Annotated in this window: 60 protein-coding genes (2 of these 60 running past the window's edge); 24 read left to right on the top strand and 36 right to left on the bottom strand. The window is 42.8% G+C overall.

Annotated elements, in window-relative coordinates; translation table 11 throughout:
• A protein-coding gene (locus N482_RS06220; protein WP_063376230.1) for an SIS domain-containing protein crosses the window boundary here: on the top strand, positions 1 to 482 show its 3' portion. Its footprint begins 103 nt before the window's first position; only the last 482 of its 585 coding nucleotides appear in the window; its start codon lies off the left edge, out of view; its stop codon occupies positions 480 to 482.
• A gap of 1 nt (position 483) precedes the next feature.
• Positions 484 to 1,050, top strand: a complete 567-nt coding sequence (gene dolP, locus N482_RS06215) for a division/outer membrane stress-associated lipid-binding lipoprotein (protein WP_063376229.1) — start codon at positions 484 to 486, stop codon at positions 1,048 to 1,050.
• Between the two features lie 51 nt (positions 1,051 to 1,101).
• Here the strand turns inward: dolP and N482_RS06210 are convergent, their stop codons facing one another.
• The 8 genes from N482_RS06210 to zapE form a co-directional block, all read right to left on the bottom strand.
• Entirely contained in the window at positions 1,102 to 1,551 is a 450-nt protein-coding gene (locus tag N482_RS06210) for a ClpXP protease specificity-enhancing factor (RefSeq protein WP_063376228.1), read from the bottom strand.
• Positions 1,551 to 2,174 carry a stringent starvation protein SspA gene (gene sspA, locus N482_RS06205; RefSeq protein ID WP_063376227.1) on the bottom strand — a complete coding sequence of 208 codons (624 nt, stop codon included), beginning with the start codon at positions 2,172 to 2,174 and terminating at the stop codon, positions 1,551 to 1,553. The genes N482_RS06210 and sspA overlap by 1 nt, the downstream gene beginning before the upstream one ends.
• Before the next feature lie 98 nt (positions 2,175 to 2,272).
• Complete coding sequence (locus N482_RS06200; RefSeq protein ID WP_063376226.1) at positions 2,273 to 3,010, bottom strand: cytochrome c1; 738 nt, start codon at positions 3,008 to 3,010, stop codon at positions 2,273 to 2,275.
• Positions 3,007 to 4,230, bottom strand: coding sequence for a cytochrome b (locus N482_RS06195; protein WP_063376256.1), 1,224 nt, complete (start codon positions 4,228 to 4,230; stop codon positions 3,007 to 3,009). The genes N482_RS06200 and N482_RS06195 overlap by 4 nt, the downstream gene beginning before the upstream one ends.
• A gap of 104 nt (positions 4,231 to 4,334) precedes the next feature.
• Positions 4,335 to 4,925, bottom strand: coding sequence for a ubiquinol-cytochrome c reductase iron-sulfur subunit (petA, locus tag N482_RS06190; protein WP_063376225.1), 591 nt, complete (start codon positions 4,923 to 4,925; stop codon positions 4,335 to 4,337).
• Between the two features lie 486 nt (positions 4,926 to 5,411).
• The gene (gene rpsI, locus N482_RS06185; RefSeq protein ID WP_155730519.1) at positions 5,412 to 5,804 is read right to left on the bottom strand and encodes a 30S ribosomal protein S9; all 393 of its coding nucleotides are present in this window, start codon (positions 5,802 to 5,804) and stop codon (positions 5,412 to 5,414) included.
• A gap of 8 nt (positions 5,805 to 5,812) precedes the next feature.
• Positions 5,813 to 6,241, bottom strand: a complete 429-nt coding sequence (rplM, locus tag N482_RS06180; RefSeq protein ID WP_023397225.1) for a 50S ribosomal protein L13 — start codon at positions 6,239 to 6,241, stop codon at positions 5,813 to 5,815.
• Between the two features lie 222 nt (positions 6,242 to 6,463).
• A complete protein-coding gene (gene zapE, locus N482_RS06175; RefSeq protein WP_063376255.1) occupies positions 6,464 to 7,552 on the bottom strand; it encodes a cell division protein ZapE in 1,089 nt (362 codons plus the stop codon).
• Between the two features lie 138 nt (positions 7,553 to 7,690).
• On the opposite strand from zapE, the gene N482_RS06170 reads away from it, so the two are divergent.
• The 3 genes from N482_RS06170 (at position 7,691) to N482_RS06160 (ending at position 10,857) form a co-directional block, all read left to right on the top strand.
• Positions 7,691 to 8,146 carry a YhcB family protein gene (locus N482_RS06170; protein WP_063376224.1) on the top strand — a complete coding sequence of 152 codons (456 nt, stop codon included), beginning with the start codon at positions 7,691 to 7,693 and terminating at the stop codon, positions 8,144 to 8,146.
• Positions 8,147 to 8,327: 181 nt separating this feature from the next.
• Positions 8,328 to 9,680 (top strand): DegQ family serine endoprotease, encoded by a 1,353-nt coding sequence (locus N482_RS06165; RefSeq protein ID WP_063376223.1) that lies wholly within the window; start codon positions 8,328 to 8,330, stop codon positions 9,678 to 9,680.
• Between the two features lie 103 nt (positions 9,681 to 9,783).
• Positions 9,784 to 10,857 (top strand): trypsin-like peptidase domain-containing protein, encoded by a 1,074-nt coding sequence (locus N482_RS06160; RefSeq protein WP_063376222.1) that lies wholly within the window; start codon positions 9,784 to 9,786, stop codon positions 10,855 to 10,857.
• Between the two features lie 25 nt (positions 10,858 to 10,882).
• On the opposite strand, the gene murA is transcribed toward N482_RS06160, so the two are convergent.
• From murA to N482_RS06125, 7 genes are read right to left on the bottom strand one after another with little or no spacing between them, the layout of a single operon-like run.
• On the bottom strand, positions 10,883 to 12,148 hold the full coding sequence (gene murA, locus N482_RS06155; RefSeq protein WP_063376221.1) for a UDP-N-acetylglucosamine 1-carboxyvinyltransferase: 1,266 nt from the start codon (positions 12,146 to 12,148) through the stop codon (positions 10,883 to 10,885).
• Between the two features lie 12 nt (positions 12,149 to 12,160).
• Positions 12,161 to 12,418: a BolA family protein gene (locus tag N482_RS06150; RefSeq protein WP_063376220.1), complete on the bottom strand. Its 258-nt coding sequence runs from the start codon at positions 12,416 to 12,418 to the stop codon at positions 12,161 to 12,163.
• A gap of 5 nt (positions 12,419 to 12,423) precedes the next feature.
• Positions 12,424 to 12,717, bottom strand: a complete 294-nt coding sequence (locus N482_RS06145) for an STAS domain-containing protein (protein ID WP_063376254.1) — start codon at positions 12,715 to 12,717, stop codon at positions 12,424 to 12,426.
• A complete protein-coding gene (locus N482_RS06140; RefSeq protein WP_063376219.1) occupies positions 12,710 to 13,396 on the bottom strand; it encodes an MlaC/ttg2D family ABC transporter substrate-binding protein in 687 nt (228 codons plus the stop codon). Before N482_RS06140 ends, N482_RS06145 begins: the two co-directional genes overlap by 8 nt.
• A 6-nt stretch (positions 13,397 to 13,402) precedes the next feature.
• Complete coding sequence (gene mlaD / locus N482_RS06135; RefSeq protein WP_063376218.1) at positions 13,403 to 13,948, bottom strand: outer membrane lipid asymmetry maintenance protein MlaD; 546 nt, start codon at positions 13,946 to 13,948, stop codon at positions 13,403 to 13,405.
• Positions 13,949 to 13,959: 11 nt separating this feature from the next.
• The gene (gene mlaE, locus N482_RS06130; RefSeq protein ID WP_063376217.1) at positions 13,960 to 14,739 is read right to left on the bottom strand and encodes a lipid asymmetry maintenance ABC transporter permease subunit MlaE; all 780 of its coding nucleotides are present in this window, start codon (positions 14,737 to 14,739) and stop codon (positions 13,960 to 13,962) included.
• Positions 14,736 to 15,554 (bottom strand): ATP-binding cassette domain-containing protein, encoded by an 819-nt coding sequence (locus tag N482_RS06125; RefSeq protein ID WP_063376216.1) that lies wholly within the window; start codon positions 15,552 to 15,554, stop codon positions 14,736 to 14,738. The genes mlaE and N482_RS06125 overlap by 4 nt, the downstream gene beginning before the upstream one ends.
• A 223-nt stretch (positions 15,555 to 15,777) precedes the next feature.
• Between N482_RS06125 and N482_RS06120 the strand changes: the two genes are divergently transcribed.
• The 12 genes from N482_RS06120 to mgtE all read left to right on the top strand — a co-directional run bounded on the left by N482_RS06120 (position 15,778) and on the right by mgtE (position 25,223).
• Complete coding sequence (locus tag N482_RS06120; RefSeq protein ID WP_063376215.1) at positions 15,778 to 16,740, top strand: calcium/sodium antiporter; 963 nt, start codon at positions 15,778 to 15,780, stop codon at positions 16,738 to 16,740.
• A 9-nt stretch (positions 16,741 to 16,749) separates the two neighbouring features.
• Entirely contained in the window at positions 16,750 to 17,721 is a 972-nt protein-coding gene (locus N482_RS06115) for a KpsF/GutQ family sugar-phosphate isomerase (protein WP_063376214.1), read from the top strand.
• A 1-nt stretch (position 17,722) separates the two neighbouring features.
• Positions 17,723 to 18,274, top strand: coding sequence for a 3-deoxy-manno-octulosonate-8-phosphatase KdsC (gene kdsC / locus N482_RS06110; protein WP_063376213.1), 552 nt, complete (start codon positions 17,723 to 17,725; stop codon positions 18,272 to 18,274).
• Entirely contained in the window at positions 18,271 to 18,825 is a 555-nt protein-coding gene (gene lptC, locus N482_RS06105; RefSeq protein WP_063376212.1) for an LPS export ABC transporter periplasmic protein LptC, read from the top strand. The genes kdsC and lptC overlap by 4 nt, the downstream gene beginning before the upstream one ends.
• The gene (gene lptA / locus N482_RS06100) at positions 18,812 to 19,345 is read left to right on the top strand and encodes a lipopolysaccharide transport periplasmic protein LptA (protein ID WP_196761531.1); all 534 of its coding nucleotides are present in this window, start codon (positions 18,812 to 18,814) and stop codon (positions 19,343 to 19,345) included. Before lptC ends, lptA begins: the two co-directional genes overlap by 14 nt.
• A complete protein-coding gene (gene lptB / locus N482_RS06095; protein ID WP_063376211.1) occupies positions 19,342 to 20,067 on the top strand; it encodes an LPS export ABC transporter ATP-binding protein in 726 nt (241 codons plus the stop codon). Before lptA ends, lptB begins: the two co-directional genes overlap by 4 nt.
• A gap of 41 nt (positions 20,068 to 20,108) precedes the next feature.
• A complete protein-coding gene (locus N482_RS06090; protein ID WP_063376210.1) occupies positions 20,109 to 21,617 on the top strand; it encodes an RNA polymerase factor sigma-54 in 1,509 nt (502 codons plus the stop codon).
• Between the two features lie 26 nt (positions 21,618 to 21,643).
• Positions 21,644 to 21,931: a ribosome hibernation promoting factor gene (gene hpf / locus N482_RS06085; RefSeq protein ID WP_023397244.1), complete on the top strand. Its 288-nt coding sequence runs from the start codon at positions 21,644 to 21,646 to the stop codon at positions 21,929 to 21,931.
• 2 nt (positions 21,932 to 21,933) lie between these two features.
• Positions 21,934 to 22,389 (top strand): PTS IIA-like nitrogen regulatory protein PtsN, encoded by a 456-nt coding sequence (gene ptsN / locus N482_RS06080; RefSeq protein WP_063376209.1) that lies wholly within the window; start codon positions 21,934 to 21,936, stop codon positions 22,387 to 22,389.
• Positions 22,390 to 22,401: 12 nt separating this feature from the next.
• Positions 22,402 to 23,244, top strand: coding sequence for an RNase adapter RapZ (rapZ, locus tag N482_RS06075; RefSeq protein ID WP_063376208.1), 843 nt, complete (start codon positions 22,402 to 22,404; stop codon positions 23,242 to 23,244).
• On the top strand, positions 23,244 to 23,522 hold the full coding sequence (locus N482_RS06070; protein ID WP_063376207.1) for an HPr family phosphocarrier protein: 279 nt from the start codon (positions 23,244 to 23,246) through the stop codon (positions 23,520 to 23,522). Before rapZ ends, N482_RS06070 begins: the two co-directional genes overlap by 1 nt.
• A gap of 342 nt (positions 23,523 to 23,864) precedes the next feature.
• The gene (gene mgtE, locus N482_RS06065; RefSeq protein WP_063376206.1) at positions 23,865 to 25,223 is read left to right on the top strand and encodes a magnesium transporter; all 1,359 of its coding nucleotides are present in this window, start codon (positions 23,865 to 23,867) and stop codon (positions 25,221 to 25,223) included.
• 31 nt (positions 25,224 to 25,254) lie between these two features.
• Here mgtE and pmbA read toward each other — a convergent pair whose 3' ends face one another.
• A complete protein-coding gene (gene pmbA / locus N482_RS06060; RefSeq protein ID WP_063376205.1) occupies positions 25,255 to 26,604 on the bottom strand; it encodes a metalloprotease PmbA in 1,350 nt (449 codons plus the stop codon).
• 152 nt (positions 26,605 to 26,756) lie between these two features.
• On the opposite strand from pmbA, the gene yjgA reads away from it, so the two are divergent.
• Positions 26,757 to 27,281: a ribosome biogenesis factor YjgA gene (yjgA, locus tag N482_RS06055; protein ID WP_063376204.1), complete on the top strand. Its 525-nt coding sequence runs from the start codon at positions 26,757 to 26,759 to the stop codon at positions 27,279 to 27,281.
• Positions 27,282 to 27,313: 32 nt separating this feature from the next.
• Here the strand turns inward: yjgA and tldD are convergent, their stop codons facing one another.
• The 9 genes from tldD to N482_RS06010 all read right to left on the bottom strand — a co-directional run bounded on the left by tldD (position 27,314) and on the right by N482_RS06010 (position 40,182).
• Positions 27,314 to 28,753: a metalloprotease TldD gene (tldD, locus tag N482_RS06050; RefSeq protein WP_063376203.1), complete on the bottom strand. Its 1,440-nt coding sequence runs from the start codon at positions 28,751 to 28,753 to the stop codon at positions 27,314 to 27,316.
• Complete coding sequence (locus N482_RS06045; RefSeq protein ID WP_063376202.1) at positions 28,750 to 29,577, bottom strand: carbon-nitrogen hydrolase family protein; 828 nt, start codon at positions 29,575 to 29,577, stop codon at positions 28,750 to 28,752. The genes tldD and N482_RS06045 overlap by 4 nt, the downstream gene beginning before the upstream one ends.
• Positions 29,578 to 29,645: 68 nt before the next feature.
• Positions 29,646 to 33,644: a YhdP family protein gene (locus N482_RS06040; RefSeq protein WP_063376201.1), complete on the bottom strand. Its 3,999-nt coding sequence runs from the start codon at positions 33,642 to 33,644 to the stop codon at positions 29,646 to 29,648.
• Positions 33,645 to 33,650: 6 nt separating this feature from the next.
• Positions 33,651 to 35,123, bottom strand: a complete 1,473-nt coding sequence (rng, locus tag N482_RS06035) for a ribonuclease G (protein ID WP_063376200.1) — start codon at positions 35,121 to 35,123, stop codon at positions 33,651 to 33,653.
• A gap of 1 nt (position 35,124) precedes the next feature.
• Entirely contained in the window at positions 35,125 to 35,694 is a 570-nt protein-coding gene (locus N482_RS06030; protein ID WP_063376199.1) for a Maf family protein, read from the bottom strand.
• Positions 35,694 to 36,170, bottom strand: a complete 477-nt coding sequence (mreD, locus tag N482_RS06025; protein WP_063376198.1) for a rod shape-determining protein MreD — start codon at positions 36,168 to 36,170, stop codon at positions 35,694 to 35,696. The genes N482_RS06030 and mreD overlap by 1 nt, the downstream gene beginning before the upstream one ends.
• Positions 36,160 to 37,002 (bottom strand): rod shape-determining protein MreC, encoded by an 843-nt coding sequence (gene mreC / locus N482_RS06020; RefSeq protein ID WP_063376197.1) that lies wholly within the window; start codon positions 37,000 to 37,002, stop codon positions 36,160 to 36,162. Before mreC ends, mreD begins: the two co-directional genes overlap by 11 nt.
• A complete protein-coding gene (locus N482_RS06015; protein ID WP_010376642.1) occupies positions 37,002 to 38,045 on the bottom strand; it encodes a rod shape-determining protein in 1,044 nt (347 codons plus the stop codon). Before N482_RS06015 ends, mreC begins: the two co-directional genes overlap by 1 nt.
• Positions 38,046 to 38,169: 124 nt before the next feature.
• Complete coding sequence (locus N482_RS06010) at positions 38,170 to 40,182, bottom strand: SUMF1/EgtB/PvdO family nonheme iron enzyme (RefSeq protein WP_063376196.1); 2,013 nt, start codon at positions 40,180 to 40,182, stop codon at positions 38,170 to 38,172.
• Positions 40,183 to 40,393: 211 nt separating this feature from the next.
• Here N482_RS06010 and N482_RS06005 point away from each other — a divergent pair, with 211 nt between their 5' ends.
• A complete protein-coding gene (locus tag N482_RS06005) occupies positions 40,394 to 41,296 on the top strand; it encodes a 1-aminocyclopropane-1-carboxylate deaminase/D-cysteine desulfhydrase (protein WP_063376195.1) in 903 nt (300 codons plus the stop codon).
• Here the strand turns inward: N482_RS06005 and N482_RS06000 are convergent.
• The 4 genes from N482_RS06000 to N482_RS05985 all read right to left on the bottom strand — a co-directional run bounded on the left by N482_RS06000 (position 41,288) and on the right by N482_RS05985 (position 46,089).
• Positions 41,288 to 42,934, bottom strand: coding sequence for an EAL domain-containing protein (locus N482_RS06000; protein ID WP_063376194.1), 1,647 nt, complete (start codon positions 42,932 to 42,934; stop codon positions 41,288 to 41,290). The two genes, N482_RS06005 and N482_RS06000, sit on opposite strands and share 9 nt — an antisense overlap.
• A 266-nt stretch (positions 42,935 to 43,200) precedes the next feature.
• Entirely contained in the window at positions 43,201 to 43,884 is a 684-nt protein-coding gene (ssb, locus tag N482_RS05995) for a single-stranded DNA-binding protein (RefSeq protein WP_063376193.1), read from the bottom strand.
• Positions 43,885 to 43,986: 102 nt separating this feature from the next.
• Positions 43,987 to 45,351 carry an MFS transporter gene (locus tag N482_RS05990; RefSeq protein ID WP_063376192.1) on the bottom strand — a complete coding sequence of 455 codons (1,365 nt, stop codon included), beginning with the start codon at positions 45,349 to 45,351 and terminating at the stop codon, positions 43,987 to 43,989.
• A gap of 48 nt (positions 45,352 to 45,399) precedes the next feature.
• Positions 45,400 to 46,089: a substrate-binding periplasmic protein gene (locus N482_RS05985; RefSeq protein WP_063376191.1), complete on the bottom strand. Its 690-nt coding sequence runs from the start codon at positions 46,087 to 46,089 to the stop codon at positions 45,400 to 45,402.
• Positions 46,090 to 46,482: 393 nt separating this feature from the next.
• Here N482_RS05985 and uvrA point away from each other — a divergent pair, with 393 nt between their 5' ends.
• Positions 46,483 to 49,302: an excinuclease ABC subunit UvrA gene (gene uvrA, locus N482_RS05980; RefSeq protein WP_063376190.1), complete on the top strand. Its 2,820-nt coding sequence runs from the start codon at positions 46,483 to 46,485 to the stop codon at positions 49,300 to 49,302.
• A 73-nt stretch (positions 49,303 to 49,375) separates the two neighbouring features.
• The gene (locus tag N482_RS05975; protein WP_063376189.1) at positions 49,376 to 50,428 is read left to right on the top strand and encodes a hypothetical protein; all 1,053 of its coding nucleotides are present in this window, start codon (positions 49,376 to 49,378) and stop codon (positions 50,426 to 50,428) included.
• A 50-nt stretch (positions 50,429 to 50,478) separates the two neighbouring features.
• Here the strand turns inward: N482_RS05975 and N482_RS05970 are convergent, their stop codons facing one another.
• Positions 50,479 to 50,868: an acyl-CoA thioesterase gene (locus tag N482_RS05970; RefSeq protein WP_063376188.1), complete on the bottom strand. Its 390-nt coding sequence runs from the start codon at positions 50,866 to 50,868 to the stop codon at positions 50,479 to 50,481.
• Positions 50,869 to 50,897: 29 nt separating this feature from the next.
• On the opposite strand from N482_RS05970, the gene N482_RS05965 reads away from it, so the two are divergent.
• A complete protein-coding gene (locus tag N482_RS05965; RefSeq protein WP_063376187.1) occupies positions 50,898 to 51,614 on the top strand; it encodes a 2OG-Fe(II) oxygenase in 717 nt (238 codons plus the stop codon).
• Between the two features lie 16 nt (positions 51,615 to 51,630).
• On the opposite strand, the gene N482_RS05960 is transcribed toward N482_RS05965, so the two are convergent.
• On the bottom strand, positions 51,631 to 52,002 hold the full coding sequence (locus N482_RS05960; RefSeq protein ID WP_063376186.1) for a YacL family protein: 372 nt from the start codon (positions 52,000 to 52,002) through the stop codon (positions 51,631 to 51,633).
• 143 nt (positions 52,003 to 52,145) lie between these two features.
• On the opposite strand from N482_RS05960, the gene N482_RS05955 reads away from it, so the two are divergent.
• The gene (locus tag N482_RS05955) at positions 52,146 to 53,051 is read left to right on the top strand and encodes an AEC family transporter (RefSeq protein ID WP_063376185.1); all 906 of its coding nucleotides are present in this window, start codon (positions 52,146 to 52,148) and stop codon (positions 53,049 to 53,051) included.
• A 93-nt stretch (positions 53,052 to 53,144) separates the two neighbouring features.
• On the opposite strand, the gene N482_RS05950 is transcribed toward N482_RS05955, so the two are convergent.
• The 4 genes from N482_RS05950 to N482_RS05935 form a co-directional block, all read right to left on the bottom strand.
• The gene (locus tag N482_RS05950; RefSeq protein WP_063376184.1) at positions 53,145 to 53,507 is read right to left on the bottom strand and encodes a hypothetical protein; all 363 of its coding nucleotides are present in this window, start codon (positions 53,505 to 53,507) and stop codon (positions 53,145 to 53,147) included.
• 134 nt (positions 53,508 to 53,641) lie between these two features.
• Positions 53,642 to 54,097, bottom strand: coding sequence for a hypothetical protein (locus N482_RS05945; RefSeq protein WP_063376183.1), 456 nt, complete (start codon positions 54,095 to 54,097; stop codon positions 53,642 to 53,644).
• 6 nt (positions 54,098 to 54,103) lie between these two features.
• Complete coding sequence (locus N482_RS05940; protein ID WP_063376182.1) at positions 54,104 to 54,385, bottom strand: hypothetical protein; 282 nt, start codon at positions 54,383 to 54,385, stop codon at positions 54,104 to 54,106.
• A 229-nt stretch (positions 54,386 to 54,614) separates the two neighbouring features.
• Positions 54,615 to 54,839 carry a hypothetical protein gene (locus N482_RS05935; protein WP_063376181.1) on the bottom strand — a complete coding sequence of 75 codons (225 nt, stop codon included), beginning with the start codon at positions 54,837 to 54,839 and terminating at the stop codon, positions 54,615 to 54,617.
• 328 nt (positions 54,840 to 55,167) lie between these two features.
• Here N482_RS05935 and N482_RS05930 point away from each other — a divergent pair, with 328 nt between their 5' ends.
• Positions 55,168 to 56,481, top strand: a complete 1,314-nt coding sequence (locus N482_RS05930) for a short-chain fatty acid transporter (protein ID WP_063376180.1) — start codon at positions 55,168 to 55,170, stop codon at positions 56,479 to 56,481.
• Here N482_RS05930 and N482_RS05925 read toward each other — a convergent pair.
• Positions 56,478 to 57,399 carry the 3' portion of a site-2 protease family protein gene (locus N482_RS05925; RefSeq protein ID WP_063376179.1) on the bottom strand. The gene runs 92 nt beyond the window's last position, so only the last 922 of its 1,014 coding nucleotides appear in the window; the start codon falls outside the window, past its right edge; its stop codon occupies positions 56,478 to 56,480. The genes N482_RS05930 and N482_RS05925 overlap by 4 nt on opposite strands.

Here is a 57,399-nt window from a genome sequence, read left to right as displayed (position 1 = left end):
CGCAAACATTAATTAATGGTAATAAGTTAATATGTTGCGGGGTGCCAAGTAGCCATATGCTTGCTGAACATTTTGCCAGTTTACTTATCAATTTCTATGAAACTGAACGTCCATGCTTACCCGCACTGACGCTTAGCCAGTCGAATATTAACTTGAGTGGTCAAGCACCTACCGCACACCATGAACTCTTCGCAAGACAAATTAGGGCCATTGCGCAAGAAGGAGATCTCCTATTTGCAATTGCTGTTAACGGGAATGAAAAAGAAGTCATCAGCGCGGTGGAATCAGCACTGACTAAAGACTTAAAGGTCATCGCTTTAACTGGTAATGATGGGGGGGAGTTAACCGGTTTGTTAGGGCCCAATGATGTTGAAATTCGCATGCCAAGTAAACGAGCGAGTCGTATTCTTGAGTCTCATTTATTTACCGTGCATTGTCTCAGCCAACTTATTGATAATATTCTTTTCCCTCAGGATGATTAGTATGTATTTAAGATCCATCTTGTTGCTTTGTGCTATTTTATTTATCCAAGGCTGCGCCGTTGCTGTCGTCGCAGGCACTGCTAGTGCGGTATCCGCTGCAAACGATAGACGCACAATCGGCTCGCAAATCGATGACAACAGCATTGAAATAAAGGCCACATTGGCGCTAAAGCAGATCCCACGCTTAGCTAAACATGCCAACATTAATGTCGTCAGTGTCAATGGCACCGTATTATTGACAGGACAGGTCGCCAATGAGGAAATGCGCACCGAGGCAAACAGCGCTGTTACCAATTTAATGGGTGTAAAGCGCTTGCTCAATCAAGTCAGAATTGGCAGCAATATTGGCCTATCAACGCAAACTCACGATACTTGGCTGACCTCTAAAGTGAAAACACAATTACTCGCTAATGACAATGTGAATGGCAGCAATATAAAAGTTATTACCGAAAATGCTGAGGTTTTTTTAATGGGGATGGTTGATAAAAATGAAGCTGATAAAGCCGTCGATATTGCTCGCAATATTCATGGCGTTGAAAGGGTTATCAAGGCCTTCGAATATCTTTAATACCACTTTAAAAAGCTTAAAAGAAAAAACCTGCATTAGCAGGTTTTTTTATCATTTTATTACGCGCAAGTGAGCGCCCTTTTTGGGCTTCTCTTCGCCAGAGCTTGACTCTTTTGACTGAGAAGAGTCTGGTTCTTCAACGGTTGGCTCATGCTCAACTTCATCAACGTCTTGCGAATACTCTTCTTCCAAATTTGACTCAGAGAAGATAGTACCTTCGCCATTTTCTCTTGCATAGATTGCCAGCACTGCACCAACAGGAACATATACCTGCATGGGCTGCCCTGAGAACCGTGCACTAAAACTCAGCGCTTCTTTGTCCATCATAAAGTTATTGGCGGCACTTGGACTCACATTCAGTACAATTTGTCCATCTTGGACAAATTGTACTGGGACTTGAGCCTGTGGATAATGTGCGTTGACTACAATGTGTGGCGTACATTGATTATCCACAATCCAATCGTAAAACGCCCTAAGCAAATAAGGTCGATTAGACGTCATTAGCTGCGGATCTCGCGCTCGATATCAGTTAACGATGCTTGGAAAGACTCACGTTCAAATAGACGTAACATATAATCTTTCAATTCGCTTGCACCACTGCCAGTTAGCTCAATACCTAGCTGAGGCAGACGCCATAATAGTGGCGCCATAAAACAATCAACTAAGCTAAACTCTTCACTCATAAAGTAAGGTGCTTCACCGAAGATAGGTGCTACAGCAAGTAATGCTTCTGTTAACTCTTTACGAGCGCCTTCAGCATCATTTCCAGTCGTAATTCTCTCAGCAAGGCTATACCAATCGCTTTCAATGCGGTGCATCATCAAACGACTGCGGCCACGCATTACTGGGTATACTGGCATTAACGGTGGATGTGGGAAACGCTCATCCAAATATTCCATAATGATATTTGCTTGGTACAAACCTAGTTCACGGTCGATCAAGGTTGGTACAGTACCATATGGGTTAATTTCGTGTAGCGCTTCTGGCAAGTTATCCTTTTCAGCCAGATGAATATCAACACTTACACCTTTTTCTGCTAAAACAATACGAACCTGATGGCTATACATACAGTTTGCACCAGAAAAAAGAGTCATAACTGGGCGCTTGTTGGCAGCTACGGCCATGCCTACCTCCATAAAATAATCACAAAGTAATCAAATCACTTTAAACAGCAATAGGGGCAAAAGCCCCTATTACCTAAAATCACCATTGAGTGTTCAAATTAATGAACGTCTCTCCAGTACTCTTTCTTCAAGAAGAAAGCTAAGATGAAGAAGATTACCAAGAATCCGAGCACTTTGATACCTATTGCCTCAGATTCTAGTCGCGAAGGTTCCCCCACATACGCTAAAAAGTTTGTAAGGTCTCTTGCGGCTTGGTCGTATTCATCGTCACTCATCTCACCGGAGCCGTCAGTTTCAACACCCACAACTTTGGTTACAGTTTCATCACCTTCAACCACTTCTTCAGTGATTGGCATCGGTAAACCTTGCAGTTCTTGCAGAACGTGAGGCATCCCCACCAGTGGGAACACAACATTATTCACACCAAAAGGACGAGACTCATCTCTGTAAAATGACTTTAAGTAGGTGTAGATATAATCTGGCGATTTAACACGAGATATCAACGTTAAGTCTGGCGGCGCAGCACCAAACCATTTCGCAGCATCCTCTTTAGACATAGCATTGAGAATATGCGAACCCACTTTAGAGTCATCAAAAATTAATGTCTCTTTACCTATTTCTACTGGAATACCAATATCACGAAACGTACGCTCGTAACGCTGGTACTGCATCTGGTGACAACCCAAACAGTAGTTCATAAACAATTTGGCGCCACGCTGTAATGAAGCTTTATCCCTTAGGTCAATGTTAGCGTCCATCAATGGCATTGTTGGACCTGCTGCCATTGTAAAGGTTGGCAATAATGCGAATAAACCGATCAATAGCTTTTTCATCATTTCGTCAACCTCGTTGGTAGTGGCTTTGTTACTTCGTTCTTGGAGTATACATAAAGTAATACAAAGAACATGAAATACGTCACAGTACAAATCTGAGACAAAATGGTTGATTGCACAGTTTGAGGCGTCGCACCTGCCCAGCCTAAGATAAGGAAGGTCACAACAAACTGGGCAATATTCAACTTGTGCCAAACACTACGATAACGAATAGAGCGAACTTTTCCTCTATCCAGCCATGGTAACAGTGCCAGCATCACAATTGAGGCCCCCATAGCCACTACCCCAAATAGTTTATCAGGAATAGCACGTAAAATCGCATAGAAAGGCGTAAAATACCAAACAGGGAAGATATGTTCTGGTGTTTTAAGTGGGTTTGCTGCCTCAAAGTTAGGGGCTTCGAGGAAGAAACCATTCATTTCAGGCATAAAGAATACTACCCAACAGAACAAAATTAAGAACCCAGCGACTCCCAAAATGTCCTTAACTGTGTAATATGGGTGGAATGGGATAGCATCAACCACATCTTTTTTGCTGGTATAATATTCATGGAACTTAAATTTAGGTTTGTCCTCTTCTGCAACAGAGCCTTTTTTGCGCTTAACCTCAATACCATCAGGGTTGTTCGAGCCAACTTCATGCAACGCCACAATATGTAGGAAAACAAGAATCACCAACACCAGTGGCAATGCAATGACATGCAAAGCAAAGAAGCGGTTCAGTGTGGCTCCTGAGATAACATAATCCCCACGGATCCATAGAGTTAAGTCTTCACCAATTACTGGAATAGCACCAAACAATGAAATGATTACCTGCGCACCCCAGAACGACATCTGCCCCCAAGGTAATAAGTAACCCATAAATGCTTCAGCCATCAGCGCAAGGAAGATCAACATACCAAATAACCACAACAGCTCTCTGGGCTTTTGATAAGAGCCGTAGATCATACCTCGGAACATATGTAGGTAAACAACAACGAAAAATGCTGAAGCACCTGTAGAGTGAAGATAACGTAATAGCCAGCCGTATTCAACATCACGCATGATGTACTCAACTGACGCAAACGCCCCTTCAGCAGAAGGCACAAAGTTCATCGTCAACCAAATACCCGTCACAATTTGATTGACCAATACTAAGATAGCTAATGAACCGAAAAGGTACCAGAAGTTAAAGTTTTTAGGTGCTGGATACTGCGCGATATGCATGTTCCAGACCCGAGTCATCGGAATTCTGTCATCAATCCAATTGACCACTGAACTCACAACACCACCTGATTTGGTTGTGGTGTTATCACCCGTAGCGGTTTGTTCTTCGTATTTACTAGTCATTACGCCACCTCTTGTTCTTCACCCACTAAGATAGTGGTGTCATCTAGAAAGGTGTATGGCGGGATCTCCAGATTTAACGGTGCTGGGACGTTTTGAAAAACTCGCCCAGCCATATCAAATTTGGAGCCGTGACACGGGCAGAAGAAGCCATCCGCTGTGCCCTCAACTTTTTCACCAAACCCACCATTCATAAACGTTGGAGAGCAACCCAAGTGGGTACAAATCCCAACTGCGACAAAAATCTCTTCACGCTTAGAGCGGTAGTTATTCTTTGCCGATTCAAGTTGTTGCGCTTCATCGGAATTAGGGTCACGAAGTTGGTCTTCGTGTTGTTTCATTTGTTCTAGCATTTTTGGGGTGCGATAAATAACCCATACAGGCTTACCTCGCCACTCAACACGAATTAATTGTCCAGGCTCAAGTTTGCTAATGTCCACTTCTACAGGAGCCCCTGCAGATTTAGCACGCTCACTTGGATTCCAAGACGCAATAAAAGGAACAGCAGCTCCAGCCGCACCAACGCCACCTACAACAGAGGTAGCGATAGTTAAAAAGCGACGTCGGCTGTTGTCTACAGGCGCATTGCTCATCCACTTATCTCCACTATGATCCTCAACACTTGCTATATTGAGAACATCAGTTACAGCAGGTTAATTTTAAGATATTTCAAAATAGACGCGATCATAAGTAAAACCCTATATATTACAGGGTTATTACTATTCCACTTTAGATGCTATCAAAGCGATAATTACTTCAAATAACAGCCAAAATTAGAAACGACAGGTTATGATATGACGTCTTATGCAACGATTCTCTGACCAAGATCAACCTCTGCCTAAATCAACAGAAAATTAATCAGTTCAAATCGCGAATAATTTACTTGCCATGCAAGTGTAGCAAATAATTTGATGGTTAAACGTTCAACAATGCTAATTTTTAGAGTTTTTTGAAAGTTTATTAAATTCAGCGAAGAAAGATGGGAATAACAAAAGCCAAGGCACAGAACAAAGCACAATGTTACAAAACAAAAAACCCAGCACAAGGCTGGGTTTTTGCAAATTCTGAAACGTAATAAATTAACGTTTTGAGAACTGTGTCTTCTTACGTGCTTTCTTAAGACCAACTTTCTTACGTTCAACGCGACGAGCGTCACGAGTAACGAAGCCAGCTTTACGTAGAGCTGGACGTAGTGACTCGTCAAACTCCATTAGTGCACGAGTGATACCGTGGCGGATTGCGCCAGCTTGACCAGTCATACCACCACCTTCAACAGTGATGTATAGGTCAAACTTCTCAGTTAGTTCAACTAGCTCTAATGGCTGACGAACAACCATACGAGAAGTTTCACGACCGAAGTATTCTTCGATAGAACGTTGATTAATTACGATGTTGCCAGTGCCTGGGCGTAAGAATACGCGAGCACTTGAACTTTTACGACGACCTGTACCGTAGTATTGATTTGCCATGATAGTGCTCCTTAAATGTCTAGAACCTGAGGCTGTTGTGCCGCATGGTTGTGCTCGTTACCAGCGTAAACTTTAAGCTTACGGAACATTTCACGACCTAGAGGACCGCGAGGTAACATGCCTTTAACTGCTTTTTCGATGATCATTTCAGGCTTTTTAGCTTGAAGTTTTTCGAAGTTAACAGACTTAAGACCACCTGGATAACCAGAGTGAGCGTAGTACATTTTTTGCTGAGCTTTGTTACCAGTTACAGTAACTTTCTCAGCGTTGATAACGATGATGTAATCACCAGTGTCAACATGTGGAGTGTACTCAGCCTTGTGCTTACCGCGAAGGCGAGCAGCGATTTCAGTAGCAATACGACCTAAAGTTTTACCTTCAGCGTCAACTACGTACCAGTCACGTTTTACAGTTTCTGGTTTAGCAACAAACGTTTTCATTTATAAAATCCAAAGTTTTCAGTTAAAACCACTGGTAGTCAGAGGACTACCGCTCTACTAATGGTGCTTCAACCCCTTCGAGTTTAAGACTTTTTTGCCGCTCAAGCCGGTGGCTAAGCCGACGAGGGCTATAGAACGCAACGTGGCAGGCCGCGGATTATAGCAAGGGTAGTTCGGAAAAACCAGCACAAGGCTGACTTTTCCGCCAGAAATCTTGTTTTATCAAGCTAGGTGTTCTCGGGATAGATATTCGAGTGACTGCATTTCTTGTAAGCGGCTGATACAACGCTTGAATTCAAAGTTTAATGTGCCTTGCGTATAAATGTCATTGATTGATGCTTCTGAAGAAATGATCAAAGTTACGTTGCGCTCATAAAACTCATCTACCAAGGCAATAAATCGACGCGCCGCGTCATCATTTGATTGCCCCATTCGCTTTACGTTTGATAAAATAACCGTGTTATATAGGCGACTTATTTCCATGTAATCGACTTGCGAACGTGCTGTTTCACATAACTGTGTAAAGTCAAACATGGCGATGCAATCTGACACTTTACGTGTTTTGATCATTCGTCCTTCGATTTCTATTTCCGCGTCCAAGACACCTGGCTCTGGTGATAATTTATCAAAGTACTCAAATAAGTTGTGATCTGCTTGTTCATCTAGCGGACTATGAAATATTTCGGCAGATTCTAAAGTGCGTAACCGGTAATCAATTCCAGAGTCTACATTTACCACCTCAGTATTAGCTTTTACCAAAGCTATCGCAGGAAGGAATCGAGCTCTTTGTAAGCCATTGCGATAGAGTTCATCAGGAATAATATTTGAAGTCGCAACTAATACAATGCCGCGTTCAAACAGGGCTTCCATCAGTCCGCCCAATAGCATTGCATCAGTAATATCTTGAACAAAAAACTCGTCAAAGCAAATGATATCCGTTTCGGCTTTAAAAATGTCTGCAACCACATTGAGTGGGTTTTTTACTTCATTGAGTTTTTTTAGCTCGTCATGCACGCGATGCATAAAACGGTGGAAGTGCACACGCATTTTTCTTTCACTTGGAAGCGCTTCATAAAAAGTATCAACTAAATATGTTTTACCCCTGCCAACGCCACCCCAAAAATATAGACCTTTCACCGGCTCCACTTGCTTATTACCAAACAACTTTGAAAAAAAGCCCTTTGACTCAGCAGGTTGAGCTATTAAATCGTCATATAAGCGCTGTAAATGCTTTACTGCATTTTCTTGCGCACTGTCGTACTGAAAGTCATCTCTTTTAAGATCTTGTTGATACTTTTCCCAAGGCGTCATCATATTTTTTATTGAACTGAGCAGTTTTCTTTGCCGAGTATATTAACACGCATCCAAACTCAGCGTATATTTAAGCTATCGATAGATGGTATTTTTAGCATATTAAAATAGGTGGCTTCACCTTATACAGGAGTAAGTATGACAACAATCGCATGGTTGGGCTTATTGATCATCGTGGCAATCAGTGCATTTTTCTTAGGTTCACTATTCACTAAAAAACAATTTAAGCACGAAGAAATCGAGCAACAAGCGAAGCAAGCTGAGCAAAACTTAGAGCAATATCGTCAAGATGTTGCGGATCATTTAGCAAGCACCAAAAAGCTAGTTGGTAAGATGCAAGACAACTACAGTCAGTTGCTGCAACACGTTGAAGACACTAACCAACTATTGTTTGAAGAAAAGAGTAAAAAGCCAAGCGAGCCATTTTTCTCTAAGGAAACAACAGAGCAATTACAAGCTTCTTTGCGGGCACGCCCTGAAAAGCGCCGTAGTGATGAATCCACTTACACGAATCCACCCGTGGATTACGCTGAAGGTGAAAGTGGTTTATTTACCGACGACCGTTCAAAAAGCGAGCAATTAAAAACCCCTTAGTGAACTTTTTTTTGACCTCATAGTCTGTAGAAATAATTACTGAATCATTGAGCAAAGATTTTCTCTGCTCAGGGACTAAATCACCTTAGTGCATAGCATGAATAAATAGTAACTATTTATTTTTTATATACTTTATCGCTAAGGATGAATCAACGCTGTAATTTAGGAGAATTTCCAGACTATGAGATTAAAATTAACTTTATTATCCGCAGCGCTTTTATCTTCCAGTATGCTTTTGCTACCAAACACTTCTGAGGCAAAGCTACCTGTTGCGGTTGACGGACAGCAACTTCCGACCTTAGCACCAATGTTAGAGCGCGTAACACCCGGTGTCGTGAGCATCCAAGTTTCTGGCGCAAAAGAAGTACGCCGCCGTGTAGATCCTTTTGACTTTTTCTTTGGCAATCCAGCACCAAGAACACAGAAAAGACCATTCAGCGGCCTAGGCTCAGGGGTCATCATTGATGCTGATGAAGGGTACGTCGTTACAAACAACCATGTTATCGATGAAGCAGATAACATTATTGTGACACTTAAAGACGGTAGAGAGTTTAAAGCAAAACTGATTGGTGCAGATAAAGAATCAGATGTCGCATTATTACAAATTGATAATGATGACCTAACGGAAGTAAAGCTGGCTGATTCTGACAAATTACGTGTGGGTGATTTTTCAGTTGCTATTGGTAACCCATTTGGTTTAAGTCACACGGTAACCTCAGGTATTGTCAGTGCGTTAGGACGCAGTGGCTTGAACATCGAAGGCTACGAAGACTTCATCCAAACTGATGCCGCGATTAACCAGGGCAACTCTGGCGGCGCATTAGTTAATTTAAATGGTGAATTAATTGGCATTAATACCGCGATATTAGGTGCTTCGGGTGGCAATGTAGGTATTGGCTTTGCCATTCCATCAAACATGATGAAAAACCTAGTCGACCAAATTATTGAATACGGACAAGTTCGTCGAGGCTCTTTAGGCATTGTGGGGCGCACGCTCAATGCAGGTCTTGCTGAAGCCCAAGGGTTTGATGTGAAACAGGGCGTATTCGTTCAAGAAGTGACGCCTGACTCAGCCGCGGCAGAAGCTGGCATAAAGGCAAATGACGTAATCACCCGTATTGATGGTGACAAAATCGAAAGCTTTGAAGAGTTGCGCGGCAAGATTGCTACGTTAGGTGAAGGCCGAGAGATTCAAGTGAGTATTCACCGTGATGGCAGAAACCGTAATCTAGACGTTAAACTCCAAGGTCAGAACGAACGTCAAGCACAGGCCGATCGTATACATCCAAGTCTGCGTGGCGCTGTGTTAGAAAGCAGCGAGCGCAATGGCAACCAAGGCATCGTTGTGGTCAATGTTGAAGAGCGTTCACCAGCGGCACGCGTTGGCCTGCAAGAGGGCGATGTCATCATGCAGGTTAATCGACAAAGAGTGACAACTGTTAGGGAGATGAAACGCCTAGTTGACGATATTCAAGGTAATATTGTTTTGGGTATTAAGCGCGGTAGAGACTCGGTGTTCTATCTGATCCAGTAGTCATTTCAAAAAAATTATCAAGATCTGCGCAGCGACACTTGTCGCTGCGTTGTTTTGTGTCATCATGTCTTTCATAGCAAATAAACGTGAATAACAACAACCTGTGCTTCAAATTATTAGAACTGTGTTGCCCCCCGTTGCCATTGGGTTTGTAATTGCCCTTTTGATTCTATGGCTAACACCTGAATTTAGGACCAAGGCAGGCAACCTCAATGTCCCATACACCGTGCAACAAATGAGCTTTGCCAATGGTGTAAACAAAGCCGCACCAGCTGTGGTCACGATTTTCTCAGAAAGCTTTAGTCAAGTACCTCGATTTAAGCGTCAAAACCGCATTCAAGAGCTTGGTTCGGGCGTCATAATGACTTCTGATGGCTATATACTCACCAATTACCATGTCATTAATAACGCTGATCAAATTATGGTTTTACTTCCTGATGGCAGGCAATACTATGGTGTACTCATTGGCTTTGATACCATCACCGACTTAGCTGTTTTAAAAGTTAACGAAGAGCATCTTCCTGTTATTCCAGTCAATGACAATATTTCGCCCAGAGTGGGTGATGTGGTGCTGGCTATAGGTAACCCCCTTAATTTAGGGCAAACGATTACTCAGGGCATCATCAGTGCGACAGGCAAACAGTCTCTCACTGACAGCCAGTACAATAGCCTGCTACAGACTGATGCCGCAGTAAATGTCGGTAACTCAGGGGGGGCACTGGTTAATTCAAATGGTGTATTAGTAGGCATTACTTCAGCGCAATTTACTACTCGGTATAACATCGATATTGAAGGTATCTCGTTTGCTGTGCCCTACAGCTTAGCCAAAGATGTCATGACAAAGATAATTGAGGATGGGCGAGTTATTCGAGGGTATTTAGGCTTTGTTGGTTCAGCAGTCGATAACGAAGGTCAGCTGATAACCAATGTATACACTCCTATTATGGGACTCAGGATAAGCGAGCTTGACCCTTTAGGTCCTGCTTGGCAAGCTGGTATGAAAGACGGTGACATAGTGACCAAGGTTGCGGGAAAAAGCATCACCAACCCCCAACAAACACTGCGTATTATAGGAAATACCGAGCCGGGCACATCGCTAGAATTTGAGGTATACCGCAATGGTGAAATATTAATTTTTATGGTGGAAGTCGCCGAGTTGGAAACTCCCCTCTATTAAAAAAAGCGAGCTTAGCTCGCTTTTTTTAATTGTGTTTACGTTTGATATTGGCACCTAAACGACTGAGCTTATCCTCAATCTTCTGATAGCCCCTATCTACGTGATAAATGCGGTCTACCACGGTCTCTCCTTCCGCCACAATTCCTGTCAGAATCAGACTTGCCGAAGCACGTAAATCAGTTGCCATAACCTGTGCACCAGACAGGTGCTTGGTTTCATCACAAATCGCCATGTTCCCTTCCAAGCGAATATTCGCGCCCATACGTTGTAACTCTGGCACATGCATAAAGCGGTTCTCAAATATCGTTTCAGTGATAGTTGCACTGCCATTGGCAACAACATTAAGCGCGGTAAATTGCGCCTGCATATCTGTTGGAAACCCTGGGTGTGGCATAGTTTTTATATTCACAGCTTTAAGCTCTCTGTCTTTCATACTGACAAAGATACTATCATCGTTCACTTCAACGAGAGCATTAGTCTGGCGTAGCTTTTCTAACACAGGTTCCAAACTTGAATGATCCGTGTTACGGCACAACACCTCACCTTTACTCATGGCAGCGGCTACTAAAAATGTACCTGTTTCAATACGATCAGGTAAGATTTTGTGCTCACACCCACTTAGAGATTCAACCCCTTGAATTTCAATGCGGCTAGAGCCTGCGCCAGAGATCTTCGCGCCCATTGCGATTAAACACTGCGCCAGATTAATTATTTCTGGTTCACGAGCAGCATTCTCTAACACGGTAGTGCCATCCGCCAAAGTTGCTGCCATTAACAGATTTTCGGTTGCGCCTACAGAGACTGTTTCCATCAGAATTTCAGCCCCTTGTAAGCGTGTACCAGCTGGTGTTTGCGCGTTTATATAGCCGTTTTCTACACTAATTTGCGCACCCATTTTTTCCAGCCCAGATATGTGTAAATCAACAGGTCTGGCACCAATCGCGCACCCTCCGGGTAATGACACTTGAGCTTTACCAAAACGCGCAAGAAGCGGACCAAGAGCAAGTACTGATGCTCGCATTTGCTTGACTAACTCATAAGGCGCTAAAATCTTATCTACTGTTGCACCATTGACTTCTAATAAGTCACCACGCCAAGTAACATCAGCACCAAGCGTTCTCAACAAAGCTTCGGTTGTAACAATATCTCGAAGTTGTGGCACATTACTAAAGGTGCTTTTACCATCAGCAAGCAATGCAGCAAATAGGATAGGGAGAGCCGCGTTTTTGGCTCCCGAAATAGTGACTTCACCGTTTAAAGTGGTGCCACCTTGGATAACAAACTGATCCATTGTGGCTCCTACTTATTGTGGCAAGATGAATTTTTGTTCGCGTTGCCACTCGCTTGGAGTAAATGCCTTGATACTAACAGCATGAATAGTGCCATCTTTGATAACTTCCATCAAAGGCGCATATACCATTTGTTCCCTTTTAACACGTCTTAATCCATCAAAACATTCCCCAACTGCAATCACTTCATAATGACTACCATTGGCTTTCACTTTTACCTCTTCTAAGGTCAAAGATTCTTGTAACACAGTTTCGACTTGATTAGTTTCCATTGGACTCACTCAAATAAGTTTGTGACCTGCCCCAATTCCATTAAATTTTGCAATTGTTCAGGTCTATTCTTCAACTCAAGGCGTACACCTTGTCGTTTTAATTTGCCTAAAGAGTGAATTAACCAAGCTAAACCCGCGGTGTCAACCCTTGAGACCTCACAAAGGTCAAAATAGAGCACTGACTGCGCATTTTCTAACAATTGATTAAGAAATGATTCATTTACCAAGGTGTCACGGGTCAATTCTCCCGTAACCGAAATGGAGTCTTCACCGACCTTGTTAAATTGCAGATTAGGCATTGCCATCATCCCCTCTAAACTGCACAGGTAACTTACTTTTCTTATCCAGTAGAGTGATTACATGCTCGATACCTTGCTGACGTAAAATACCGTGAAGCTCACTTTGTTTTGCGTCTAACAAACTGATCCCCTCAGCCATCATATCAAACGCACGCCATTCACCATTTTTGTTTTTACGGACTTTAAAGTCAATTTTGATATCCGGCTTACCGTCCTCAACAATCTTCGTTTTCACTGTCGCAACAGATTCCGCTCCGATGGCACGAGGCACTTCAAATTCAACTTTTTGGTCCGTATATTGTGTAAACACACCGGCGTAAGTGGCTACAAGGTATGATCTAAATACTATGATAAACTCCTTGATGTGCTGTACAGCTTGCTGTTTTTCCTTTTTATCTTTAATGGTGCGTACTTTTTGAATATAACTTCCTAATACACGGTAAGCTGCGTATTTGTAGTCAATATAAGGTAACAATTCCTGCTCAACGATGAGTCTTAGATGTTCTTTGTCTTTGGTTATAATCGCCTGTTCCCTTGCTACGCGCTTAAAGGTATTGTCAGCGACTTGTTGTACCATCTTGTATGGATCACTTAGATCAACTTGCTCAGCTTTTACGGCTTGAGACCAAAGTAACATCGCGAAAAGCGACACAAATATCTGGGTATAATTCTTAGTCATGATGTATTACTCACTTCCCTGATTAAATAAAAATTGACCAATTAGCTCTTCAAGTACCAGTGCCGACTTTGTATCAGTGATCATGTCGCCATTTTTCAGCGCTTTGCTTTCAACACCGAATAGGTCGTCTAAGTCCATTTCATCCTGATTAACAACTTCATTTCCTAAACATGACTGTTTGGCGGACTCAGCAGCAATTACAGGAGAAATACCTAAGTACTGCTCACCCAAAATACCCGACGTCAATATCGAAACAGAGGTTGTATCCGAAAACTGGCATTCATAAGTTTGATCTATGCTCATACTTACAACTGGCACAAATTCTTCTGGATGAATTTGAATGCCATCGACTCTACCAATAACAACGCCACCCACTTTAATTGGAGCGCGCGTTTTCAATGAGCCGATATTGTCAAACTTCGCCTGTAACGTGTATATTTCACCGTTGCCACTGATACCAGCATTAGCAACTTTCATTGCAAGCACAACGAATGCTGCAACACCTAGAGCCACAAATAAGCCCACTAAAATTTCTATTTTCCGTGTATTCATTACCCAAACCCTTAACTAGAAAACATCACTGCTGTTAATACAAAGTCAAACCCTAAAACAGCAAGCGAAGAGTGCACAACGGTCTCCGTTGTTGCTTTACTGATCCCCTCTGACGTTGGGATACAGTCATACCCTTTATACAACGCAATCCACGTTACGATTAACGCAAATACAAAACTCTTTATCAGACCATTCATTATATCTTGCTGTAAAGAAACCTGAGACTGCATAATCGACCAAAAACTACCCGAGTCGACACCCAACCAATCTACGCCAACCAGATGCGCACCTAAAATAGCAACAGCTGAGAAAATAAGCGCCAATAAAGGCATGCTTATAAAACCAGCCCAAAACCTCGGTGCCACAACTCTCTTAAGCGGGTCAACCGCCATCATCTCTAAACTCGAAAGTTGCTCTGTTGCTTTCATTAAGCCGATTTCCGCAGTTAGCGCACTACCTGCACGTCCTGCAAAAAGCAAAGCAGTCACCACAGGGCCAAGCTCACGTAATAAACTCAATGCCACAAGTGGCCCCAAGCTATCTTCTGCGCCATAGCCAACCAGCACTGTGTAGCCCTGTAGCGCGAGTACCATTCCAATAAATAAGCCTGAAACCATGATTATTAATAAGGATTGGTGGCCAACCATATACAGCTGTTTTATCAACAGTGGTGTGCCCTTACGTAAATTAGGCACGTTCAACAATGCACCGAGTAGCATTTGCGTTGCTCTGCCGATTGACGCAAAGCGACTAAGCGTTTTATGGCCTATCTTTTGTAATATATCTATCACTGCGTATCTCCACTCAGTAGCTCTTCTTCGTATGGCGCAGCATTAAAATGAAATGGTACAGGGCCATCGGCAAGTCCTTGCAGAAATTGCTGAACAAGCGGGGAACTATGAGCCAACATTTCTTCTGGCGAACCACTACCAATCACTCCCTGCTCAGCAATAATAACAACATGATCTGCAATACTGAGCACTTCGGTAACGTCATGGGTTACTATCAGAGAAGATAATCCCAATACCTCATTTAATGATTTGATCATGCGCACCAGCACGCCCATCGAGATAGGGTCTTGGCCAGCAAAAGGCTCATCGTACATAATCAATTCAGGATCTAATGCTATTGAACGGGCTAATGCAGCTCTTCTAGCCATACCACCAGATAGCTCTGACGGCATGAGTTCTCGAGCTCCTCGAAGACCTACCGCCTGAAGCTTCATTAATACGATTAATGTAATTAAATCTTCACTGAGTTGAGTGTGCTCCCTTAAAGGGAATGCCACATTATCAAATACCGACATATCCGTAAAAAGCGCACCACTTTGAAACAGCATACTCATCTGTTTACGTGCCTGATAAAGTTCGGAACGAGACATCGCTGGCACACTGGTGCCTTGAAATGTGATATCACCACTATCTGGGCGAAGTTGCCCTCCTATCAGACGCAACATGGTGGTTTTACCAATACCACTTGGTCCCATGATGGCTGTAATTTTACCTTTCGGCACTGAAAAGCTCATATTGTTATATATGACTCTATCACCACGAGAAAAGGTTACATCCTTGACTTCAACGATTGACTGCGACAAGTCGCTCTCCATATATCGATTTCACCAATTGATGAATAATACTTTTTTTTACCTCAAGATGGAAAATGCAAATTGGTAAAATTTTGTAATTGAATTTGTTAAAGCACTTCACAAAATGCGCCACGCACACCGTAACAAGGCTACCAAGCGCATCTAATACGAGATTATTTATACATTTGATAATGCATTTGATAATATTTGTCGCACTTTAATTAAGTTACTCGGCATAGACTTCATGGTTTTATCTTTTGTCATTCTTATCTTAGGTTTTATAGCGCTGGTGTGGAGCGCAGACAGATTTGTTTTTGGCGCCGCTGCTTTAGCAAAAAATCTTGGTGTTCCCACCTTGATTGTTGGTCTTACGATAGTTGCAATGGGCTCGTCTGCCCCAGAGATGATGGTTGCCGCACAAGCTGCTTTATCAGATAAAACAGATACAGCCGTAGGTAATGCCGTAGGTTCGAACATTGCCAACATCTTTTTAGTGTTAGGGATCACTTCACTTCTTCGCCCCTTGGCTGTCGGTTCAGGTATCTTGAGAAGAGAGATGCCGTTGTTAGTAATCGTATCACTTGGTGCTTGGTACATAATAAGTGACAATTACTTCAGCGCTTTTGAAGGCGCAATACTATTAGCGGGATTCGCTTTATTTATATTGAGTTTGATATACATTACAAAGAAAAGCAGTCATGCTGATGAGGAAGACCCGTTGGTTTCCGAGGCATGTGACGAAGTCCCTAACAACGTACCAACAGGCAAAGCCGTTTTTTGGCTCATCGTTGGCATGATAGTACTTCCTATCAGCGCTGATTTTTTAGTTGATGCAGCTGTTGATATCGCCAAGCTCTTTGGTATGAGTGACTTACTAATTGGTTTGACTATCATCGCAATTGGTACGAGCTTACCCGAACTTGCAGCCTGTGTCGCAGGTGTACTGAAAAATGAAGATGACTTAGCACTTGGAAACATTATTGGGTCAAACATTTTTAATATTTTGGCAGTACTGTCAATCGCGGGACTTCTCAACCCAGCACAGTTAGACCTCAATATTTCAAGCAGAGATATCTTTGTGATGCTGGGCGCTACCGCAGCGCTCATCTTAATGAGCCTTAACTTCAAAGGAAAACGACAAATCAATCGCTTTGAAGGGGGCTTACTTTTAGCCGCTTTCATAGGCTATATGTACATGATCATTTAGGTGTTTGAAATGAAAAAAACGTCATTTGTCGAAACTGCTAAACGTGTTTTAAAAATAGAACAACAAGCACTACTTGAACTCGAGCGGTTTATTGATGAAAATTTTGTTTCTGCCTGTAATTTAATCCTTAATTGCAAAGGCAGAGTGATTGTGATTGGTATGGGTAAGTCAGGCCATGTGGGCAATAAAATTGCCGCTACGCTGGCCAGCACAGGCACTCCGTCATTTTTCGTGCACCCCGGCGAGGCCAGCCATGGCGACTTAGGAATGATTACCTCTGATGATGTAGCTCTGATGCTGTCAAACTCAGGGGAAACAGGGGAAGTCGTTGGGATAATACCTGTCATCAAACGAATTGGTGCACAAGTCATCAGCATGACAGGAAATGAAGAGTCCACTATGGCTCAACTTGCTGATATTCATTTGTGTATCAAAGTCTCTCAAGAGGCTTGCCCTCTTGGGTTGGCTCCAACCGCCAGTACCACAGCAACACTTGCAATGGGAGATGCTTTGGCCGTTGCGCTGCTGGAAGCAAGAGGGTTCACAGCAGATGACTTTGCACTCTCCCACCCAGGTGGCAGCTTAGGTAAAAGGCTGCTGCTAACGCTTGCAGATATTATGCATAAAGACAAAGACATACCAATTACTCCTATGGGCAGCTCTATTAAAGATGCACTTTTTGAAATGTCAGCAAAAGGCCTAGGAATGACAGCAATTGTTGATAGTCAAGGTAAACTAAGCGGTTTGTTTACAGATGGGGATTTACGCCGTGTGATAGAGCAGAAAATAGACTTACACAATGACACCATTGATTCAGTTATGACTATCTGCTGTACTACAGCAATGCCAGACATGTTAGCTGCCGAAGCACTGAACATTATGGAAAAGAAACGAATTAATGGCCTGATAGTGATAAATGAGGACAACCACCCCATCGGCGCCCTCAATACTCAAGACTTATTACGTGCAGGGGTTTTGTAGCATGCATTTTAGTGATTTATACCAACCAATTACACAGCAAACGACAGATAAATCAAAGGCGATTAAGCTTTTAATTTGTGACATAGATGGCGTTTTTTCTGATGGACGTATCTACCTTGGGAATCAAGGTGAAGAATTGAAAGCGTTCAATACAAAAGACGGGTTTGGCATTAAAGCACTTATTGAGTCAGGTGTTGAAGTCGCCGTGATCACAGGGCGTCATTCAGAAATAGTTAAGCAGCGTATGACTAGCTTAAATGTTAAGCACATATACCAAGGTCAAGAAAATAAAGTGGCGGCTTACGAAGAACTGAAGTCCACTCTAGGCTTAGAAGACGAACAAATTGCATATATTGGTGACGATGGGCCAGATATCCCTGTTATGCAACTGGTTGGTTTAGCCGTTGCTGTTGCAGATGCACACCCGTTAGTTAAACGGTTAGCTCATTACACAACAATGTTGCCAGGCGGATTTGGTGCTGTAAGAGAGCTAACCGATCTGCTTATGCTCAGCCAGAGTAATGAATTACTCTCAAAAGGTAGTAGCACATGACCAATTTGCGGGTCATATTACTTATAGTATTTAGTGTCATGATGCTATGGCTATGGTACCCATATATAACACAGCAAGATAAACTGACGATTCCTAAAGAAGAGGCTATTGCTAAGCCAGATTATGTCGCTGTTGACTTGAAACAGACGTCTTTCGCAGAAAATGGGCAGCTCAGTTACCAAATTACCGCTCAGAGAATGGAGTTGTATCAAGAGCTTGGTTTTAGTCATTTCGAAGCGCCGATTTTTATGCTCCATAATGGCGAACACAATTGGCAACTTGCAGCTAAAGAAGCCACGTTGTATGAGAACGATACATTAATTTTAGAAGGTGAAGTGACGGCAACTAATTTAATGCCAGCAGCAATGATCACACATATCAATGCTGACAACTTACGCTTAGAAATCACCAATCGAGTGATGCGCTCTGAACAACCAGTTGTCATCACCGGACCAAATGTAACTATCACGGGCAAAGGCCTGATAGCAGACCTTAATACTGAGGTCATTGAATTAATCAACCATACTGAAACGATTTATGATAAGCAATAAACTAAGTGCCACAATCTTATTTGCGTGTTCTATTGGACTTCTAGCACAAAGTGCATTTGCCAATACAGCGCCTGAACAGGTCATCATCAGTTCTGGAAAGCAGCAGGCACAACTGCAGACTAATATTGGCGTTTTTGAAGATAATGTAGAAATCATTCATGGCGCACGTAAAATCACAGCTGACAGATTGGAAGTACATCGTAGAGAAGAACTTGGGGACAACAAACAACTGTTGGTAGCGACCGGTAATCCCGCAGTCTTCCAAGAACAACAAGCCGATGGCAGTATCCTCAAAGCTAGCGCAAAAGAAGTACGCTACGATGTTGCGAATAGACTACTTACTATCAAAGGCAGTGCAGAGATCAGCCAAGCAGGTCAAAAGATATCTGCACAAGAGATACTCTATGATATGGACAAACAGCTGATCAGTGCTCAGCGCTCTGATCAAGAAGGTAAACGCGTCAGAACTGTTTTGTTGCCAGTGGATGAAAAGAAAGAAACGAAAGAGGAACAACCGTGAGCACACTCAAGGCCATTGCCTTGGCAAAAAGCTATAAAGGCAGACAAGTTGTCAAAAACGTTGAGTTAAGCGTAAAAGCTGGCAGCATCGTAGGCTTGCTAGGCCCTAATGGTGCAGGGAAAACCACGACCTTTTACATGATTGTTGGTTTAGTCCCCAGTGACAAAGGCAGTATCCAAATTGATGATCAAGACATTACTCTACTACCTATGCACAGCCGCGCGCGATTAGGCATTGGCTACCTGCCCCAAGAGTCTTCTATCTTTAGAAAACTTACGGTATATCAGAATTTAATGGCAATTTTGGAAACACGCAAAGAGCTCAACAAAGCGCAGCGTGAAGAAACATTAAACGAGCTATTGGACGAATTTAATATTCAACATATTAGAACAAGTTTGGGAATGGCTTTATCTGGTGGAGAGCGTCGCCGGGTAGAAATTGCGCGCGCATTAGCCGCTGATCCAAAATTTATTCTATTAGATGAGCCTTTTGCTGGCGTTGATCCCATTTCAGTGATAGATATAAAGAAAATAATCGAGCATTTAAAAAACCGTGGCATTGGTGTGCTGATAACTGACCACAATGTAAGAGAAACTTTAGATGTCTGCGAAAAAGCCTACATTGTTTCACACGGTGAATTAATTGCATCAGGTAGCCCTGAACACGTTTTAGCGGATCAAACTGTCCGAGATGTCTACTTAGGCGAACAATTCAGGCTATAGTTAAGAACAAGCGTAACAACAAAAAGGATTGTTAGAGATACATGAGGCAATCGCTACAGCTGCGCATGGGGCAGCAATTAACAATGACACCACAACTGCAACAAGCAATACGCTTGTTACAGTTGAGTACGTTAGACCTCCAGCAAGAGATACAAGAAGCGCTGGACAGCAATCCTTTATTGGAAGTAGAAGAAAACGAAGCAGAATCCTTTGACAATGGTCTGGACAAAACAAACGAACAACAAAGCACTGAAAAAACAGACGCAAATATCGACGACAACATCGACACACCATCTAGTGAGTATGAGCAAGACACAGATACCGCGCTCAACAAAGAAACGCTAAGTGATGAAATGGCTATGGATGTCACATGGGATGAGTATATTAGCGCAGCGCCGGTGAGCTCTTCAGGACCAATGCCTGAGGACGAAAGTATTTATCAAGGTAAAACAACTGAAAGCCTACAAGAATACCTCATGTGGCAACTTGAACTTACACCATTCAGCGCAACAGATAGACTTATCGCTCTCTCCATAGTTGAAGCAGTAGATGATTCAGGCATTTTAACGGTAGCCTGTGAAGATATTGTAGAAAGCTTAAATGTCGATAACGATCAGGAACCGATTGAGTTAGATGAGGTCGAAGCTGTACTAAAGCGCATCCAATTATTTGACCCAGTAGGTATTGCTGCGCGTAGCTTGCAAGAGTGCTTGATCGTACAATTAAATCAATTTGCAACAGACACCCCCTGGTTAACTGAAACCAAACATGTCATCGAAGAGTATATCGGTCTCTTAGCAAATCGTGATTACCGTACTATCATGAAAAAAACCAAGCTTAAAGAGCCTGAGCTAAAAGAGGTTATGACGCTGATTCATAGTTTGAACCCAAAACCTGCCGCCAGTATCGTGCAGGAAGAAGCGGACTATGTGATACCAGATGTATCAGTAAAAAAAGTGAAAGGCCGTTGGGCTGTAGAGCTAAACCCAGATTCGATGCCAAAAATTAGAGTCAACGATCATTATGCAGCCATGTCTCGCTCTGTAAAATCGAGTAGTGATAGCCAGTTTATTCGCTCACATCTGCAAGAAGCTAAATGGTTCATTAAAAGCCTAGAAAGCAGAAATGAAACATTATTGAAAGTAACTAATTGCATTGTGCAGCAACAACAGGCATTCTTTGAACATGGCCCTGAGGCGATGAGGCCTATGGTCCTCAATGATGTAGCTGAAATGGTTGATATGCATGAGTCGACTATTTCTCGTGTAACGACACAAAAGTATATGCACACGCCTCGCGGCATATATGAATTGAAATACTTCTTCTCGAGCCACGTAAGTACTGAGAATGGTGGTGAGTGCTCATCTACAGCAATTCGAGCACTTATCAAAAAGCTAATCGCTGCTGAGAACTCAGCCAAACCACTGAGTGATAGCAAAATTGCAGATGTATTAGCTGATCAAGGTATTAAGGTGGCAAGACGTACTATTGCCAAATACCGAGAGTCTTTGGCTATTCCACCGTCTAATCAGCGCAAAAGCTTGATATAGACGTAACAAAAGAAGGAAAAATGCTTATGCAACTAAATTTAACTGGTCGCCATGTAGAAATTACCGACTCATTAAGAGACTACGTAACGAGTAAGTTTGCGAAGCTGGAAAGGCATTTTGATCACATAAATAATGTTCATGTCATTTTAGATGTCGAGAAACTCATACAAAAAGCAGAAGCTACACTTCACGTCAATGGTGGTGAATTATTTGCCTCTACAGAGCATAAAGACATGTATGCAGCAATAGATGGCCTAATTGATAAATTAGATCGCCAAGTTATTAAACATAAAGAGAAGCTAACTCGACACTAATCATGAAACTTAGCGCACTTATTTCCGAGGACTGTAGCAAAGCTGCAGTCCTTTTTAATAGCAAAAAAAGAATTCTCCAATATATTAGCGAATTAGCGCAACAAAAAATCCCTGATTCCAATCAACATGATATTCTCGAGGCGCTGTTGAATCGAGAGAAACTTGGTAGTACAGGTATTGGAAAAGGTATCGCTATTCCTCATGGTCGATTATCAGGACTCGATAAAGTTCTAGCAATCATACTCGTTAACCAACAAGCCATCCCTTTTGACGCTTACGATGATCGCGGTGTTGACGTTTTTATTGCACTCATCGTACCAGATGGTGAAAATAAACAACATTTAGAGACCTTAGCAAGCATCGCTGATAAACTTAATAATAAGGTGTTTTGTAAACGTATTCGACAGGCAACAAACGACAAGGAACTTTATCAAGTCCTTGTTGAATTTGACAATTAATAGGAATTAACCGTGGAACTCATAATTATCAGTGGTCGCTCTGGTTCAGGTAAATCAGTTGCATTGCGAGTCTTAGAAGATTTAGGCTATTACTGCGCTGATAATATCCCCGTTAACCTGCTTCCAGCACTAGTACGCAGTGTGTCCGATGGATACGATAAAATTGCCGTTAGTATTGATGTGCGCAACCTGCCAAAAGAACAGCAAGAGTTTCACGATATTTTGGGATATTTACCTGGATTTGCTAATCCGAGTGTCTTTTATCTTGATTGCGATGATCAAACCTTGATTAAACGGTTCTCTGAGACCAGGCGACTACACCCATTATCTCTAAATGATCTGCCACTTGATTTAGCAATTAAGAAAGAGAGAAACCTCTTGGACGTGGTGATTCGTCGTGCTGATGTGACAATTGATACCACAGAATTAAGTGTTCATCAGCTGGCAGAAAGCGTCAGAGAAAAGATCCTTGGTCAGAAAGATAAGCAACTGATTATTACTTTTGAATCATTTGGCTTTAAGCATGGAATTCCAAAAGAAGCTGACTATGTATTCGATGCGCGCTTTTTACCCAATCCTCATTGGGAGCCAGAACTCAAGCCTTTAACTGGATTAGACCAGCCCGTTAAAGACTACTTAGCTAGCCACAGTATTGTGCAAAAGTTTATTTGGCAAATTCAAACTTTTATGCAAACGTGGTTACCCCATTTAGAGCGTAATAACCGCAGTTACCTGACTATTGCCATTGGCTGCACAGGTGGACAGCATCGCTCAGTTTACTTAGCACAAACTCTGGGAGAGCGTTTCACTCGTACTCATGCCAATGTAAAAATTCGCCATAGAGAGCAAGAGTAATGGCTCCAAAGTGGGAAGATACCTTTTTGATCCGCAATAAACTGGGACTTCACGCGCGTGCAGCCACAGTTTTAGCCCAGTTGTCAGCGCAGTTTAATGCGCAGATCACACTCTACCAAGGCGATAAAAGCGCACCAGGCGATAGCGTATTAGCACTGTTGTTGTTAGAGAGTAGTCAAGGCAAAACCGTTCGTGTTGAATGTACAGGGCCAGACGCTCAAGGCGCTTTATTGGCAATCGGTAACCTCATTGAAGATAAATTTCACGAAGCAGAGTAACGCCAAAACACCACCGCATTTATCACTGTAGCTTCATTATTTAGAAAAATAATCAGGTAAGATATGGTGCAAATGTAAACTCTTATATAATAATTTTAATTTAAACAGCTATAATCACTATACAAAATTCTTTACACTATTTGAGTTTAAGTGGTTTTGATACAAACCCATATTATGTAACCTGCATACATCTCATAGCAATGGTCCTTGTAATTGCTACTGCATCCACATGCCAGCGTTGCAAAGATATAATTGTGCTACTGATTAATCTAAGCCTGGTTTAATTTTGGCACATTGTGATAAGAACATTTTGATCTATAAATAATTAATTTTAGGAAGCCTATGCCAGACGTTGTTGAACAAGACTATACACTGGAACAATTGCAGCAAGTCACCAAAGCTATTAACAGTGGACAGTTTGTTCAAGTCAGGCAAACCTTAGCAGAGATCCCACCATGCGACACCGCATTACTTCTAGAGTCTTCACCGCTTAAAATTAGAAGCACGCTTTGGAAGCTTGTCGATCCCGATATTCAAGGAGATGTACTCGAAGAGTTATCTGAAGATGTTCGTCTGAGTATCATCGCCAAGATGGAGCCTGAGCTCATTGCCGCCGCAACCGAGGACATGGACGACGATGACCTAGGTGAGGTATTAAGAAGCTTACCTGATCCTGTCTATCAAGACGTTATCAGTGCAATGGACAGTCAGGATAGAGCTCGAGCGACGCTTGCACTCTCCTACGAAGAGGACTCCGCAGGGGCTTTAATGAATGGTGATGCCATCACAATTCGGCCAGATGTATCGCTCGACGTTGTACTAAGATATCTACGGTTAAAAGAAGAGTTACCGCAAGGCACTGACGACCTATACGTAGTAGACAAAGAAAACCACTTTTTAGGTTCATTACCAATAGGGGTTTTATTAACTAACCCACCCGACAAACTTGTCGAGGAGTTAATGAATGAAGAACGAGAAACTATTCCCGTTTCGATGAAAGAAAGTGATGTAGCCCAATTGTTCGAGCGCCATAATTGGATCTCTGCGCCCGTTGTGGACGACCAAAGCCAATTACTCGGCCGAATAACAATCGACGACATCGTTGATGTAATCAGAGAAGATGCCGAGCATAGCCTACTGAGTATGGCTGGTTTAGAAGATGAGGAAGATACGTTCGCGCCCGTCATGAAAAGTAGCCAAAGACGCTCTATCTGGCTAGGTATTAATCTACTCACCGCTTTATTAGCCGCATTTGTGGCCAGCTTTTTTGAGAGCACTCTAGATATCTTGCCAATTTTAGCGGTACTTAACGGTATTGTGCCCAGTATGGGCGGTGTTGCAGGCAGTCAAACGCTGACTCTGGTGATCCGGGGTATTGCACTTGGCCATGTAAACCAAACAAACCAGCGTTTTTTACTTGGCAAAGAGCTGGCAATAGGTGCTTTGAACGGTATTTTGTGGTCGCTCCTCATTGCGGGCGTCGTGGCATTGTGGCAATGGGATTTTAAACTTGGTGCAGTCATCGCTTTTGCGATGTTTATGAATTTAGTCGCGGCAGGTATCGCGGGAGCAAGTATTCCACTGATTTTGAAGAGAATGAAGATAGATCCTGCGTTAGCTGGGAGTGTAGTGCTAACCACTGTCACCGACATTGTAGGTATTTTTGCGTTCTTAGGTACCGCAACGTGGTTTTTACTCTGAGCATAGTCCAGGGTAAAAACCACCTTTAATATTATTCACCCGCTATCTGCATGCTCTCTACAAGCACAGATCCCGTTTGCACAGCACCACGAAGCTCGACATCCGCTCCAATAGCTTGAATGCTTTGAAACATATCTTTCAAATTTCCAGCAATAGTAATTTCACTCACCGGATATTGAATTTCACCGTTTTCAACCCAAAAGCCCGCGGCGCCACGAGAGTAATCCCCAGTGACTGTGTTGACACCCTGTCCCATTAATTCAGTTACCAGTAACCCTGTGCCCATTTCATTTAAAACAGCTTTCAAATCATCATGTGTGTGCTGTACCAGCCAATTATGGATCCCGCCAGCATGCCCAGTGGACTGCATTCCTAATTTTCTCGCTGCATAGCTCGCCAATAAATAGGTTTGAAGCTCGCCGCCAACAATGATATCTCTATCCTGCGTATACACCCCTTCACCATCAAATGGGCTCGAAGCCAAGCCTTGAAACAAATGGGGCTGCTCTTGAATATTTACGCAGGAATTAAATACTTGTGTACCCAATGAATCTAGAAGGAAACTGGATTTGCGATATAAAGCCCCTCCACCGATCGCAGAAACTAGGTGAGCAAACAAACTGTTAGCAATATCTGCACGAAAGACAACAGGTACCTTCATCGTGGAAAGTTTTTGGCTGTTTAATTTTGCTAATGTCGATTCTGCAGCTTCAACGCCAATCGCTTTAGCACTTTTCAACTGAGAATGCTCACGAGTAATGCTAAATGCGGAGTCTCGTTGCATCATCTCGCCTTCTTGGCCAATTACCATGGTACTCACGGTATGTCGAGTGCGTGGATATCCGGCAATAAAGCCATGGCTATTACCATACACGCGCAAACCTTGATGTGAGGCAACACTTGCGCCATCAGAGTTTACAATTCGCGAGTCAAATTCAAGCGCTGCCTTCTCTGCTTCAACACACTGCTCAATGGCATGTTGCGGACTAAGATCCCAAGGATGGTAAAGGTCAAGATCAGGTATATCTTTGGCCATCAGCGCTTTATCAGCCAGTCCATTACAGGCATCATCTGCTGTGTACTTTGCAATTTCGATGGCTTTAGTAACAACCGAACGCAATGCTTGCTCGCTCAGATCAGCCGTCGATGCAGAACCTTTATGATTACCTACATAGACACTAATGCCTAAACTACCGTCCTGATTGAATTCTATTGTATCTACTTCGCCCATACGCGTACTAACTGACAGCCCTGAGGTGCGACTCATCGCAGCTTCAGCTGAGGTCGCGCCGAGCTGTTTTGCAAAGCTGAGTACTTCAGAGACTGCGCCCTTTACTTCGTCCATTTGCTGATAGATAGATTCAACTTGGTTGTCATTCATGCTGCTTTTCCAAATGCTTGTAAACATTACAATCCTAACACATGAGGCACAATTTCGCTGGATTAGATATCAGTTCATAGCACGCAAAAGCGATATTTTTTTCAGCTTCTTGGTATAATCAATATAATTGTAATATTCAGTGTCGAAAAGTTATGGCAAAAAAATCAGAAAATCATATTGAAGATGAAGAAATTATCTACGTCTCCAAAAGCGAATTAAAACGTGATGCTCAACAATATCAACAACTTGGTATAGACATCGCTGAGCTCGGAAAAAAGCAAAGAGAAAAATTACCACTTAGCCATGAATTGGTTGAAGCGATGGCACTGGCAGATAAAATTCGTGGTAAACACGATGCTTATCGCCGCCATATGAACTATATCGCCAAGGTACTCCGTACGACAGATAACGTTGAAGATTTGCAACGAGCACTTGATACGTTGCTTAATAAAAACAACCAAGCTGAAGTTTTACTCAACCAAATCGAACGTATTCGAGAAGAGCTGCTGTCTCAAGGTGACAGTAAAATTAATGAACTATTAGAATTGCACTCAAGCATGGAACGACAAAAGTTGCGTCAGTTGGTTCGTCAAGCGAATAAAGAAGTTAAGGCTGAGAAACCAGCCAGAGGCTATAAAGAGCTGTTTCAGTACTTAAAAGAAGCTATCTTAGACTAAATAGCAATGGAGGGGCACGCCCCTCCCATTATTTAAGCGGTACCGCCAACGGTCAGCAAATCAATTTTTAAACTTGGCTGCCCAACGCCAACCGGCACACTTTGACCCTCTTTACCACACACACCGACACCTCTATCCAACTCAAGGTCATTACCAACCATGGAGATCTGATGCATTACCTCCGGTCCATTGCCGATTAATGTCGCGCCCTTGATTGGCTTGGTCACTTTACCGTTTTCAATCAAATATGCTTCAGAAGCAGAAAAAACAAACTTGCCAGATGTAATATCAACTTGGCCACCTGCAAAGCTATTTGCAAAGATGCCATTTTTCACAGTGCTAATAATCTCTTCTTGTGTACTTTCACCAGCAAGCATATAAGTATTTGTCATTCTCGGCATTGGCAAATGTGCAAAAGACTCTCTGCGCGCATTGCCTGTCAATTGAGTACCCATTAGACGTGCATTAGTCTTATCTTGCATGTACCCTTTTAAAATGCCGTTCTCAATTAATACATTGTAACCAGCGGGTGTGCCTTCATCATCAATATTCAATGAGCCTCGACGATTTTCTAATGTCCCATCATCAACAACCGTACATAGCTCCGACGCAACTTTTTCGCCGACTCTTCCACTGAACGCAGAGGCACCTTTGCGATTAAAGTCGCCCTCTAATCCGTGGCCTACTGCTTCGTGCAGTAGCACGCCTGGCCAACCAGCACCTAATACAATCGGCATAGTGCCCGCTGGCGCATCAATAGCCCCAAGGTTCACCCTCGCTAACCTTACAGCTTCTTGAACATAAGTCATCCATCTTGGCTTTCCATCAACCAGTTCTTTAAAATAACCATAATCTAATCTAGCACCACCACCCGCACTGCCGCGCTCTCTACGCCCATTTTTCTCTAATATAACCGAGCAATTCAAACGTACTAATGGCCTTATGTCAGTTGCAAAAGTACCGTCACTGGCCGCAATCAAAACTTCTTCATATACAGCCGCAATAGAGCAAACGACTTGCTGAGCATCTGGCGCGATATCTCGAATCGCCGAATCCGCCTCTCGAAGCAAGGAGATTTTATCTTCATCACGCATGCTCAAAAGGGGTTGGACGGCTGCAAATTGCAACGGGGTTTTACGCTCGGTAAAGACTTGAACAGTTCCAGACTCACCTCCAGATGCTATTGAACGAGCAGCCTCTGCTGCTTGATTGATGGCTTCTAGATTGATGGCATCAGAGTAACTAAAACCCGTTTGTTCACCACTCACAGCTCGCACGCCAACACCACGCTCGATGTTGTAACTGCCTTCTTTAATCTGCCCATCTTCAAGCACCCACGTTTCATGATAGCTGGACTGAAAATACAGATCTGAGTAATCAACCTGATGTTGATGTATGTAGTTAAGCGTTTGCTCTAGCTGCTCTCTTGTTAATTGACTGTCAGTCAACAAGTTCTTTTCAACTTGATTCATATATAATTGCTCTTAAATCGGTTATGCATTGCGACTGGCATAGCAGCTCTAATTTTATCAATTTCACTTAAATCGATACGTCGCTGTATTGGTTGTAAAGATAGTTCACTATCTTCTAAAACTTCACCCCATGGCGAAATTATGACGCTGTGGCCATATGTTTCTCGACCATTTTCATGTTTACCTACCTGTGCCGCAGCAATGACAAAACACTGGTTCTCAATTGCTCGGGCTTGCAACAACGGTAACCAATGTGCTTCCCCAGTAACGGTTGTGAAAGCGCTTGGAACCAGCAGTATATCTGCACCTTGTTGTCTCAGCACCTGATATAAACCAGGAAATCGAACGTCATAGCATACACTTAAGCCTAGCCTACCAAACGGACTATCTACAACTTGAATATTGCCCCCAGGTTGAGTGAACTCAGATTCTCTATAGTGTTTGGCTGAATCAGCCACATCGGCGTCAAATAAGTGTATTTTGTTATATGTAGCAACGAGCGCTCCTTGAGCGTCAAACAAGCAACTTGCCGCCGAGTAACGCTCTTCTGCGGCATAAATCGGCATCGTTCCTGCCGCCATCCAAACTCGCTTGCATTTACATAAAGTTGCGAGCTTTTCCAGCCACTTATTTGATTGCTTTGAAACATCTAGAGACTCTTTTCCATCTCGACCAAAGGCCAACCATGCTTCTGGTAAACAAATAAGCGTTGGCTCATCAATTACTAGCTGCTCCAATTGCGCCAATAAATATGCAAAGTTGTCTTCAGGCAAGCGCTTAGAACACATAGGTATAACAACAATATTAATTTCGCTGCGCATCATTTTATTCCATATATCACTTACTTCATTCACATCAGACATCGCAGTTAAAAGTCATATAAATTAGTATCTTACCCGCGCCACCCATGGTTTATTTTATCTGCGTCACCTGTATGCTCACTCTTTTGGCTTCCCAAAGACTCCTTCTTCACGGGTACTTTGACATCGTTTAGACTTTCGGGCTTACGTTGGGCATTATCGCCGTCTTGTTGCTGTATTTTTCCTGTCTCATTTTGCTCTTGCGATTCAGAGTTTTCAGGCTTTTGTGGCGTGTCTACTGGCGGCTTACTTGCCCCAGGGATTGTTACTTCGCGACTCTTGCGATCTACCTCGGTAACAATCGGTTCTTTCATCGTCCCGGTGACCTTAAAGTTAATCTCTGATATGACTCGCGCTGAGTGAATAACTTTATCAATCGCTAATGCAGCTAGCCCAGTTACAGGGTTAACCATCCACCCCACTATCACAGGCAGGCTTGAAGTCACTTGAGGCGCAATCGCTAAGTCATAGTTGATTTCTTGTGTTTTTAAGTTGGCATAACCTGAAATACTCAAATCAGCCGGCACACCGTCCATTTTTGTGTCGTTGGTGTAGGCAATGCCATTCTCTAATTGTAGGCTGCCTTCCATTTGGTTATAAAAAAAGCCTTTGGCAAAAACATCTCTAAAATCTAACTTTAATTTACGAACCAGAGAGTCCAAGCTCAACAATGAGAAAACACGCGCACCTTGATCGCTGATATCTGTCAGATGTCCCTCACCAAGGCGCCATTGAATCTCGCCACCCAAACTTGGCCACTGAAAATCGTATGGCGCAGACTGCCACTGTAAGTCAAAATCTATATTCGCTTGTGAATCTTTTACAGTTGATGTGATTTCAAACTCTTCCATTAAATCACCAAAGTCAGCGCTACTTAAATTACCCATAATTTGCGACCCCCCCCCTTGCCAGCTACCTTTAGCACTTAATGTATGCGCGCCTTTATCTATGTTCAAAGCTGTAATGTTAAGACGCTCACCATCACCGAACATCGACAAGTTAACCCTATCAAGTTGATACTGGTTTAAGCGACAGTCATCACAGCCAAACTCAATCTCGGGTATATTAGCAAGCCATTGCTGCTCAGAAAGTGTAGGGCTGGCATCTTGAGCATGCTCCTTACTTTCCTTGTGTGAGTTTAATCGCAAATAATCTGCTTGAACTTGTATTGGGTCATTACGTTCTTGATTTGGTATTAGCACTTGTGCCCTGAGCTCTTTACCCGTCAAACGCATTTTCAAAGCTTGCTCTTGTGGCGTCATGCGCATTTCGAAGTCATTGAAAAGCAAACCGCCGACCTTCAATTGACCGATGTTGGCACGTATCTCATTTAGTTCAGGCAATAACTCTGGCTCATCGCTGTTAGGTTGCGAGCTTTTTTCTATAATACGGTCTATAAAATCAAACCAAGGTTCAAGCGCAAGTTCAGTGTGTTCTATCGTGACGACAAAGCCCGAATTATCCAACCCACGATTTTGTTCGCTTACGACTAAATGCGCCTTATCCAATAAACCATTTTGGTTGTTTAAGATCCCATTGAAATATAGATTATTGTCGTAATTTGCAGTGATAAGGTTCGAGATGTCGTCCCCCCTTACTTCTCCCGACAATATACGCGGTAATGTATATGCTTTCTCATAGGGGGTAGGCAAATTTATCGCGACACCATTTAAATCAGTTTGAAAACTGGCTAGGTAGTTAAACCCTGTTTCTTCAAAGTTTAATGTGACGTTTGTATCGAGTTGTGCTTGTCCGTCGATAAAGCCATCCATAATACCATTTCCATATGGCAACAATTTCTCGGAAGATATCAGCATTGAGGTGTCTACGTTGACTAAATAACCTTCTTTATCCCCCCCTCCTTTTACAGAAAACGATAAGGGCATATCGAGCCACGTTGCCTGGACACCTTCAAAAGTAATATCATCATCAATAAACAAAAGCGCTCCGAATACGCCCTTTAACGTCATTCCAGGCTGGCTTACATAAATGGTGTTATCTGCAAATTGCACACGTCCCCGGGCCTGCACATCTAAACTTTCTAAATCTATTTCAAGCCCAACCGACCCTGATACTGACCCCTGCCCTTGTACAACGTCTAACACATCAACCAGAGGATCTGCGATGGGGGTATGGGTGAAAAATGGCTTTAGCGAAGACGCCTCTGTGGTTTGGTTAATATCGACAGTTAAAACATCAGCCTGCTCTAAGTCAGCTAAGCGGACCGCAACATCACCTTGAATATGCTGATTTGCAAGCTGCCCAGAGTGTGTGGTGATATCCATACGCTCGTTGATAAAATGCAATGTCACATCAGCACTATGAATACTTGGCCAATCAGGCGCAAATAAAAACTCTGCATCATGAATATCGGCGAGAACCTCAAACTGACCATGAGTGCCTCTATATGGAAAATCCTTCAGTGGTCCCGATACCAATACTTGGGTACCTTTATTATTTCCAGCCAAAATACCTTTATTTAGGTACTCAACTAAATTCGAGTGCATTAACTCAAGTGGAAAATAACGCCCAGCTATCCGAGCATCCCCACCATATGCTTCCGCGTAAAGGTCTAATTCAGGCTCCTCAAATAAGCGAGTATGAAACTCTAGCGCAACGCTCAAGTCCGAATTACTCAACCACAAATTACTAGACTGAGCATGCCAATACTTATTTTCATCAGTCCAAAAATGAATGTCGCCATTGAGCTCTTCAATCGCTATTGGTTCGATAAATCGGGGACCTGTTACCAAATGCTGTCGATGTGCATTTAAACTCACTACACCACGACCTGCTAGCCAGTGAAATTCAAGACCTAGCCCCGAAAAACCAGACGCTAAGTCAGATTCTTGCCAACCTAGAGAGGCCAGTACACCCCATACGTTTAGACCATGTTGTGGATGCCAAGAAACTTTCGACTGTGTTAATTGACCTTCAATATTGCTTTTAACAAGTTGACTTGCCCAGTCGTAATGAGTTAGCGATAATGCGTCCATCACGAGTTCTAGATTAAACTGCTTGAGCCAGATCTGCGTTGTATCGTCTTGCCATTCACCTTGCAGTAATACTGGCTCGAACACCCTTTCTCCATGACTAAAATACAGCTCTGAGCTATTTAAACGCCATCCTGAGGCGTGCTTTAGTAGTCTCAATTGACCACTATCAAGGCCTAATTTATTGTCTTTATCTTCCGACAGCCACTTTAAATAGCTTGGCTCAAATTGCAGCTGAACATCGTCAATTTTACCGTTATCTAGTTTTGCCCAAAGCTGCCCGTTGATACTTGCGCTAAGAGCTTCTCGCGATTCATCAAGATGCTCATCGATAAGCTCCAGAACATTGAGCTCCCTAGCCTGTAAAAATATCTCTCCTCCAATGTCGTTTAGGGTTTTACCCTCTAAACGAACCAGCGTATCTAGGCTGCCTTGAGACAGGTTAGGTAAAACAAGTCGGCCTTCTCCATGGTGTGCTAACTCACTGTTTTGCCATACCATATCTTGGATTAATATGGAATGTCGTTTTTGTGTACTTGAAAAAAGGTGTATCTCACTATTTTGAACCGAGAAGTGGCCTGTGTCGCCAAGAAATAACCCTTCAATGAGTGCTTGTTGTTCAAATTCACCAGAGCTATTACCCAGCTCTAATTTATCTAAATAAATATTAGCTTTGAAGCCATCCAATACGAAGTAGTTGGAAACTAATTGCCATTGCCTGATAGACTGAACGACATTAACTTGTAGATTAGTGCTTTCAATTTGCACTGAGATAGGTGATGCTTGATTATCTTCGAAGCTTACATCTTTTAGCAGTAACGCTGGGCCTGTTCCCTGCCAACTAGCGCTGATTGAGCCAATGCTTAGTTCAACATTAAGCTGTTCATAGATCAGAGATTCAATACTGCTTTTATAATCATTTACGTAGGGTAACGTCAGCTTCAGTAATGATACAAGTACGGCAAGCGTCACCAGTGTCACGGCGAACACCTGCCAAACTTTTCTCACACAAAAGAAGCATATAGTTTTGGCTTGCATACTGGCCTACATCATTACTACATCAAACTGCTCTTGGCTGTACAAGTTTTCAGTTTGGATACTTACTTGTTTACCAATAAATAACTCTAATTCAGCTAAATTATGGTACTCATCATTGACGAGTGCTTCACTAACCGCCGCAGATGCATAGACCATAAACTTATCAGCATCATATGCACGATTGACTCGAACTATCTCACGTAAAATCTCATAACATACTGTTTCAACAGTCTTTAGTGAACCTCGACCTGAACAGGATGGACACACATCGCACAGAATATGCTCTAAGCTTTCTCTGGTGCGTTTACGTGTCATTTCAACAAGGCCTAACGCTGATAAACCATTAATATTGGCTTTAGCTCGGTCTTTAGCTAATGCAGCTTCTAAAGAGTGCAACACTCGTCGTTTGTGCTCATCAGACACCATGTCTATAAAGTCAATAATAATAATACCGCCAAGGTTCCTTAACCTAAGCTGGCGCGCAATAGCGGAAGTTGCTTCAACATTAGTGTTAAAAATCGTTTCTTCAAGATTTCTGTGGCCAACGAATGCGCCTGTATTAACATCTACTGTGGTCATTGCCTCTGTTTGGTCAATGATCAGATAACCTCCAGATTTCAGTTCGACCTTGCGATGTAAGGCTTTTTGAATTTCCGCCTCAACATCAAATAAATCGAAAATAGGCCTCTCACCAGGGTAATACTCTAGTGTTTCTGAAAGCTGTGGAACAAATTCTTCAGTAAATGATTTTAGCTGCTGATGGGTTAATTTAGAATCCACCCTGATGCGTTCCATATCTTCACCTACGTAATCACGCAAGGTTCGAAATGCAAGCGTTAAATCTTCGTGCAAGATACTTGCTTTACTGGTTTTACGACGCTTGTCTACTATTTTTTGCCAGAGTTTTTTGAGGAACTCCGCATCATGTTTGAGCTCGGCCTCTGCCGCACCTTCCGCCGCAGTTCTGACAATGAAACCGCCATTTTCATCATTATAGTGAGCCACAATTTTTTTGAGACGATTGCGCTCTTCTTCGGTTTCTATTCGTTGACTTACACCTACATGCGTTGCATCAGGCATAAACACTAGATAACGTGAAGGGATAGTAATATCCGTTGTTAAACGAGCGCCTTTGGTACCGATTGGATCTTTTACCACCTGCACCATAATAAACTGACCTTGCTTCACCAATTCACGGATATCTTGAACTTTTTTAACCGGTTGCTCGTCAACATCCTCTTCAATAGAGGCACTACTTACAATGTCGGAAGCATGCAAAAATGCGGCTTTTTCTAATCCTATATCCACAAAAGCAGCTTGCATTCCAGGCAGAACACGGCTCACTTTACCAAGATAAATATTGCCGACAATGCCCAAGTTTCCTACACGTTCGACCTGAACTTCTTGTAAAACCCCATTTTCAATTAAGGCTACACGACTTTCACTCGGTGTTACATTGATCAATAATTCGCTACTCATCTTAGCCCGCCATAAATGCTTGAATTAGTTCATCTGTTTCATATAAAGGTAGTCCGACTACTGCGAAATAACTACCTTTTAACTGGCTAACAAATCGACCGCCAAGGCCTTGGATCCCATATCCTCCAGCTTTATCATGCGGTTCGCCACTTTGCCAATATGCGTTTATTTCCTGCTCAGACAAAGGCTTAAATGTCACCTCTGTAATCACGGTTTTACTAAGGACTCGCTGACTGTCAGCAAGTGCGACAGCAGTCATTACCTGATGTGTACTGCCTGACAACATCGCCATCATCGCTTTAAAGTTTTCCTCATTACGAGGCTTGCCAAGTGCCACACGATTTGAAACAACAATTGTATCACTGCCAAGTACTGGTCTGTCTTGATACCCCAAGTCCACGCCGCTTTGCGCTTTTAATCGAGCCAAGCGTTCAACATAAGTGATTGGATTCTCGCCAGCGAATTGAGTTTCATCAGCGTCGACAGAAAATTGTTTAAAATCGTAGCCTAGCTGAGTAAGTAACTCTTTACGACGCGGGGAGGCAGAAGCCAAATATAATTTAACAGTCATCAACGGATCCTAAAATGCCTTCGAAATTTTCTGAGCAATAGAAAAATCCAAGGCCAACAAAACATGCCTACGAGTGCCGGCCAAAGATAGGCTGGATCAAAATAAATATCTAATAAGAAGTGGTTTAACCAAAACTGTAGCAAGTGATACAAGGCTAAAAACAATCCTATCAACATAGCCTGTTGCCAAAGAGAGAAATTGCGCAGTTTTTGAAAGTTGCTCACTGTAATATAAATACATACAGAGTAGGTCAAAGAGTTAATACCAAGTGGCGACCCCACAGCCAAGTCCATAATTAAGCCGGTGCACCAAGCCCACCCGATATTGACGCGATGTGGAATCGCGATTGACCAATACATTAATACCAATAATACCCAGTCTGGCCTAAATGGCTCTAGGGAAAAGGGCAGAGGCATCAACGCCATAATCAATGCTAAAAACACACTAAATGCAATAAGGGAAAAACTACGACTCATTAGCGTCCCCTTCTGTTCCGTCCCCTAAAATCACTAACAAACGAATTCGGTCCAATTGTGCAATAGGTTCCGCATAGACTTTCGCAAATGGCAGCCCCTCATCACGGTCTATTTCAGTAACAACCGCCACAGGGTAGCCTTCAGGAAACCGCCCTCCCAAGCCTGATGTCACCAAAATATCTCCTATTCGGATATCTAAACTGTGCGACACATGTGCCAATTGCATCAAATTTATTTTGCCAATTCCTTCAATAACCATGCTGACGTCGTTGCGTAATATGCGAACTGGCGTAGCGTGGGTGGTGTCAGTCATAAGCAGTACACGTGACGTAGTCGTACCAACCTGTGTGAGCTGGCCTACTAGGCCTAACTCATCTATGACCGCTTGCCCTTCTGCAACACCGTCAATAGTCCCTTTATTAATGACCACTTGATGACTGTAACGATTAGAGCGTACGGATAGGACCTGCGCGATTTGACGAGCATGTGATTGCCTAGAAGAGGCACCAAGCAGAGCTCTTAACTCAACATTTTCTTTTAATAGAAATTGATACTGTTGCAGTTGTTCGCTTTGCAGCAATTGCTTTGAACGCAAAGCTTCATTTTCTTGAAGTAACTGGTCGCGTGTATTTAAACTCTTGGCTCCTACATTGAAGAGCTCATATGGCACATTAGCCGCATATAAAACGGGGCTGACTAAGGTATTGAGTGTCGTTCGAACGAACGTGCCACCCGATGTGTACCGGTCTCCAATTATGAGTACAATACTAAGCACAACTGCGACGGTAAGTCGCAGTTGTAAAGATGCACTTCGGCCAAACAGTAAATTCATCAGTCGTAGCTAAATACGTCGCCGCCATGCATATCAATCATCTCAAGAGCTTTACCACCACCACGAGCAACACAAGTCAGCGGGTCATCAGCCACAACAACTGGAATGCCTGTTTCTTCCATCAATAAGCGATCTAAATCTTTAAGTAGTGCTCCACCGCCAGTCAGTACCATACCGTGTGCAGATATATCTGAAGCAAGTTCTGGTGGGGATTGTTCAAGCGCGACCATAACTGCACTCACAATTCCCATAAGCGGCTCTTGTAGTGCCTCTAAAATTTCGTGCGAGTTCAGAGTAAATGAACGCGGAACCCCTTCGGCTAAGTTTCGACCACGCACTTCGATCTCAATAGGTGTTTCACTCTTAAACGCAGAGCCAATTTCATGCTTGATATGTTCAGCAGTCGCTTCACCTATCAAACTGCCAAAGTTGCGTCTAACATAATTAATGATCGCTTCATCAAACTTGTCACCACCGATGCGTACCGAAGAAGAGTAAACAACACCATTCAATGAGATGATTGCAACTTCAGTTGTACCACCACCGATATCAACAACCATCGAACCAGTCGCCTCAGATACAGGTAATCCGGCACCAATTGCAGCAGCCATAGGCTCTTCAATTAAGTACACTTCACGCGCACCTGCGCCCATAGCAGATTCACGAATCGCACGCTTTTCAACTTGTGTAGCGCCACACGGCACACAAATAAGAACGCGAGGACTTGGACGCATGAAGTTATTATTGTGCACTTGTTTGATAAAATGCTGGAGCATTTTCTCGGTCACATAGAAATCAGCGATTACGCCATCCTTCATCGGACGAATCGCTTTTATGTTGCCAGGCGTTCTACCTAGCATCTGCTTGGCGGCTGTTCCAACAGAAGCAACACTCTTTGGTCCGCCGGCCCTTTCCTGACGAATCGCAACCACTGAAGGCTCATTAAGAACAATGCCTTCTTCTTTTACATAAATCAGGGTGTTTGCCGTGCCTAAGTCAATAGACAAGTCATTAGAAAATAATCCGCGTAGCTTTTTAAACATGAGGCTGGGTAACCTTAAAGAATTCTTTTAACAAAGCCGTGTCGATAACGCCACGGCTGAAATATTTAAGTCTACAAAATGCTAACTGCACTTTGGCTGAATACGCGCTCTTTGAGCACATAAATTATCTTTCTCGAACCAATCTAAAACCGATATAGTTGGCTCTAAAATCGGGCGCTAGAGCCAAACGAGTTGACACTCTCGCCAAGCTAGGGGCGAAGTTCCACGCGCCACCTCTTACTGTCACATCGTCTTGTGATGCACGCTTTTGCGTCCATTCCCACACATTACCTACGGTGTCATACAAACCATAATTGTTTGGTGAAAACTCACCTACCGGCGACGGGCTTTTATTTGACCAATCACTACCACACCAACCGCAATTAGCTAAGCCTCTGCCAATTTCATTACCCCAAGGGTACTCAGAACTTGTGCCAGCACGCGCTGCATATTCCCACTCAACTTCATTTGGTAAGCGGTATTGAATACCTTTTTCACCCGAAAGCCAATTTGCATAAGCTTTCGCATCTTCGTATGTCACACATACCACAGGGAAATTATCGGCTTGTTCAAATCCAGGCTTATCCCAGTTGTACTCGCTATCCCATATCGGCTCACCATTTTTGTAATGTGCACAGCCGTTGCCTTTTTCTGCTTCCGTTTGAAAGCCGGTGCTCAAAATAAACAGTCTGAACTCCGCAACTGTCACTTCTTTGCTTTGCATTGCATAAGAGTGACTCAAAACTTTCTCTACAACAGGGCGTTCATTTGCTAATCCATTTCCAGTAAGATCTCCCATTTGGAAAGTACCAGCTGGAATAATCACCACTTTATTATCAACCAAGTTTGGAGATAATTTATTCACCACTGAAACTGGTTTGCTCTGTTGCTCTCTTGTTGGTGTCGGTGCAGCAATCGACTCAGGCTTTTTTATCAGCTTTGCATTGATCGTTCGAGCTCTGCGTACATCAACTTTAGCTTTGTATGACTCATAACCTAATTTGCGAATTTCAACATCATAAGAACCAAACGGTACACTGACAACAAGCTTGGTAGAGCCGTAACTTACACCATCAATAAAAACTTCATCATCATAGACGTTTGAGCGCAGTGTCAAATCAACCTGTCTCTCTTTTGGCGTTTGTTGAATAACTTGTGACTTTATCTCAGGCTTAGGGTGTAATGCCGTAATACTTGGAACATTTCGATCCCTCTTATCAATTTCGTCCGTAAAAGTTAGCTGGCTATCACTAAACGTTGTTGGGTAGCTCGCCTGATAACCAACCGCCAACGGCGTACCATATTCGCTACAGAATCGGTTATCCAGAGACAAAAGCCCACAAAGGCGGCTATTATTCACATCCCCGCGCATTGTCACACTTAAATTGACACTGTAATTACCCTGCCCACTAAAAGCACTGCCTACCACATGGCTGCTAACAACCTGAACCTGCGCGCCTGCCATGTGCCTTTTCGGCTCAACAATGCGTTGTTCTGTTAGGTTAGCAAAGATCTGATCGATAAAACGCTTTGTTGCTTTTTGCAGACCAAGTTGCTGCCCTCGCTGCTCACACGCAGCCAACGTTTCAGTGCGTTTACAGTTAATGGTGTGCTCAACTTCTAATGTGCCTTCACGAGTAAATTCATTGCGTAAGCGCTCAACACGAGCGGTACTCAGTTGATCTCTTAAGCTGGCAATCGTATTGACTAAAGTATGTTTGCTGACGCGAATCTGCTCAATGTCTTTACGGTGCGATGCTATGGCCGCTAACTGCATCGCGATGTCTTCTTTGTTAGATTTGTGATCAGCTACTGATTGCTGGTATCTCAACTGAGCAGTTGAAATATCGATGGATGGATCGTCGATCAAACGACGATACAAATCATTCATTGCATCTAGTGCTTGGTTTTTTTCTTTATCAAGCTCACTTGAATTATTTCTTAGTAATTCCAGTTGTGCCTGTAAACGGGCTTCTTCAGCCACATGCTTTTCTAAAATCTGAGTATATCTGTCTAACTCAGCTTGTTTTTCAGAGCGCTCTGACTCGATAGCTGTCACAGTCGCAGTATCTTGTGCCCAAACACTTACAGACAATAAGGCGGCAGAGACAAAAAGAGATAAAGGAGCAATTCGCATATATTCCATTCCCAACAGCGGCAGTTGTTTTGGTCTTTGTTATTTTTGATGTTTTAATGCTTAATGCTATGTACTTACGAAGTAAAACACAAGCTTTGTACAATTAATATCTGAGTTTACAACTAATAGTCACGTCCTTACCAGTGTTCTCTGCACATTTTCATGAAATAATAACCTCAAAGCGCCTATTTACAGAGAATTCTAAAATCTGATGTTCAATTCCAATCACCTAGAGTCTCCGGTCCAACGTATTCACCACCCTTTACTGACAGCTAAGAGAATCGAATTATTGGTCAAAAGAGATGATCTTTTACACCCAACGGTACAAGGCAATAAATGGCGTAAACTGAAGCACAATTTGCTCGAACTGAAAAGGCGTAAAAACGATGCGTTACTCACATTTGGAGGCCCATTTTCTAACCATCTATATGCAACCGCCATGGTGAGTAAACTCTTCAAAATCCCTGCACATATTATCGTACGAGGACCACATCTCGATTTACAAAATCCGACATTGCGCCTCGCAAAAGCTTGCGGTGCGCACTTACATGCAGTCACAAGGTTAGAATACAGACAGAGATATGACAATAATTACCTTAAAGACTTAGAGAAACGGTTTCCAAACACGTTTATTGTGCCTGAAGGTGGCAGCAATCAATTTGCCCTACAGGGCTGTCAGGAACTCGCACAATCTCTCCCTCAAAGTGACTATGTGTGCTGTGCCGTTGGCAGTGGAGGCACGTTTGCTGGGATTTTAAATGGTATACCCAATACAACCCAGCTGCTTGGGTTTAGTGTGCTAAAAGGCGCTAAATACTTACAGACAGAAATATTAAAACTCAATCCAGAGGCTGCCTCGTACAATAACTGGCAACTGCTTCATGATTTTCATGATGGCGGCTATGGAAAGTTCAGCGAGACACTATGGAGTTTTTGTCAGATGATGACACGCACATATCACCTACCTCTTGAACCAATCTACACTGGAAAGATGATGTTTGGCTTATGGCAATTAATTGAGCAAGACTACTTTCCAACCAATAGTAAGATAATCGCCATCCATACAGGGGGGTTACAAGGGTTAGACGGCCTTCGTTATCGCAAGTTAATTTAGGCTATTCTCCAATTCAAGCAACGGTGCACTAAAATAGTAGCCCTGTGCACCATCGACACCTAAACGTTTTATGCAATTCAGCTCATCTTGCGTCTCAACCCCTACGGCATATACAGGGATATGAAGCTGTTTGGCTTGATTCACTATTTGCTTCACAACCGCTCTGCGCTTTGCACTGGACTGAATATCATGGATCAATTCAAATGCAAGTTTGATCCCCACGATATTATGCACTTTTTGCAAAGAAACAATATCTAAAGGTCCATTTACATGATCCAATACAATACTTGCTCCGAGTGGCGAGAGCGCATCAAAAAACTGTTCAAAATAACTGCGGTGCTGGTAGTAATCACAGATCATAAGCTCTAGTGTGACATCCTTTGCACGTCCCGACTCTTTAAGGATAGCTATGAGCCAATTTAAAAACTCACCGCTAGACCAATTAACCACATGTAAGTTTACGCTGACTGTAAATCCTTTTGGTTCTTTACTAAGGACTTTAAGCGCCTGCTGCACGATAGTTTGATCTAATTCAATCAAGTGTTCACTGCGGTGGATTTTGTGAATAAACTGCCCAGCTGTTATTAAGCCCAATGTTTTGTGCCGTACCCGTAACAACGCCTCACTTTGAATAACATCTTGTGTTTTAAATTCAAACAAGGGCTGAAAAAACAACACAAAGCGACCGGCTTTGATATCATCGATCACATTTGACTCTGCTTCTAATAAACTCTCTGCCAATGTTCTGTTTAAAGGCAACATATGAATGTGTTGCCACACGTGATTTTGCGCCACACTCAAAGACGAACGCGCAATTTGATATACCTGTGTTTGATCAGCTCCTTCACTGTAAAAACATGCTCCACATTTGACAGCACTTCTCGACAAATCGCCCCGAAAAGCCAACAGAGCCTGATAAACCACTTCATGTAAACGTTTAATAGTTTGGTCCACTTCCTCTTTATTTAAAGAAGATAAGGTGACCGCCAAGGCACCAGAAGACAGGTATTTCGCAGAGCAATAACGATATTTATTAAAGCATTTGGCTAATGTCACACTAAAATGGCTTTGCGGTTCGATATGCTTTGGTAGCTCGCAGCGCCATTTAAACATTGCAAACATGTTGACTTGATGACCAGTGCTAACTGGTAAAATTAATTCCTGTGCACTCGGTACTTTACTATGACGCTTAGTATGTTGACTTTTTTCACTATTCCCCTCCCTCTGCTTAGCGCGAATCACGCCACAGGCTACTCTGACCAACAGTCCTAGCAACAACAGTGCGCCATTTAACCATACTCCACTATAAACCCCTTTCAGCACTATCGCATTTGGGTACAATGTGACTTGCAGCTCACTGACTTCGAGCTTATGCTGTTTCGACATCCAAGATATGGGGAAATGGTTTGAAGACTCCAGACTAAACCCAAAGCGCTGTGCTTCTTTATGTACATCCAAGTTGTGAATTGGTTCAACATAATTTGAGAGCTGAACCGACAGGCGTTTAGCGTCTGCTGTAATCCATGAATTAGTTAAGTGTATGACACTCAAATTGCCTACCAGCGCCATGACACACCAAACCAACAAGAGTAAATACCCTCGCTTGTGCGTATCATCTAAAAGCGCAAAATGAAGCATAGTAACGTACTATCATTGGTGATTCTGTCTAAAGTTTTGTTCAATCTATTGCAAAACTCAAGGAAGGGGTGAGAAGAATCAGCAAAACTGCTGATATAGCATGCAATATAATTTTAGATAAACTAACACAAAAAAGAATAAATGAAGAAGACAGGCTAGGTGAAGAGAATACCTACACTAACCAATATCATGGACATCACGACTAAGAAAAACCCAGCTACTGCTGGGCTTTGTTCACTCTATTCTTTACTGTGCAAAACTAGGATCTAGAACGGAATATCGTCGTCAAAATCGATTGGCGGCTCCATTGGATTAGAAGCGCTGCCACTGCCTTGCTGTGGTGCGAAACCACCTTGTGCTTGTCCACCTTGTGCTTGTCCACTTTGTGCTTGTCCACTTTGTGTCTGAGCCGCTTGTTGAGACTGCCCACCAAAGTTATTGCTTTGCTGTTGTGGCGCACTTTGCTGCTGAGGCGCAAAACCGCCTTGCTGTGCTGCTGGTTGACCATATTGCTGCTGATTATTTTGCTGAGGCGCATAACCACCTTGCTGCTGACCATAACCACCTTGGTTACCACCAGACTGATACTGACCGCCTTGCTCATTACGACCGCCAAGCATCTGCATTTGACCACCCATGTCTACCACGATTTCAGTGGTATACTTTTCTTGACCACTTTGATCAGTCCATTTACGTGTCTGCAAACGGCCTTCAATATATACTTGAGAGCCCTTACGTAAATACTCACCAGCAACTTCAGCTAATTTGCCAAATAACACCACTCTGTGCCACTCGGTACGCTCTTGAAGCTGACCCGTGTTCTTATCTTTCCAACTGTCTGTCGTTGCGATACTGATATTTGCCACACCGTTTCCGTTTGGCATATAACGTACTTCTGGATCCTGGCCTAAATTACCAACCAAGATTACTTTGTTCACACCGCGTGCCATGGCACCCTCTCCTCACACAATTACAAACGTTACTAAGTTTTATTTATCTGCCTGAGTACATATTGTTCACAGTATTGCGAACAAACATGCAATTTTAAAGCTTTAAGAAGATAAAACCTGTTTCGCTTGGTTTAAATCAAATTTACTTTCATCCACTTTTAGATAAGCGCGATTTTCTTCACTGACTACAGTCGCCTCTAGCACGCCTGGTAATGTAACCAGTTTATCAGCAAGTGCTTGTGCATGCTGAGATTTATTGAGTTCCGTTACAAAGCTCAGTGCTTTACTACGTGGAGGGACTTGCATGCGCCATGCAATAAACAGCCATATTACCCCAATTCCTGCCGCCGCAGCAAACACAGAATTTACTTCGTAGTTTTGAGCTAGGTATCCACCTAACACACCACCTAAAAATGCTCCCAAGAACTGTCCAGAGGAAAATACTCCCATTGCTGACCCTTTTTGTGTCGCTGGTGATATTCGAGAAACCAACGCAGGCATAGTGGCCTCTAAAAAGTTAAATGCAATAAAATAGACAGTCATTGCAGCAGCAATACCTATCAATGAATTGGATAGCCAAACCAGCATCAATGCGCTGATACTCAGTGCGGCAATTGCTGCTAAGAAAACCAGCTTTTCTTTTTGCTTCTTTATCGCCACAATCATCATAGGCGCCATCAAGACAAATGCCAGTATTAAAACTGGAATGTATATCTGCCAATGATCTGGGGCAGCCAACCCTTCTTCAATTAACTTTGCAGGCAGAACCACAAATAATGTGGTTAGGGTCAAATGCAACATTAACACACCTACATCCAACCGCAATAACTGAGGATGTTTGATTAAGTTTTTAATGTCGGCTATTGACGCAACAGTGTCACCCTTTGGGGCTTTGTGAACTGTATTTGGGACTACAAACATGACAATTGCGATACCAACTAATGCAAGCAAAGCAGTAAGCCAGAAAACCCCTGAAATCCCAAACGCTGCGGCCACCATTGGACCTAAAAGCATAGCAACCGCAAAACTTAAACCAATACACATGCCAATGACGGCCATGACTTTAGGCCGCTGCTCGTCGCGGCTTAAGTCAGAAGCAAGGGCTAACAATGCACTGGCTATCGCCCCCATGCCTTGCAGTGCACGTCCGAATGTAACCCAATAAATGGACTCTGCCAAAGCAGCAATGACAGAACCAAGTGCAAACACTATTAGCCCGGTAATAATAATAGGTTTACGTCCAAACTTATCTGATAGCCACCCCATTGGGATCTGCAACAAAGCTTGAGTCAATCCATATGCACCAATCGCCAGCCCTATCCACAGGGGCGAAACATCTTCTAAAGAAGTTCCATACACTGCTAATACCGGCATTAACATGAAAAGGCCGAGCATTCTAAATGCAAATACGCCTGCCAATGAAAATGCAGCGCGTTTTTCAATTTGGTTCAAAGATTGATTAGACATAAAGCATGTAAGTCAAACAGAAAAAATCGCGGCTAGTTTAACAAAAACTCACTGCAACTGATATTTTTTTAATATCTCTCTGAATCGACCTGATTTTTTTAGACTAGAGTAGGCTTTATTCAGGCGTTCAAGACGAGACAAAGAAGTACGCTTTTTACTAAAAGCAAAGTACACCGGAGACTCATTGATGATCAAAGGCGCCACTTTAATCGTCATGAAGTCGGGATGGTTGTCAGACTGAAACAAAATATTGAATTTCTCTTCTAAAAAACCCGCTATGCGGCCATGCTTGAGTAAACTCAGTTTAGTTTGATTGTCCGGTACGAAGATAAATTGCGTTTCATTTTTTTGTAAAAGCTTGAATCGCTCTGTGAACTTAGCGCCATAAAACGCGCCCTGTTGAATAGCTACAGGTACTGGTAAGGAAAACAATTCATCCATAGTGGTCACATCAAACTGTCGCAGGGCATTCATAGCAAAGATAATAGTTTCCATTCGCTGAGGACCAATAAAGAATGCGTAGTCTTCTCTGTCCAACGTCTTGGTAACGCTCAATACCAAGTCGATATCGCCCGTCTCTAGCATTTTCAATGAGCGGCCCCACGGAATGCTAACAAACTTATATTGGCACCCGGCTTCATCCAGCAGCGCCTTAGCAAAGTCGACATCCATACCGTGCCAGCCTGTCTCTTCATCTAGTCTTGACTGTGCAGCATAATTTTCGAACCGCACAACCATGTCGCAACCCCAAACAGGCGAAATAAAGAGAATACTTAAAAGCAAAAAGCGCACATATACAGCTCGGCTGCCAATCGTTACGTTAAGTCTAGTTGCTAACAGCAAGAAAGTTCAATTTTGTCGCAATTGCTTTACCGCAAAATACATTAGATGGGGTGTAAAGTGAGCCAGCACCAAGTGACGCGCGTAACAAGGGTAGAATAAAGGAGGCTTTGATGTATACTGGATGGGTATACAGCTACCCATAGCTAAGTTTGTTACATCAATTAATTTATAAATTATGTATCATTCAGACATTAATCAGGGCGTGTCGGCTAGTTAAACCTAACTAGCCCAATATATAAAACACCCGAGCAATTGTTGTAAGCACACAAGATTCATAAAAAGGCCACTATGGATAAAATAGAAGTAAGAGGCGCGCGTACGCACAACCTCAAAGACATCTCTCTGACTATTCCAAGAGACAAGCTGATTGTGATCACCGGACTTTCTGGCTCGGGCAAATCCTCACTCGCTTTCGATACCTTGTATGCAGAAGGTCAAAGACGATATGTGGAGTCACTATCAGCATACGCCAGACAGTTCTTATCATTAATGGAAAAGCCCGATGTTGACCATATAGAAGGCTTGTCACCAGCCATATCTATTGAGCAAAAGTCTACGTCGCACAACCCGCGCTCTACAGTCGGCACCATCACAGAGATTTACGACTATTTGCGACTGTTATTTGCACGTGTGGGCGAACCACGCTGCCCTACTCATAACTTACCATTAAAAGCACAAACAATTAGCCAAATGGTAGATACGGCGCTTGCACTGCCTGAAGGTAGCAAGCTAATGCTGCTCGCCCCAGTTGTCAAAAACCGTAAAGGTGAACACGTAAAGCTGCTTGAGCAGTTAGCTAGTCAAGGCTTTATTAGAGCCAGAATCGATGGTGAAGTGTGCGATCTATCTGATCCTCCGGCACTAGAATTACATAAAAAGCACACCATTGAAGTCGTGGTTGATCGTTTTAAAGTGAAAGAAGGCTTACAACAGCGTTTAGCTGAATCTTTTGAAACGGCCTTGGAGTTAGCTGACGGTATCGCGCAAATAGCAAGTATGGATGAGCCAGACGCTGAAGAATTGGTATTTTCTGCAAATTTTGCCTGCCCAACGTGTGGCTATGCGATGACCGAACTCGAGCCTCGCATGTTTTCTTTCAACAACCCAGCAGGTGCCTGTCAAAGCTGTGATGGATTGGGAGTACGCCAGTACTTCGACCCTAATCGTGTAGTGCAAAACCCTGAACTGAGTCTCGCAGGTGGCGCAATTAAAGGGTGGGATAAACGTAGCTTTTACTATTTTCAAATGCTCAGCTCAGTCGCCGAACACTATGCCTTTGACTTAGAGTTACCTTTTGCCGAGTTACCTGAGTCTGCGCAAAAAGTCGTATTAGAAGGCTCGGGGAAAACCAAAATTGCATTCAACTATCGTAACGATCGTGGAGATTTAATCACACGTAATCACGAGTTTGAAGGCGTATTAAATAATATGAATCGACGCTACCACGAGACAGAGTCGTCGTCGGTGCGCGAAGAATTAGCGAAATACCAGACAAGCCAAGCTTGTCCAAGCTGCCATGGCTCAAGATTAAGAGAAGAAGCAAGGCACGTCTTTATCGGCTCGACTAACTTACCTACTGTCACAACCATGAGTATTGGTGAAGCCAGTCAATTTTTCCATGACCTGACTTTAACAGGGCAAAAAGCACAAATTGCTGAAAAAATATTAAAGGAAATCCGCGACCGCTTGTCATTTTTAATTAACGTTGGCCTCAATTATCTATCTTTAGAGCGCAGTGCCGATACGCTCTCAGGCGGAGAGGCTCAACGGATAAGGCTCGCGAGCCAAATTGGTGCCGGTCTGGTTGGTGTCATGTATGTTTTGGATGAACCTTCAATTGGTTTGCACCAAAGAGACAATGACAGGCTACTGAGTACGCTCACACATCTGCGTGATTTAGGTAATACAGTTATTGTTGTAGAACATGATGAAGATGCCATTCGCGCTGCTGACCACATCATTGATATTGGTCCAGGTGCAGGCGTGCATGGTGGCAGTGTTGTCGCCGAAGGTACTAGAGAAGACATCATTGCCAACCCCGACTCTCTAACTGGTCAATACCTGTGTGGCACCAAAGAGATAGTTGTACCACCAGAGCGCCATCAAACCACAGATAAATGGCTAGAATTATTTGGTGCGACTGGCAACAACCTCAAAAATGTCGATCTTAAGATCCCATTTGGTTTAATGACCTGTATCACAGGCGTTTCCGGTTCAGGTAAATCCACACTAATTAATGACACATTGTATAAATTGGCCCATATTGCGCTAAACGGCGCTACAGTATCAGAACCAGCGCCACACAAAGACATTCAAGGTTTAGATCACTTCGATAAGGTAATAGACATAGATCAAAGCCCTATTGGTAGAACGCCGCGCTCAAACCCCGCAACATACACGGGCATTTTCACCGCCATTCGAGAACTGTTTGCCGGTACTCAAGAAGCTCGTTCTCGCGGTTATAAAGTTGGCCGATTCAGTTTCAATGTGAAAGGTGGCCGCTGTGAAGCTTGCCAAGGTGACGGTGTATTAAAGGTAGAAATGCACTTTTTACCAGATGTCTACGTTCCTTGTGATGTCTGTCATGGCAAGCGTTATAACCGAGAAACACTTGAGGTACTTTATAAAGGTAAAAATATTCATGAAGTACTTGAGATGACCGTAGAGGATGCGAGAGAGTTTTTCGACAAAATCCCTGCTATTAATCGTAAACTGCAAACCTTAATGGACGTAGGCCTCTCTTATATTCGTTTAGGCCAAGCGGCTACAACGCTGTCAGGTGGTGAAGCACAACGAGTTAAACTCGCAAGAGAACTCTCTAAACGTGATACTGGTAAAACCCTGTATATTTTAGATGAGCCAACTACTGGCTTACACTTCCATGATATTCAACAGTTATTGGTTGTTTTGCATCGTTTGCGCGACCATGGCAATACCGTTGTGGTCATTGAGCATAACTTGGATGTCATCAAAACAGCTGACTGGATAGTCGATTTGGGACCTGAAGGTGGCTCTGGTGGCGGCCAAATTTTGGTTTCAGGTACTCCTGAAGAAGTTGCACAACACGCTCAGTCCCACACTGGCCGATACCTTAAGCCTATGTTATAAACAGTATTGCGTAACAGTAAGCTAATATGTTTACTGTTACGTCCTATTTAAAACATCAGGGACTATAATAACAATGATTCAGCCTGCCTTGGTCGCCTTTAAAGATACCTTCGACACACTCAGCGCGCCTTTTAAACGCTTTTGGCACACACTGAATGCGCCTCAACGACTCTATTTTTCAGCCTTATTCCTCAGCATTGGTGCAATCTTATTTGCCAACCAAGACAATGAATTTTGGTTTCATTTAGTCGCATTTATTGCTCTGATTGCCATGCTTCTGGAGTTTTGGCCAAAATTTCTGGGGTTTTGGGACAGCCTCCCAGGCAAAGCCGTGATTTTGCTCTTTTATGCCTTTATTGCCAACTACGCTCTTGTACAAGCTGCCGGTATGGTAAACGATATAACCGGCGTGAGCTCTGATCCGCTCCCCTATAGCCACAACCTCAGTGTTTTACTGTCACTGCCAACTTGGTTTTTCATCACAACCATCGTATTGCTGGTGCTATTACAGCTTGCTCAACCGCTATACTTACTGGTGCTTATCTTACTTCGCCCATTTGGCTTGCACAGGATGTGGCAGCCTGTTGACTATAGATTCCCAGTTACTACCGGTATTTTGCGCCTTATATTCAGTATGCTGATTTTATTTCAAGTGGCTATGTTAATTTCCTATACTGGTCTATCAGGAGGCGTTAACCAGTTCATTAAAGGCTGGTTTGAAATAATCGTCAGTCCCTCATACTTTAAGGTTTACCTCGAAGATGAAAAAATTAAATCCGATGACACAAAACTTACCAAAGAAGAGCAAGCACAATTAGCACAAAAACTCGTTAAACGAGAGCAAGACCTTAAAGAATTGAAAGCCGAAATCGCCTTAGTTGATGAAAATACAGTTCAGTATGAAGCACAACTTAAAAGAGTTTTAAGACATTTTATTTATGAATATGAAGCAGATTCTCGCTCTCGGTGTGAGCATGCACCCGGTACGCGTATCATAGAGCTGAATGACTATGAAATTTTACAGATCACTAAGTTAGATGACGAGAATAGCGATTCGAGCTATCAATACGATGTCATACCTTGTATTTCTGCTGCTGTTGGACATCAATTTAAATCGAAACTTTAACTCAATGAGTTTGAGTACGTTTGCTTAGGCTGGGACGTACTCAAGTTCAATTAAAGTAAGTGCGCTGCCAATGCATCTCGCTCACATTGGCTTAAGCTTTTAGATGACTTACTTGCGAAGTCATAGCGGACCATCACTGTGCGCCCCTCAGCACAGCATTCACCGTGTTGCCAAGCTTGTTGTAATATCACAAAAGAGCTCTTACCAACTTTTTCGATTGCTGTTTTGATTTCCACTTCCTGACCATAAAAAAGCTCACCTTTAAAGGTCACTTCCACCTTGGCAACAATCAGTTTCCAGTTATGTGGATTTAAATCAGGTGTAAAAATTTTGAAAATAGGTGTTCTGGCAGCTTCAAACCATACCGGTAGTACGGTATTGTTTATATGGCCAAGTACATCTGTTTCGCTAAAGCGTGGCATGATTTTTTCTGCAAGCATAATAACTCTAACAACCTTTGAGGAATGAAATGACTGATTTTATCCGCGTATACGACAATGCACTGAGTACAGAGTTTTGCAACCAATTTATGCAAACCTTTGATAAAAGTCCATATTTAGCTCAAGGTCAAACATCAGGCGGGGTAGATTTATCTAAAAAAGTCAGTCAAGATTTGTATCTTAACAACCACCCTGAATATCAGAAGCAATTGCGTGAAATAGAACAAGCAACTTCTAAACACCTATTTCAGTACGTTGAAGAACACTTTTTTATGATGTTAGGGGCTTTTGGTTTAAACGTCTACCACCCTCAAACAGGTAACCCCGTAAACCTTACGGTCGAAAACTTTGAAGAAGTGGGTAAACCTCAGCTTCACGTGCTTACGCAACAATTATTCAGGTTAGGTCCAATTCAAGCGCAAAAATACCCTGTCAATAAAGGGGGTTACCCGTATTGGCACAGTGAAGTTTACCCTCAATTACATCACAATGAAGCACTGCATCGCGTTTTGCTATTTATGTTTTATCTCAATGATGTAGAAGAAGGCGGCGAAACGGAGTTTTATTATCAAAACCGTAAACTTGCTCCAAAACAAGGCAGCATGGTAATCGCACCAAGTTACTTCACTCATACGCACAGGGGTAATATGCCATTATCAAATGATAAGTACATTCTTACGTCTTGGGTGCTATTCCAAAGAGCCGAGCAGCTGTATGGAGCACCGCCTCAACATGCAACGGCGTAATAGCGCCCATTATTAATTATCTGCGGCTCTGAACAAACCTATTCCAATCGTGCATCAGAGCCTGAAAATCTTCGAAGCCACACCCGGCCATTAGACCGTCTTCATCCAACTCTAACAAGTCGTCTTCGTAACGAGATAGATCCACGTCATTTTGAAATAAGGTATGCGCTTCAAACAAGGCTTCATCTTTTGACAGTGTTAAGCGTACTTCTTTACCTTCAAGTTTAAGCTCTTCAGTGCCTTGCTTTACTGTGCTCATTTTCTCAATAAATCCAGCAATATCATTGAGAGGCAATTCGTCATTCAGCCAACGGCCAACCAAAGCATGCTCTTCGGACATGCGAACTCTAAAACCCGCAATGGGGTCTCGAATAAACTGATATTCCATACAACTTACATAACGCTAATAGCAAAATTTAATTATACCGCAAAGGCCACTTTATAGTGCAATGCAAAATTCGGTGACTAACAATCGTGAAAATCACCGACTGTTAAGTATAATAATGGTCTAGCTCAGCAAAATGTAACTCTATGACCCCCATCGAAATTCTATTTCCATTAATTTTCTTGGTACTGACCGGCTACTTGAGCGGTAAGACAGGGTTTATTGCCACAACCCAACTAGAAGGGCTACGCAGATTCATTTTTTATATTGCGATCCCTGTATTTCTTTTTCTCAACATGTACCAAGCAGATCTAGGCAAAGTCGCCTCCCCTCAATTGCTACTCACCTTCTACATACCCGTACTGACGTGTTACTTGCTTATCTTACTAACTAAGTGGCTGAACGATAAAAAAGCAAGGGCAGAAGCCGCTATGTGGGGGCTTGGCGGTACGTATTCAAATACTGTATTGGTGGGTTTGCCAGTGATCATTGCGGCATTGGGGAGCGAAGCGGGATCTTTGGTGTTTATGATTATTACCTTTCATAGCGCGCTGCTGTTTGCGCTTAGCTTTTTGTTTTCAAGTAATCGAAGTGGCTCCTTGACTGAGACTCTAAAGCCACTCTTTATTAATCCAATTGTATTGAGTATCACGACAGGGTTACTATTTAACGCGCTTTATATTCCACTACCGAAGCTGCTGTATTCTGGACTGGAATGGTTAGCTAAACCCGCGATCGCTGGCGCACTATTCGTGCTGGGCGTCAGTTTAGTGCAGTACTCTATCAAGCGAGCATGGAAGAGCGCACTAATGTTGAGCGCCACTAAACTTTTTGTACTGCCCGCCATGGTATATGGATTTGCTGATTGGCTGCAATTATCGGAAATGCATACAGCCGTACTGACATTGATGGCAGCTTCACCACTAGGTGTAAATGCTTACCTTGTTGCCCGGCAACAACAATGTTCCCAAGCCGCACTCGCCGCGAGTGTAGTAATATCTACGATATTAAGCCCATTTAGTATTAGCGTCTGGCTTTATATCTTGATATAGACATGCTTTGAGAGCGACCAACCTACACGAATATAAATGTGGCTAAAGTAGGCTTAAAAGGTCACGTTCTTTTTAAGCCTACAATGGAAGCGATTACTCGAGGGCTAGCTCAAAGTCGCCTACAATAGCTTCGCCCAAACCTGTCGTTTTGTTCAAAACAAAATCAAACTTACCTTTGATATTTGAAATGCTATTTTGATTGTTAAGGTCAAGAGAACCGCTTTGTGAAGAAGCGTTTAGTTCAGGGTAGCTTGTCAAGATTATGGTTGCTTTGTTGTTGTTATCAAAGAAGGGGTTTAAAGAAACAAAGAACCCATTAGGTGCTTCACTAAACGATAAATGCAGCTCAAAGTCACTGCCTTCTTGCTGGGTTATAAGGCGAATAGCGGTTGCTTCTTCTCTGCCAAGCTCTTGATTATAAACTGAGTGAGCAGTCACTTTTGATGTAACAACCACACCACAAACCTCTTAAGTTTTCAGATCAGCAAAGTTTTCAAAATCCATGTTTAAAGATCCCAAACTTGCAACTGGTTCGCTGCTTTTCTTTTCAAATGTACTCAGTCCAACAGCCATCTCATCACACTTTTGTACTATCGAGAAGCTATTATCTTTTGAAAATACTGGGTCGATGAGATGCCTGAGCTACACTCTGTAGACAATACACTTACGTTTAACTCCATTGAGTTAAGGTCAGGAAATCCAAAATACTTAGTGTCCACAATCTGTGTATTTTGATCTGCACTTTGGACCACAAATGAACGGAACAACGTGAGGTCCACTAAATTGTAACGGTTATCCGCTCGGTCGATTCTTGAGTTTTGTTTGTGAGTTTCTGGCCATGTACTTCCCGTAGTTGAGACAGAAGTGTCTATTTGCGAAACTTCTTCACCTAGCTCATGACTTAGGGCCGGCGTGGTAGCTGTTTGATCTAAACCTTTAATATTTAGAGATATGTATTGATCTCGAAAGCCAAATATCTTCGTTGAATTGGCATCATCTAACTTAACGCATACTTGTATCGTGCTTTGCGTGTCAACATTTGGCACTGTAAATCAGATAGTATCAGAACCTTGCCCAGTAACCGTAACATCTTGGTTTAAGTACTTGACCGTCCAATTAAACTTTAAGCCATTTACGCCTTCACCGTTAGTATTTAAAGACAGGCAAATCGTTTCACCTTCATTGACGGTTAAAATAGCAGGTAGTGCTTCATAAGTAATATTTTGAACACTTGGCGTATCATCAGAACCACGTGCGCTAAGAGACAGCGCAACTAAGGCGCCCAAAGCCAGCTTTTTTGTCAACATGACATGCTTTGCAATTTTAGACTGCATTGAATATTCCTAGATAAAAAAGGCGGCATATTATTCCAACGCACCAGCATTTTTAATATTATTGTGTTAATTTTATCAAGAAATTTTACTGTATCTCGGTACGTGAACTATCACAGTGCGAATGAAGAGTTACTTTTGAAGGAAGTGGCGAAAAACCTGCACACCACTCATGTAAATTAGGATGAGAAACCAATTAGTGGGGCCCTTTAAAAGGCCCGCTCAATTAGTGTTAATCTCGTGACGAGTATTTTGCTGCATCAATAATTGCCCAAAGGTGGGCAACAGCCGCAATTACTGGAGGAATAATTAAAAACCATAGTGCATATCCACCTACTGTAATAATGGCGAAAATAATAGCTGCTAACAAACGACCTTGGACGAGCTGTCCTAAACCGGGGAAAAATACACTACAGATCGCTGCAATTACATTACCACCAGAACCTTGTCTTGCCATAGATACCTCTCTTAGTTGTATTTCTACTACTGCCACATCCCAATGTGCGTAGCATGGTAGCTAAACCTACCGAATCAATATAGCTAATACTGTAATCACAATATATGCCAAGATTATAAACTTTAAAAATCATAAACTTATAAAAAATCTATGCAATAGATTTATTGAACTTTTGGCGTAAAACACTAACTTTTAGCGCTTTTCTTAGTTATATTATACCCAATGACTACAACTGCTGACAATTGTGTGACAATCTCGAGTATGTCGCCACTTTATAGCTTACGCAGTGTAAGTTAGGTAGCCCAAAGAACAATAACAGGATTTTAGCATGTTAAACAAAATAACACGGCCACTCAGTCGGCTCGTTGAACAATATTTGCCAGACCCATTTGTGTTTGTCACTTTACTTACATTGTTTGTCATGGCAATGGCCGTTATTTTTACACCTGCAACGCCTATCGAAACCGTGCAATTTTGGGGGCAAGGACTTTGGAATTTACTCACTTTTGCAATGCAAATGTTACTCGTTTTGATAGCTGGCTTTATGTTAGCAAACACCAAGGTATGTGCAAAGTTATTGAATGGCCTAGCGACCTTTGCTAAAACACCATCACAAGCCATTATTCTGGTTACTTTGGTATCTATGTTCGCCAGCTGGCTGAACTGGGGGTTCGGTTTAGTGGTTGGCGCACTATTTGCCAAAGCACTCGCAAACAAGATTGCTGTTGATTATCGAGTGCTGGTAGCTAGCGCCTACTCTGGGTTTATTGTTTGGCATGGGGGTCTTGCTGGCTCTGTGCCTCTCACTATCGCTTCACCCGGACACTTTGCAGAATCTCAAATTGGTATCTTATCCACCAGCGAAACCATCTTTTCTTATTTTAATTTAATCTTATTGTTCACAATGCTCATAATACTGCCTTTGCTAAATCGTGCGATGCTTCCACCCAAGAGCGAACAAGTATTGGTCGACAAAGAAAACTTAAAAGAGTCGCCCATGGCAACTCGAAATCGCACTCTAACAGCCGCAGAAAAACTCGAAGAACACCCGATATTGGGCATTATGATTGGCTTACTTGGCTGTGGCTATCTGATGCACTATTTTGTGGTACAAGGAGGTGGCCTGAATCTAAACATCGTCATCACGCTTTTCTTATTTCTAGCTATTTTACTTCATGGTTCAGCGACCAATATTTTGCAAAGTTTACAACAAGCGATTAAAGGTGGCGCAGGTATCGTTATTCAGTTTCCATTTTACGCTGGCATAATGGCCATTATGGTGAACACCGGACTAGCTGAACAAATATCTGCGGGGTTTGTTTCAATCAGTAACGCGCAATCGCTACCGTTTTGGAGCTTTTTAAGTGCTGGCGTAGTTAATATTTTTGTGCCGTCTGGCGGCGGACAATGGGCTGTTCAGGCTCCCATCGTGCTCCCTGCGGCACAGGCCCTAGATGCAAATATCGCGCGCGTTGCCATGGCTGTAGCATGGGGAGACGCTTGGACAAACTTAATCCAACCTTTTTGGGCTTTACCTGTGCTTGCCATTGCAGGGCTTAAGGCGCGAGATATTATGGGTTTTTGCCTGCTCCAACTGGTTGTCACAGGCATTATTATCGCAGCAGTCTTAAGCTTTGTTTAACTAGACAGCACTTTCACTGGCAGGCTTAGAATGACATTATCTGAGTCTGCAAAGTGCCACATCACAGCAATATGACCCACCGCTACTAGTATGTATAAAGCGGCAGATACGATCTGACCATAACGGTCCAGCGGAAGCAGGTGGGTTTCGTGTCGCGTACGCCATTCAAGTAAGATTTCAATACTGCCAATAAAGATGAAAAAGGCCAAAAGCATAAGTCCAAATTCGTAGCTTACCCATAGGCCTAGTGCAAGCCCCCCTAAACAGGCTAATAACCCCACCCATGAACGCATAGAGAAACTAATACTCTTCAACACATGTCCACCGTCAAGCGGTAAAATTGGCAAGAGATTGAATAAATTTAAAAGCGCACTGAGTACTGCAACACCAGCAAAAATCTCCGAGCCGGTTGTATAATAGAGCACCACTCCAAGAACAGATGTAAATAAACCAAAGGCAGGCCCCATCAAGGAAATAATTACATCTTGCCATCGAGTAGTCATTTTCTCTTCACTCATCGCCAACCCACCGACAAAGGGGATCAAGTAAAAGCCTTTGGTTTTAAGCCCAAAGTATTTCATAGCTCTAACATGTCCATATTCATGTACTACCAAACACGCTACAAGCATTAATGCAAACTGCCATGAAAACAGCCAAGCGTAGCCTGCAACAGACGCCCCTATCAAAGCAGCCTTAATTACTTTTGCACTTTTGAATAATTTAAAACCCAGTGCCGCTAAGCCGAGCCAATTTCCTTTTCGCTCTTGCCGTGCTGTAGGTACTTCTACCCAACTCCAAGGGGATTGATCTAAAGATACGGCCAGTAAATTTTCGTCTAATTGCTCCGTATTCAAGTGCAGCTTTCGGTGACCTAAGTCGACCTCTAACTGATGTTCACTCAACTCATCAATCGGCATT

The organism is Pseudoalteromonas luteoviolacea NCIMB 1942 (assembly GCF_001625595.1).
GTDB lineage: Bacteria > Pseudomonadota > Gammaproteobacteria > Enterobacterales > Alteromonadaceae > Pseudoalteromonas > Pseudoalteromonas luteoviolacea_A.
This window is presented reverse-complemented; position numbering and strand designations above follow the sequence as displayed.

Excerpts from the sequence above, each read along its gene's own strand:
- N482_RS05965 (WP_063376187.1), top strand. The coding sequence starts at position 50,898 with ATGACTGATTTTATCCGCGTATACGACAATGCACTGAGTACAGAGTTT.
- mreC (WP_063376197.1), bottom strand. The coding sequence starts at position 37,002 with ATGAATTTACTGTTTGGCCGAAGTGCATCTTTACAACTGCGACTTACC.
- N482_RS05970 (WP_063376188.1), bottom strand. The coding sequence starts at position 50,868 with ATGCTTGCAGAAAAAATCATGCCACGCTTTAGCGAAACAGATGTACTT.
- N482_RS05960 (WP_063376186.1), bottom strand. The coding sequence starts at position 52,002 with ATGGAATATCAGTTTATTCGAGACCCCATTGCGGGTTTTAGAGTTCGC.
- N482_RS06170 (WP_063376224.1), top strand. The coding sequence starts at position 7,691 with ATGACAACAATCGCATGGTTGGGCTTATTGATCATCGTGGCAATCAGT.
- N482_RS06195 (WP_063376256.1), bottom strand. The coding sequence starts at position 4,230 with ATGACTCGGGTCTGGAACATGCATATCGCGCAGTATCCAGCACCTAAA.
- N482_RS06090 (WP_063376210.1), top strand. The coding sequence starts at position 20,109 with ATGAGGCAATCGCTACAGCTGCGCATGGGGCAGCAATTAACAATGACA.
- N482_RS05935 (WP_063376181.1), bottom strand. The coding sequence starts at position 54,839 with ATGGCAAGACAAGGTTCTGGTGGTAATGTAATTGCAGCGATCTGTAGT.
- lptC (WP_063376212.1), top strand. The coding sequence starts at position 18,271 with ATGACCAATTTGCGGGTCATATTACTTATAGTATTTAGTGTCATGATG.
- N482_RS06165 (WP_063376223.1), top strand. The coding sequence starts at position 8,328 with ATGAGATTAAAATTAACTTTATTATCCGCAGCGCTTTTATCTTCCAGT.
- N482_RS05975 (WP_063376189.1), top strand. The coding sequence starts at position 49,376 with ATGATTCAGCCTGCCTTGGTCGCCTTTAAAGATACCTTCGACACACTC.
- ptsN (WP_063376209.1), top strand. The coding sequence starts at position 21,934 with ATGAAACTTAGCGCACTTATTTCCGAGGACTGTAGCAAAGCTGCAGTC.
- rplM (WP_023397225.1), bottom strand. The coding sequence starts at position 6,241 with ATGAAAACGTTTGTTGCTAAACCAGAAACTGTAAAACGTGACTGGTAC.
- petA (WP_063376225.1), bottom strand. The coding sequence starts at position 4,925 with ATGAGCAATGCGCCTGTAGACAACAGCCGACGTCGCTTTTTAACTATC.
- sspA (WP_063376227.1), bottom strand. The coding sequence starts at position 2,174 with ATGGCCGTAGCTGCCAACAAGCGCCCAGTTATGACTCTTTTTTCTGGT.
- mlaD (WP_063376218.1), bottom strand. The coding sequence starts at position 13,948 with ATGAATACACGGAAAATAGAAATTTTAGTGGGCTTATTTGTGGCTCTA.
- kdsC (WP_063376213.1), top strand. The coding sequence starts at position 17,723 with ATGCATTTTAGTGATTTATACCAACCAATTACACAGCAAACGACAGAT.
- N482_RS06115 (WP_063376214.1), top strand. The coding sequence starts at position 16,750 with ATGAAAAAAACGTCATTTGTCGAAACTGCTAAACGTGTTTTAAAAATA.
- N482_RS06045 (WP_063376202.1), bottom strand. The coding sequence starts at position 29,577 with ATGATGCGCAGCGAAATTAATATTGTTGTTATACCTATGTGTTCTAAG.
- N482_RS06005 (WP_063376195.1), top strand. The coding sequence starts at position 40,394 with ATGTTCAATTCCAATCACCTAGAGTCTCCGGTCCAACGTATTCACCAC.
- dolP (WP_063376229.1), top strand. The coding sequence starts at position 484 with ATGTATTTAAGATCCATCTTGTTGCTTTGTGCTATTTTATTTATCCAA.
- N482_RS05985 (WP_063376191.1), bottom strand. The coding sequence starts at position 46,089 with ATGGTTGTGCGGTTCGAAAATTATGCTGCACAGTCAAGACTAGATGAA.
- N482_RS06030 (WP_063376199.1), bottom strand. The coding sequence starts at position 35,694 with ATGACTGTTAAATTATATTTGGCTTCTGCCTCCCCGCGTCGTAAAGAG.
- yjgA (WP_063376204.1), top strand. The coding sequence starts at position 26,757 with ATGGCAAAAAAATCAGAAAATCATATTGAAGATGAAGAAATTATCTAC.
- N482_RS06120 (WP_063376215.1), top strand. The coding sequence starts at position 15,778 with ATGGTTTTATCTTTTGTCATTCTTATCTTAGGTTTTATAGCGCTGGTG.
- N482_RS06125 (WP_063376216.1), bottom strand. The coding sequence starts at position 15,554 with ATGGAGAGCGACTTGTCGCAGTCAATCGTTGAAGTCAAGGATGTAACC.
- lptA (WP_196761531.1), top strand. The coding sequence starts at position 18,812 with ATGATAAGCAATAAACTAAGTGCCACAATCTTATTTGCGTGTTCTATT.
- N482_RS06140 (WP_063376219.1), bottom strand. The coding sequence starts at position 13,396 with ATGACTAAGAATTATACCCAGATATTTGTGTCGCTTTTCGCGATGTTA.
- murA (WP_063376221.1), bottom strand. The coding sequence starts at position 12,148 with ATGGATCAGTTTGTTATCCAAGGTGGCACCACTTTAAACGGTGAAGTC.
- mgtE (WP_063376206.1), top strand. The coding sequence starts at position 23,865 with ATGCCAGACGTTGTTGAACAAGACTATACACTGGAACAATTGCAGCAA.
- N482_RS05940 (WP_063376182.1), bottom strand. The coding sequence starts at position 54,385 with ATGCAGTCTAAAATTGCAAAGCATGTCATGTTGACAAAAAAGCTGGCT.
- pmbA (WP_063376205.1), bottom strand. The coding sequence starts at position 26,604 with ATGAATGACAACCAAGTTGAATCTATCTATCAGCAAATGGACGAAGTA.
- N482_RS06145 (WP_063376254.1), bottom strand. The coding sequence starts at position 12,717 with ATGCCTAATCTGCAATTTAACAAGGTCGGTGAAGACTCCATTTCGGTT.
- N482_RS05955 (WP_063376185.1), top strand. The coding sequence starts at position 52,146 with ATGACCCCCATCGAAATTCTATTTCCATTAATTTTCTTGGTACTGACC.
- N482_RS05930 (WP_063376180.1), top strand. The coding sequence starts at position 55,168 with ATGTTAAACAAAATAACACGGCCACTCAGTCGGCTCGTTGAACAATAT.
- N482_RS06070 (WP_063376207.1), top strand. The coding sequence starts at position 23,244 with ATGGCTCCAAAGTGGGAAGATACCTTTTTGATCCGCAATAAACTGGGA.
- N482_RS05990 (WP_063376192.1), bottom strand. The coding sequence starts at position 45,351 with ATGTCTAATCAATCTTTGAACCAAATTGAAAAACGCGCTGCATTTTCA.
- N482_RS06015 (WP_010376642.1), bottom strand. The coding sequence starts at position 38,045 with ATGTTTAAAAAGCTACGCGGATTATTTTCTAATGACTTGTCTATTGAC.
- N482_RS06150 (WP_063376220.1), bottom strand. The coding sequence starts at position 12,418 with ATGGAAACTAATCAAGTCGAAACTGTGTTACAAGAATCTTTGACCTTA.
- zapE (WP_063376255.1), bottom strand. The coding sequence starts at position 7,552 with ATGACGCCTTGGGAAAAGTATCAACAAGATCTTAAAAGAGATGACTTT.
- uvrA (WP_063376190.1), top strand. The coding sequence starts at position 46,483 with ATGGATAAAATAGAAGTAAGAGGCGCGCGTACGCACAACCTCAAAGAC.
- tldD (WP_063376203.1), bottom strand. The coding sequence starts at position 28,753 with ATGAATCAAGTTGAAAAGAACTTGTTGACTGACAGTCAATTAACAAGA.
- N482_RS06200 (WP_063376226.1), bottom strand. The coding sequence starts at position 3,010 with ATGATGAAAAAGCTATTGATCGGTTTATTCGCATTATTGCCAACCTTT.
- N482_RS06010 (WP_063376196.1), bottom strand. The coding sequence starts at position 40,182 with ATGCGAATTGCTCCTTTATCTCTTTTTGTCTCTGCCGCCTTATTGTCT.
- N482_RS06000 (WP_063376194.1), bottom strand. The coding sequence starts at position 42,934 with ATGCTTCATTTTGCGCTTTTAGATGATACGCACAAGCGAGGGTATTTA.
- rng (WP_063376200.1), bottom strand. The coding sequence starts at position 35,123 with ATGAGTAGCGAATTATTGATCAATGTAACACCGAGTGAAAGTCGTGTA.
- ssb (WP_063376193.1), bottom strand. The coding sequence starts at position 43,884 with ATGGCACGCGGTGTGAACAAAGTAATCTTGGTTGGTAATTTAGGCCAG.
- N482_RS06210 (WP_063376228.1), bottom strand. The coding sequence starts at position 1,551 with ATGACGTCTAATCGACCTTATTTGCTTAGGGCGTTTTACGATTGGATT.
- N482_RS06040 (WP_063376201.1), bottom strand. The coding sequence starts at position 33,644 with ATGCAAGCCAAAACTATATGCTTCTTTTGTGTGAGAAAAGTTTGGCAG.
- mreD (WP_063376198.1), bottom strand. The coding sequence starts at position 36,170 with ATGAGTCGTAGTTTTTCCCTTATTGCATTTAGTGTGTTTTTAGCATTG.
- hpf (WP_023397244.1), top strand. The coding sequence starts at position 21,644 with ATGCAACTAAATTTAACTGGTCGCCATGTAGAAATTACCGACTCATTA.